This is a genomic window from Sphingobacterium sp. 1.A.5, assembly GCF_002734235.1.
Lineage (GTDB): Bacteria > Bacteroidota > Bacteroidia > Sphingobacteriales > Sphingobacteriaceae > Sphingobacterium > Sphingobacterium daejeonense.
In genome coordinates, this window is record NZ_PEBA01000063.1 from 173,014 (window position 1) to 230,684 (window position 57,671).

General features: G+C 37.7%; 57 protein-coding genes (2 of these 57 only partly in view). 32 read left to right on the forward strand and 25 right to left on the reverse strand.

Annotated features, from left to right (window positions below; all coding sequences use genetic code 11):
* Positions 1–1,526: the 5' portion of a DNA gyrase/topoisomerase IV subunit A gene (locus CRT24_RS17615; protein ID WP_099372482.1), read on the reverse strand. Its footprint begins 1,279 nt before the window's first position; only the first 1,526 of its 2,805 coding nucleotides appear in the window; it begins with the start codon at positions 1,524–1,526; its stop codon lies beyond the left edge, outside the window.
* A gap of 123 nt (positions 1,527–1,649) precedes the next feature.
* Here CRT24_RS17615 and CRT24_RS17620 point away from each other — a divergent pair, with 123 nt between their 5' ends.
* Both CRT24_RS17620 and dinB read left to right on the forward strand, forming a co-directional pair.
* Positions 1,650–2,453 (forward strand): alpha/beta hydrolase, encoded by an 804-nt coding sequence (locus tag CRT24_RS17620; RefSeq protein WP_099372416.1) that lies wholly within the window; start codon positions 1,650–1,652, stop codon positions 2,451–2,453.
* Positions 2,454–2,514: 61 nt separating this feature from the next.
* Positions 2,515–3,705 (forward strand): DNA polymerase IV, encoded by a 1,191-nt coding sequence (gene dinB / locus CRT24_RS17625; protein WP_099372417.1) that lies wholly within the window; start codon positions 2,515–2,517, stop codon positions 3,703–3,705.
* On the opposite strand, the gene CRT24_RS17630 is transcribed toward dinB, so the two are convergent.
* From CRT24_RS17630 to CRT24_RS17640, 3 genes are read right to left on the reverse strand one after another with little or no spacing between them, the layout of a single operon-like run.
* Positions 3,702–4,904 (reverse strand): glycosyltransferase family 4 protein, encoded by a 1,203-nt coding sequence (locus tag CRT24_RS17630; RefSeq protein ID WP_099372418.1) that lies wholly within the window; start codon positions 4,902–4,904, stop codon positions 3,702–3,704. The genes dinB and CRT24_RS17630 overlap by 4 nt on opposite strands.
* The gene (locus CRT24_RS17635; RefSeq protein WP_099372419.1) at positions 4,885–5,919 is read right to left on the reverse strand and encodes a lysylphosphatidylglycerol synthase transmembrane domain-containing protein; all 1,035 of its coding nucleotides are present in this window, start codon (positions 5,917–5,919) and stop codon (positions 4,885–4,887) included. Before CRT24_RS17635 ends, CRT24_RS17630 begins: the two co-directional genes overlap by 20 nt.
* Positions 5,904–7,079 carry a glycosyltransferase family 1 protein gene (locus CRT24_RS17640; RefSeq protein ID WP_099372420.1) on the reverse strand — a complete coding sequence of 392 codons (1,176 nt, stop codon included), beginning with the start codon at positions 7,077–7,079 and terminating at the stop codon, positions 5,904–5,906. Before CRT24_RS17640 ends, CRT24_RS17635 begins: the two co-directional genes overlap by 16 nt.
* Positions 7,080–7,286: 207 nt before the next feature.
* On the opposite strand from CRT24_RS17640, the gene CRT24_RS17645 reads away from it, so the two are divergent.
* The 3 genes from CRT24_RS17645 (at position 7,287) to CRT24_RS17655 (ending at position 12,379) form a co-directional block, all read left to right on the forward strand.
* Positions 7,287–8,303 (forward strand): endonuclease/exonuclease/phosphatase family protein, encoded by a 1,017-nt coding sequence (locus tag CRT24_RS17645; RefSeq protein ID WP_099372421.1) that lies wholly within the window; start codon positions 7,287–7,289, stop codon positions 8,301–8,303.
* A gap of 90 nt (positions 8,304–8,393) precedes the next feature.
* The gene (locus tag CRT24_RS17650; protein WP_099372422.1) at positions 8,394–9,323 is read left to right on the forward strand and encodes an endonuclease/exonuclease/phosphatase family protein; all 930 of its coding nucleotides are present in this window, start codon (positions 8,394–8,396) and stop codon (positions 9,321–9,323) included.
* A 131-nt stretch (positions 9,324–9,454) separates the two neighbouring features.
* Positions 9,455–12,379 (forward strand): DNA polymerase III subunit alpha, encoded by a 2,925-nt coding sequence (locus CRT24_RS17655; RefSeq protein WP_099372423.1) that lies wholly within the window; start codon positions 9,455–9,457, stop codon positions 12,377–12,379.
* A gap of 27 nt (positions 12,380–12,406) precedes the next feature.
* Here the strand turns inward: CRT24_RS17655 and CRT24_RS17660 are convergent, their stop codons facing one another.
* From CRT24_RS17660 to CRT24_RS17670, 3 genes are read right to left on the reverse strand one after another with little or no spacing between them, the layout of a single operon-like run.
* On the reverse strand, positions 12,407–13,690 hold the full coding sequence (locus tag CRT24_RS17660) for an AI-2E family transporter (protein WP_099372424.1): 1,284 nt from the start codon (positions 13,688–13,690) through the stop codon (positions 12,407–12,409).
* 7 nt (positions 13,691–13,697) lie between these two features.
* The gene (locus CRT24_RS17665) at positions 13,698–14,891 is read right to left on the reverse strand and encodes an MFS transporter (protein WP_099372425.1); all 1,194 of its coding nucleotides are present in this window, start codon (positions 14,889–14,891) and stop codon (positions 13,698–13,700) included.
* Positions 14,884–15,645 carry an RNA methyltransferase gene (locus tag CRT24_RS17670; RefSeq protein WP_099372426.1) on the reverse strand — a complete coding sequence of 254 codons (762 nt, stop codon included), beginning with the start codon at positions 15,643–15,645 and terminating at the stop codon, positions 14,884–14,886. The genes CRT24_RS17665 and CRT24_RS17670 overlap by 8 nt, the downstream gene beginning before the upstream one ends.
* A gap of 7 nt (positions 15,646–15,652) precedes the next feature.
* Here CRT24_RS17670 and CRT24_RS17675 point away from each other — a divergent pair, with 7 nt between their 5' ends.
* Entirely contained in the window at positions 15,653–18,004 is a 2,352-nt protein-coding gene (locus CRT24_RS17675) for a BamA/TamA family outer membrane protein (RefSeq protein WP_099372483.1), read from the forward strand.
* Here CRT24_RS17675 and CRT24_RS17680 read toward each other — a convergent pair.
* Positions 18,001–18,543 carry a hypothetical protein gene (locus tag CRT24_RS17680; RefSeq protein ID WP_099372427.1) on the reverse strand — a complete coding sequence of 181 codons (543 nt, stop codon included), beginning with the start codon at positions 18,541–18,543 and terminating at the stop codon, positions 18,001–18,003. The genes CRT24_RS17675 and CRT24_RS17680 overlap by 4 nt on opposite strands.
* A 115-nt stretch (positions 18,544–18,658) precedes the next feature.
* On the opposite strand from CRT24_RS17680, the gene serS reads away from it, so the two are divergent.
* Positions 18,659–19,930, forward strand: coding sequence for a serine--tRNA ligase (gene serS, locus CRT24_RS17685; protein ID WP_099372428.1), 1,272 nt, complete (start codon positions 18,659–18,661; stop codon positions 19,928–19,930).
* A 112-nt stretch (positions 19,931–20,042) separates the two neighbouring features.
* Here the strand turns inward: serS and CRT24_RS17690 are convergent, their stop codons facing one another.
* The 3 genes from CRT24_RS17690 to CRT24_RS17700 form a co-directional block, all read right to left on the reverse strand.
* Positions 20,043–20,747, reverse strand: coding sequence for a bifunctional 2-polyprenyl-6-hydroxyphenol methylase/3-demethylubiquinol 3-O-methyltransferase UbiG (locus CRT24_RS17690; protein WP_099372429.1), 705 nt, complete (start codon positions 20,745–20,747; stop codon positions 20,043–20,045).
* On the reverse strand, positions 20,740–21,918 hold the full coding sequence (gene pncB, locus CRT24_RS17695; RefSeq protein WP_099372430.1) for a nicotinate phosphoribosyltransferase: 1,179 nt from the start codon (positions 21,916–21,918) through the stop codon (positions 20,740–20,742). Before pncB ends, CRT24_RS17690 begins: the two co-directional genes overlap by 8 nt.
* A gap of 138 nt (positions 21,919–22,056) precedes the next feature.
* Positions 22,057–23,541 (reverse strand): DUF6600 domain-containing protein, encoded by a 1,485-nt coding sequence (locus tag CRT24_RS17700; RefSeq protein ID WP_099372431.1) that lies wholly within the window; start codon positions 23,539–23,541, stop codon positions 22,057–22,059.
* Between the two features lie 220 nt (positions 23,542–23,761).
* Between CRT24_RS17700 and CRT24_RS17705 the strand changes: the two genes are divergently transcribed.
* From CRT24_RS17705 to CRT24_RS17730, 6 genes are all read left to right on the forward strand, one after another.
* Positions 23,762–24,520 (forward strand): ABC transporter permease, encoded by a 759-nt coding sequence (locus CRT24_RS17705; protein WP_099372432.1) that lies wholly within the window; start codon positions 23,762–23,764, stop codon positions 24,518–24,520.
* Between the two features lie 6 nt (positions 24,521–24,526).
* Positions 24,527–25,303, forward strand: a complete 777-nt coding sequence (locus tag CRT24_RS17710) for an ABC transporter ATP-binding protein (RefSeq protein WP_099372433.1) — start codon at positions 24,527–24,529, stop codon at positions 25,301–25,303.
* A gap of 8 nt (positions 25,304–25,311) precedes the next feature.
* Positions 25,312–26,304 carry an MlaD family protein gene (locus CRT24_RS17715; RefSeq protein WP_099372434.1) on the forward strand — a complete coding sequence of 331 codons (993 nt, stop codon included), beginning with the start codon at positions 25,312–25,314 and terminating at the stop codon, positions 26,302–26,304.
* A gap of 64 nt (positions 26,305–26,368) precedes the next feature.
* The gene (locus tag CRT24_RS17720) at positions 26,369–27,070 is read left to right on the forward strand and encodes an RluA family pseudouridine synthase (RefSeq protein ID WP_099372435.1); all 702 of its coding nucleotides are present in this window, start codon (positions 26,369–26,371) and stop codon (positions 27,068–27,070) included.
* Between the two features lie 31 nt (positions 27,071–27,101).
* Entirely contained in the window at positions 27,102–27,389 is a 288-nt protein-coding gene (locus tag CRT24_RS17725; protein WP_257214083.1) for a hypothetical protein, read from the forward strand.
* Positions 27,390–27,391: 2 nt separating this feature from the next.
* Positions 27,392–27,799: a DUF983 domain-containing protein gene (locus CRT24_RS17730; protein WP_099372436.1), complete on the forward strand. Its 408-nt coding sequence runs from the start codon at positions 27,392–27,394 to the stop codon at positions 27,797–27,799.
* Here CRT24_RS17730 and CRT24_RS17735 read toward each other — a convergent pair.
* Complete coding sequence (locus CRT24_RS17735; RefSeq protein WP_099372437.1) at positions 27,796–28,089, reverse strand: DUF4286 family protein; 294 nt, start codon at positions 28,087–28,089, stop codon at positions 27,796–27,798. The two genes, CRT24_RS17730 and CRT24_RS17735, sit on opposite strands and share 4 nt — an antisense overlap.
* A 96-nt stretch (positions 28,090–28,185) precedes the next feature.
* On the opposite strand from CRT24_RS17735, the gene CRT24_RS17740 reads away from it, so the two are divergent.
* The 12 genes from CRT24_RS17740 to CRT24_RS17795 all read left to right on the forward strand — a co-directional run bounded on the left by CRT24_RS17740 (position 28,186) and on the right by CRT24_RS17795 (position 38,664).
* Positions 28,186–30,072 (forward strand): S9 family peptidase, encoded by a 1,887-nt coding sequence (locus CRT24_RS17740; protein ID WP_099372438.1) that lies wholly within the window; start codon positions 28,186–28,188, stop codon positions 30,070–30,072.
* A gap of 4 nt (positions 30,073–30,076) precedes the next feature.
* Entirely contained in the window at positions 30,077–31,741 is a 1,665-nt protein-coding gene (locus CRT24_RS17745) for a sensor histidine kinase KdpD (protein WP_099372439.1), read from the forward strand.
* A gap of 13 nt (positions 31,742–31,754) precedes the next feature.
* Positions 31,755–32,462 carry a response regulator transcription factor gene (locus tag CRT24_RS17750; RefSeq protein ID WP_099372440.1) on the forward strand — a complete coding sequence of 236 codons (708 nt, stop codon included), beginning with the start codon at positions 31,755–31,757 and terminating at the stop codon, positions 32,460–32,462.
* Between the two features lie 144 nt (positions 32,463–32,606).
* Positions 32,607–33,080, forward strand: coding sequence for a transcription elongation factor GreA (gene greA / locus CRT24_RS17755; RefSeq protein WP_099372441.1), 474 nt, complete (start codon positions 32,607–32,609; stop codon positions 33,078–33,080).
* Positions 33,081–33,465: 385 nt separating this feature from the next.
* Positions 33,466–33,654 carry a hypothetical protein gene (locus tag CRT24_RS17760; protein WP_099372442.1) on the forward strand — a complete coding sequence of 63 codons (189 nt, stop codon included), beginning with the start codon at positions 33,466–33,468 and terminating at the stop codon, positions 33,652–33,654.
* Positions 33,655–33,677: 23 nt separating this feature from the next.
* A complete protein-coding gene (locus tag CRT24_RS17765; RefSeq protein ID WP_099372443.1) occupies positions 33,678–33,989 on the forward strand; it encodes a hypothetical protein in 312 nt (103 codons plus the stop codon).
* A 366-nt stretch (positions 33,990–34,355) separates the two neighbouring features.
* The gene (locus CRT24_RS17770; RefSeq protein WP_099372444.1) at positions 34,356–34,769 is read left to right on the forward strand and encodes an HIT family protein; all 414 of its coding nucleotides are present in this window, start codon (positions 34,356–34,358) and stop codon (positions 34,767–34,769) included.
* A gap of 28 nt (positions 34,770–34,797) precedes the next feature.
* Positions 34,798–35,454, forward strand: a complete 657-nt coding sequence (locus tag CRT24_RS17775; RefSeq protein WP_099372445.1) for a DedA family protein — start codon at positions 34,798–34,800, stop codon at positions 35,452–35,454.
* A 7-nt stretch (positions 35,455–35,461) separates the two neighbouring features.
* Entirely contained in the window at positions 35,462–36,004 is a 543-nt protein-coding gene (locus CRT24_RS17780; protein ID WP_099372446.1) for an inorganic diphosphatase, read from the forward strand.
* Positions 36,005–36,012: 8 nt separating this feature from the next.
* Positions 36,013–36,630 (forward strand): inorganic diphosphatase, encoded by a 618-nt coding sequence (locus CRT24_RS17785; protein ID WP_099372447.1) that lies wholly within the window; start codon positions 36,013–36,015, stop codon positions 36,628–36,630.
* Positions 36,620–37,933 carry a hemolysin family protein gene (locus CRT24_RS17790; RefSeq protein ID WP_099372448.1) on the forward strand — a complete coding sequence of 438 codons (1,314 nt, stop codon included), beginning with the start codon at positions 36,620–36,622 and terminating at the stop codon, positions 37,931–37,933. Before CRT24_RS17785 ends, CRT24_RS17790 begins: the two co-directional genes overlap by 11 nt.
* An 11-nt stretch (positions 37,934–37,944) precedes the next feature.
* Entirely contained in the window at positions 37,945–38,664 is a 720-nt protein-coding gene (locus tag CRT24_RS17795) for a 16S rRNA (uracil(1498)-N(3))-methyltransferase (protein ID WP_099372449.1), read from the forward strand.
* On the opposite strand, the gene CRT24_RS17800 is transcribed toward CRT24_RS17795, so the two are convergent.
* From CRT24_RS17800 to CRT24_RS17810, 3 genes are read right to left on the reverse strand one after another with little or no spacing between them, the layout of a single operon-like run.
* Positions 38,661–39,143 carry a hypothetical protein gene (locus CRT24_RS17800; protein ID WP_099372450.1) on the reverse strand — a complete coding sequence of 161 codons (483 nt, stop codon included), beginning with the start codon at positions 39,141–39,143 and terminating at the stop codon, positions 38,661–38,663. The two genes, CRT24_RS17795 and CRT24_RS17800, sit on opposite strands and share 4 nt — an antisense overlap.
* Positions 39,144–39,145: 2 nt before the next feature.
* Complete coding sequence (locus CRT24_RS17805) at positions 39,146–40,576, reverse strand: FtsX-like permease family protein (RefSeq protein WP_099372451.1); 1,431 nt, start codon at positions 40,574–40,576, stop codon at positions 39,146–39,148.
* A 1-nt stretch (position 40,577) separates the two neighbouring features.
* On the reverse strand, positions 40,578–41,225 hold the full coding sequence (locus CRT24_RS17810) for an ABC transporter ATP-binding protein (protein ID WP_099372452.1): 648 nt from the start codon (positions 41,223–41,225) through the stop codon (positions 40,578–40,580).
* A gap of 240 nt (positions 41,226–41,465) precedes the next feature.
* On the opposite strand from CRT24_RS17810, the gene CRT24_RS17815 reads away from it, so the two are divergent.
* Entirely contained in the window at positions 41,466–42,689 is a 1,224-nt protein-coding gene (locus CRT24_RS17815; protein WP_099372453.1) for a hypothetical protein, read from the forward strand.
* Between the two features lie 79 nt (positions 42,690–42,768).
* Positions 42,769–45,597 (forward strand): TonB-dependent receptor, encoded by a 2,829-nt coding sequence (locus CRT24_RS17820; protein WP_099372454.1) that lies wholly within the window; start codon positions 42,769–42,771, stop codon positions 45,595–45,597.
* A 443-nt stretch (positions 45,598–46,040) separates the two neighbouring features.
* Here the strand turns inward: CRT24_RS17820 and CRT24_RS17825 are convergent, their stop codons facing one another.
* The 5 genes from CRT24_RS17825 to CRT24_RS21310 form a co-directional block, all read right to left on the reverse strand.
* Complete coding sequence (locus CRT24_RS17825) at positions 46,041–47,396, reverse strand: nucleoside permease (RefSeq protein WP_099372455.1); 1,356 nt, start codon at positions 47,394–47,396, stop codon at positions 46,041–46,043.
* 34 nt (positions 47,397–47,430) lie between these two features.
* Positions 47,431–48,078, reverse strand: a complete 648-nt coding sequence (locus CRT24_RS17830; RefSeq protein ID WP_099372456.1) for a bifunctional nuclease family protein — start codon at positions 48,076–48,078, stop codon at positions 47,431–47,433.
* 104 nt (positions 48,079–48,182) lie between these two features.
* Positions 48,183–49,157 (reverse strand): electron transfer flavoprotein subunit alpha/FixB family protein, encoded by a 975-nt coding sequence (locus tag CRT24_RS17835; RefSeq protein ID WP_099372457.1) that lies wholly within the window; start codon positions 49,155–49,157, stop codon positions 48,183–48,185.
* A 24-nt stretch (positions 49,158–49,181) separates the two neighbouring features.
* The gene (locus tag CRT24_RS17840) at positions 49,182–49,913 is read right to left on the reverse strand and encodes an electron transfer flavoprotein subunit beta/FixA family protein (protein ID WP_099372458.1); all 732 of its coding nucleotides are present in this window, start codon (positions 49,911–49,913) and stop codon (positions 49,182–49,184) included.
* A 166-nt stretch (positions 49,914–50,079) separates the two neighbouring features.
* Positions 50,080–50,205 (reverse strand): hypothetical protein, encoded by a 126-nt coding sequence (locus tag CRT24_RS21310; RefSeq protein WP_257214084.1) that lies wholly within the window; start codon positions 50,203–50,205, stop codon positions 50,080–50,082.
* Here CRT24_RS21310 and CRT24_RS17845 point away from each other — a divergent pair.
* The 5 genes from CRT24_RS17845 (at position 50,204) to CRT24_RS17865 (ending at position 53,250) form a co-directional block, all read left to right on the forward strand.
* The gene (locus tag CRT24_RS17845; protein WP_099372459.1) at positions 50,204–50,536 is read left to right on the forward strand and encodes a tetratricopeptide repeat protein; all 333 of its coding nucleotides are present in this window, start codon (positions 50,204–50,206) and stop codon (positions 50,534–50,536) included. The two genes, CRT24_RS21310 and CRT24_RS17845, sit on opposite strands and share 2 nt — an antisense overlap.
* A gap of 67 nt (positions 50,537–50,603) precedes the next feature.
* Positions 50,604–51,020 carry a copper resistance protein NlpE gene (locus CRT24_RS17850; RefSeq protein WP_099372460.1) on the forward strand — a complete coding sequence of 139 codons (417 nt, stop codon included), beginning with the start codon at positions 50,604–50,606 and terminating at the stop codon, positions 51,018–51,020.
* Between the two features lie 147 nt (positions 51,021–51,167).
* Positions 51,168–51,746 carry a hypothetical protein gene (locus CRT24_RS17855; RefSeq protein WP_099372461.1) on the forward strand — a complete coding sequence of 193 codons (579 nt, stop codon included), beginning with the start codon at positions 51,168–51,170 and terminating at the stop codon, positions 51,744–51,746.
* A 113-nt stretch (positions 51,747–51,859) separates the two neighbouring features.
* A complete protein-coding gene (locus CRT24_RS17860) occupies positions 51,860–52,438 on the forward strand; it encodes a hypothetical protein (protein WP_099372462.1) in 579 nt (192 codons plus the stop codon).
* 224 nt (positions 52,439–52,662) lie between these two features.
* Positions 52,663–53,250, forward strand: a complete 588-nt coding sequence (locus CRT24_RS17865) for a hypothetical protein (protein ID WP_099372463.1) — start codon at positions 52,663–52,665, stop codon at positions 53,248–53,250.
* Positions 53,251–53,303: 53 nt separating this feature from the next.
* Here the strand turns inward: CRT24_RS17865 and CRT24_RS17870 are convergent, their stop codons facing one another.
* The 5 genes in view from CRT24_RS17870 to CRT24_RS17890 are tightly spaced (at most 41 nt apart) and all read right to left on the reverse strand, a layout consistent with a single transcriptional unit that may run on beyond the window.
* Complete coding sequence (locus CRT24_RS17870; RefSeq protein WP_099372464.1) at positions 53,304–54,437, reverse strand: cysteine desulfurase family protein; 1,134 nt, start codon at positions 54,435–54,437, stop codon at positions 53,304–53,306.
* Positions 54,438–54,478: 41 nt separating this feature from the next.
* Positions 54,479–56,083 (reverse strand): apolipoprotein N-acyltransferase, encoded by a 1,605-nt coding sequence (lnt, locus tag CRT24_RS17875; protein WP_099372465.1) that lies wholly within the window; start codon positions 56,081–56,083, stop codon positions 54,479–54,481.
* Between the two features lie 3 nt (positions 56,084–56,086).
* Positions 56,087–56,905 carry a PH domain-containing protein gene (locus tag CRT24_RS17880; protein ID WP_099372466.1) on the reverse strand — a complete coding sequence of 273 codons (819 nt, stop codon included), beginning with the start codon at positions 56,903–56,905 and terminating at the stop codon, positions 56,087–56,089.
* 34 nt (positions 56,906–56,939) lie between these two features.
* On the reverse strand, positions 56,940–57,605 hold the full coding sequence (gene rsmI, locus CRT24_RS17885) for a 16S rRNA (cytidine(1402)-2'-O)-methyltransferase (RefSeq protein ID WP_099372467.1): 666 nt from the start codon (positions 57,603–57,605) through the stop codon (positions 56,940–56,942).
* Positions 57,606–57,625: 20 nt separating this feature from the next.
* Positions 57,626–57,671 carry the 3' end of a thioesterase family protein gene (locus tag CRT24_RS17890; RefSeq protein ID WP_099372468.1) on the reverse strand. Its footprint extends 398 nt past the window's final position, so the window shows 46 of its 444 coding nt (coding positions 399–444); its start codon lies beyond the right edge, outside the window — the gene reads right to left on this strand; the stop codon is at positions 57,626–57,628.

A 57,671-nucleotide genomic window follows, 5' to 3' on the forward strand; every position in this document is an offset into this window, starting at 1 on the left:
ATGAATCCTTCTTCACGGTTTACATATAATTTGGCATTTGCCAAGGCTACTTGAGTTGCTTCAACCTTATCAAATACGCGAAGTTCGGTTTTGCGTTCTCTGCCCTTGCTGTATTTGCCACGGATATATTCAAACCATTTGATGGTATATTCAGTCAGGTTCCTTAAGTTCTTTTTAACCTCCTTGATTTCATCCTCTAGGGCCTTCATCTGTTCGTCAGCCTTTTTCACGTCAAAACGAGTGATGCTACTCATTGGCTTGTCGATCAATCTCTTGTAATCTTCAGGAGTGATCGGACGATAGAATTGGTCAAAGAATGGAGAGAACAACTGATTCAATACTTCAACTACGGTCTCAAAGTCGCCTGCGTTTTCATAATCAGGATGTTTATACATCCCCTCTTGAATAAATATTTTCAGTAAGGAACTGAAGAATATCTTTTCAAGAAGTTCGTGCAACCTGATTTCGAGTTCTTGCTTTAGTAAGCTTTTTGTTTGTTTTGTGTTTTCGATCAAGATGTCATTCACGCTCATAAAATGAGGCTTGTTGTTCTTGATGACACATGTATTTGGCGAAATGGAAGTTTCACAGCCTGTAAATGCATAGAGTGCATCGATGGTTACGTCCGGGGAGATTCCTGGAGCAAGGTGTACCATGATTTCTACAAATTCAGCTGTGTTGTCTTCGATTTTCTTGATTTTGATTTTTCCTTTTTCATTGGCGGAGACAATACTGTCGATCAAGGATCCTGTGGTGGTTCCGAAAGGAATTTCAGTGATAGCCAATGTTTTTTTGTCGCGTTCTTCGATTTTTGCGCGGACACGGATTTTACCACCACGCTGGCCTTCATTGTATGCAGTCACATCGGCCATACCTCCTGTAGGGAAGTCCGGATAGATTGCCGGTCTTTCGCCTTTCAGTACTTGGATGGACCCATCGATCAATTCAATGAAATTGTGGGGCATAATTTTGGTAGCCAAACCTACAGCGATACCTTCCGCACCTTGAGCTAATAGCAATGGGAATTTTACCGGCAGGGTGATAGGCTCCTTATTACGGCCATCATAACTCAGCTGCCAATCCGTAGTGTCAGGATTGAAGACCACTTCATTGGCAAACTTGGACAATCGTCCTTCGATATAACGAGGAGCAGCCGCAGAGTCTCCAGTAATAGGATCACCCCAGTTACCCTGACAGTCAATCAATAAGTCTTTTTGACCAATCTGAACCATGGCATCGCCAATCGAAGCATCCCCGTGTGGGTGATACTTCATGGTATTTCCAATCACATTCGCAGCCTTGTTAAAGCGGCCATCATCCATCTCCTTTAAAGAGTGGAGGATGCGTCGCTGCACCGGCTTGAAACCATCATTGATATGTGGTACAGCACGGTCCAAGATAACATAGGAAGCATAATCTAAAAACCAATTCTCATATAGCCCCGATAAGGGGATGGTATTGCTTTGTTGGTCTTGATTTGGATTTGAGTCGTTATTTTCTTCTATATCGTTGATTTCGTCACTCATGTACTTTTCCGTAAGTTTTTGATGGGTTTGCAGACTTGATTTCTGCAAACCTCGTAAAAATACGAAATTCATTTTATTTGTCTTATTTTTAGGATTATTCTACTTTTAACAAATTCCTATATCATGAAGAGATTACTTTTCTTATTTGTTCTCAGCTTTTCCGTAAGCCTATTGTTCGCGCAAAATGGCAATTATTTGCTGAAAGAAAATATTTCCTACGCAGCTTCGAATTCCGATGCCTATAGCAAGGAGCGCTGTCAAATTGATGTGTATTATCCAAAGGATAAAAAGGATTTTGTAACTGTGGTTTGGTTTCATGGCGGCGGATTGACGGGGGGTGAAAAAGAGATTCCGGCTTATTTAAAAGACAAGGGTATTGCTGTGGTTGGAGTAGGGTACCGTTTGTCTCCGAAAGCCAAGGTCGAGGACATTATCAAAGATGCTGCAAAGGCAGTCAGCTGGACTTTCAATCATATCGGAGAATTTGGTGGCAGCAACCAAAAAATCGTTCTTTCGGGCCATTCTGCAGGAGGGTATTTAAACCTAATGTTAGCTCTCAACCCGAGATACCTCAAGGAGGAGGGAATTGATGCTGATAAACTGTTTGGAATTGTACCTTTCAGCGCACAATGCATCAGCCATTTTACTGCTCGTGCTGAAAAAGGAATTGATATCAATCAGCCTGTCGTGGACGAGTTTGCACCTTTATATTGGGTGCGCAAGAATCAAGTTCCCATTACCTTGATTACAGGCGATCGTGAGTTGGAAATGGTGGGACGATATGAAGAAAATGCATACTTGGCTAGGATGTTGAAAATTGTGGGACACTCCCAGACAAAATTGCTCGAATTGGATGGATATGATCATGGAATGACCTATCCTGCATTCCCTATCCTGATCAGGGAAATCGAACAGTGGAATAAATAAAATAAAACTTGTTTTACTAAAAATTTTAGTAATTTTGAATAATTGCATATTCGGAATTACTATGGATTTGTTTGATAATAAGCGGTTTGTTGCTCATTTGGACTTGGATACGTTTTTTGTAAGCGTAGAACGTCTCAAGAACAGTAAGTTCATTGGCAAGCCTTTGATTGTCGGGGGGATGAGCGATCGGGCAGTGGTTTCGGCATGCAGCTATGAGACTCGGAAGTTTGGCGTGCACAGTGCGATGCCCATGAAATTGGCGATGAGGCTTTGTCCGCATGCCATTGTCGTCCGTGGAGACATGGATAGCTACAGTTATTATTCAAGAGTGGTAACGGATGTAGTACGAGAGACCGTCCCGGTAATGGAAAAGGCCAGTGTAGATGAGTTTTATGTAGACCTCACCGGGGTCGATCGTTTCTTTGGCTGTAGCCAGTTTATGATCGAGCTGAAGAATAGGATCAAAAAAGAAAGCGGGCTGCCCATCAGCTATGCGTTGGCATCTAATAAATTGATTAGCAAAGTAGCCACAGATGATGCCAAGCCCGATGGACGCAAGGAAATCTTGCATGGACTGGAGAAGGATTATCTAGCCCCATTAAAGATACAAAGGATGCCCGGAATAGGGGAAAAGACAAGTGTGCTCTTGCTGCAGATGGGTGTAAGTACAATCAAGATATTAAGTGAGATTCCGGTGCCTATGATGCATAATCTCCTCGGGAAAAATGGAATTGACCTTTCCCGGAAAGCCAATGGAATCGATCCTTCACCCATTATCCCATATTCAGAGCAAAAGAGCATAGGGACCGAAGAAACCTTTATGCAAGACACGATCGACATGCAGTTCTTGAACAGCGAACTGATCCGCATGACCGAGCGCTTGACCTTTCAATTGCGAAAGCAAGAGCGATTGACCGGCTGTGTGACCGTGAAACTCAGGTATGCCAATTTCGATACGGTGAGTAAGCAGATGGTTATTTCGTATACCGCATCTGATACCGTTCTGTTAAAGAAAGTAAAGGAGCTTTTCGCCAAATTATATGATAAACGGATGCTGGTACGCCTGATTGGGGTGCGATTCAGTCATCTGGTTCAAGGTTCCCAACAGATCAACCTCTTTGAAGATACGGAGGAAGCAGTAAGGTTGTATCAAGCTATGGATGCCATGCGAGCTCGTTATGGTGATGAAGCAATCAAAAGAGCTATATCTGTCAAGGAAAGAGAAAAAAGAGAGCGAAGCCCTCATTTTTAAATCTCTTTGCTGTGCACCAATTTTAAAGATGACTTGGGGTAAGCCAATCTCTTGAAAGTTTTGAAATATTCTTGACCCATGATTTCCCAACCGTAGTTTTCTCTACTGAATATTTGATATAATTTTGCGTCTTTCTGATACTCAGCCGAAAAATCCATGATCTCTTCCAACCGATTGATCCAAGTCTCGCGGTCGCCAGATTGAAGCAGAATGCCATTCTTCTTGTCCTGAACAGCATCTGTAATGCCTTCAATGGCAGCCGCAACAACCAACGTTCCTGAAATAGAGGCCTCCAGGCAAACCAGACCAAAACCCTCCATATCTCCGCTTACTCGAATATTGGGCATCAAAAATGCCAAAGAATGAGCCAGTAAAGACTGTAGATGAGAAAACGGAATTTTCCCTAAATGCTGTACTTTTTTACGGATATGACTCTCTTTCAAAAGATGCCTGATCTCTCTTTCATCAGAGGGATAACCCAAAAATAAAGTAATTAGATGATAAATTTTAGGAGGAAAAACGCGAAGGAGTTTCTCTGTGAAACCAGCTTTTTTGTTGAATGGACCAATCATCAGCAATTGAAAATCATCAGGCATATGAGGAACTACTTCCTTCAGCAACCAGGAAAATCCCTTTCTTTTTACAGGTCGGCCCAAAGTCACGAAATACTTCTTCTTGACGTTCAATTGAGGATAGTAAGCCAACAATTGTTCTATTGGTATGATTTCGGAACTAGCGAGATGGCGATCCACGCCATTTTTAATGACTGTCACTTTTTCTTTAGCAATACCACGTTCTATTGCAGCGGCAGCGGTTGCTCGGCTAACGGCAATGATATGATCGTATTTGTTGAATCGAGGAAGGATTTGTTTCTGGAAATAAACCAAAGGAAAGACCACGTCCAAACCATGGATGGTTACTACGCGTTTTATATGCTCATAACCCGAATGAAATAAGGCTAATGATGCGATCAGACCATCATTGAAATGTATCAATTGAATACCGGGATGTAACTCCAGCATATTTTTGATATTGGAATTGAGGTTCCAAAAGAATTTCAAGAGACTTCCCTCATCCTTTTGGTAAACCAATTTATGTACAATTGCATGCCTTGAAATAGCATGAATGAGTTCATAGCTCTGTTTTTCCATCCCTCCGGTCGAAGGTGGATATTTATGGCTAACAAATAATATTTCCATTCTGTAAAGTAGATGCTTGTTTGCTGTCTTTTTTTAAAAAGGGATAAAGGATAAAACCTATGGCGATCCAAAATAATTGCCTGGCTCTGCGAAGAATAGATGCTGAAACCCAAACACTCCCAGCAGAAATTCCAACTATACTCAACATCATCTTGTTCCCAAGCTCCTCAATCCCCAATTGACCCGGAACAAATGCACCAGCACTCTTGATAACAATAACTCCCATGTCCAACAGTAAGCCATGCATAGGAACCACAGAATAACCTAAGAAAAGAAGAATAAAGTAAAACTCTAAACTGCCAATAATCCAATGGACTGTAGCTAATAGATAGGAATACCAAAAGAATCGGGGATTATACCGGTAAGATTTTCGAATATTGAAAACTAACTCTCTGATCTTATAAGCCAATTCCCTAAGCAAACCATTGGAATTTTCCTTCAAAACTGGCTTGGACATAGATTTACTGAAGATCAACCAATAAAAGAAAACAAGATTGAGAAGAATCAATAAAGCAATGAAAATATAGAATGCGATTCCAATGCTCTTTAATGCTGTCTGACCAATCTCCATTTTGCTCAACCATAAACAAGCGATCAAAAACAATAAGATTTGTGACAGGACAACTGTAATCCTAGAAGTAGCAACCGAGCTCAATGCATCTTCGCTGCTAATACCATAAGGCTTCAGCATTTCAGCCTTTAATAGATCACCACCAACAATACTGGTCGGGTTGAATTGACCAACGGTTTCACCAACTTGCCTTACAGTAAAGAGTTTTAGAATACTGATTTTTTTGCGATTCTCTCCCAAGCAAATATGCCATGACCAAGTCCCAAAAAAATAGGCGATGAATGTTATGCCAAGTAAATAAATAAACCTAAACCCAATGGCTCGCAATTGCTCTTTGATAGCTAAGAAATCTGAATTTAAAATAAATATGTTTATGAAGACAAGGATCCCAACTAACAACACCAACTTAATGGCCTTTTTGTTGAACTTTAGTTGCTGGCCCATGCCAATGAATTTATGGGTGATGCCGCCAATTCTTCGATATCATCAAAATAAGTTTCAGCCAACTTTGCCCAGTCTAATTTCCTGACATATGCCAAACCAGCTTCTCTAAAATCTTCTCTAATGTTGGCGTCACTGAGAATTTTATGGATGAAATAAACATATTCCAACGCATTATTGGGCACACATTTATAGCCTGTTCGACCATGGTCTACTAAACTGGCACTACCACCGCCATTTGCAATAACACATGGAAGTCCCGACGCCATGGCCTCAATGACAACATTGCCATAGGTTTCAGAAGTAGAAGTGAAAACGAACACATCTGATGATGCATACAGCTTGGATAATTCCTCATGATCCAATTTTCCCAGAAAAAATGCAGTCGGCATAAGTTCTTGTGCCTCTTGTTTGGCAGAACCATCACCAGCGATTATCAAATTGTATTCTATTTTTGATTTTTTGAGCTGATTATAGATATCAATCAATGTCTGTACATTCTTTTCCCAGACCAAACGACTCGCAAATAAAATATTGGGTTTGTCGTTCTTGGTGATTTCACGGATATAATTGGAATCTGCTTTCTCAGGATTGAAAAGACTTAAATCGATACCTCGTTGCCATAATGTCAATCGTTCGGAGTCAATCCCTATTTCTTTGAGCTCATCCATGATGTTATGCGCAGGTACATAAACCTTTTGACAGCTGTTGTAAAAGCGGACCATCGCTTTACGCATCCAATATTCTGCAGGTTTGATAAGAGAGGATAAATTCCTAAGATAATAAGCGATATAAGAGATAAAGTGGGTATGGTAAATACTGATGATCGGTATGTTTTTTCTGCGGGCATATTTTAAGGCAAAGAAGCCCAACAATGAAGGTGTTGCGATATGGATCACGTCTGGTTCAAAATTATCAAGGGCTTCCTCGAGCTTCCATCTCGACAACTGCGGAACAGCAAATGAATAATCATCATTGATCGGAATCCTAAATGTAGGAACTTGGTAAGATTGGTGAAGATGAAAATTGTCTGGCCCTTTACCATATATAAATAGGTAAGAGAAAGCTGTGTGATCGATACGGTTTATTATTTGGAACATGGTCCGGGAGGCTCCATCGAAATCTTCAATAAGGATCTCCGAAAAAAATGCAACTTTCTTCATGTAGAATGCAAATTGTCTATCCGATAAAAATAATGCACCAATGTTTCCTTAGTGATAAGCTCATGTTAAGGTATTATGAATGAACTGTTTAGAATGAGTAAAGTGTTAATAATAAGGAAATAACAAATCAACAAACCTTTAATATTGAATTAAGGTTGTGTTTAACCCTTTCCGATACTTTTGTTATAGGATCAATGATTGATATCTATGCTAATCAACCTTCCTTATCCTCAGAAAAGTAAAGCTTGGCATTTCAGGTTTTTAATGTTGTTGTCAGTTTTTTTCTCCCTAATATTTCTTTTCAGTTACAAAAAAAGCAACGGGTCAAAAGCAAACTTATTTGTTGAACACCCATCTTTGGAAGACCGTTCTTCTGGCGAACTCTCTTTACTGACCTATAATATTGCAGGCCTTCCAGCCATTATTTCTTCCGCAGAAACTCCACGAGCATCTAGCATTCGTGAAATAGGTGAAAGAATCAATAGATTTGATATCGTCAATGTCCAAGAAGACTTCAATTACAACACAGAACTCTACTCGTTCAATCTTCATCCATACAGGACTCAGACAATGGGTACAGTCCCATTTGGCGATGGACTGAGTACCCTTTCTAAATTTCCGATCATGGAATCTCAACGGGTTGCTTGGTCAGATTGCAGTGGTAGCGATTGTTTTACTCCCAAAGGATTCAGTTATACAAGAATCCAAATCGCTAAAGATGTATTCCTTGATGTTTATAATATCCATGCTACAGCCCAAGACAATAAAAACGCGGTGGCAGCAAGAAAGAAAAATTTAAAACAGTTAGCTGCTTTTATACATGAAAACTCAGAATGTCAACCCTTATTGATTATGGGCGACTTCAATGCCCATTATGCTTTTGTAGAAGATAATGTCCGCGATTTTCAAAAAGAAATCCATGTGTTAGATAGCTGGACATTATTGCGAAACAAAGGATTAGTGCCCGAACATCAAGAAGATTTTGTAGCAAGTCATGCACTAAATGTGACCGATGACTGTGAAAGTATCGACAAAATATACTTTAGAAATAGTGACCAAATCATATTCACTCCAAAAAATTATCAAGTGCAACATGACCTGTTTTCAACAGATTCTGGAAAGCCATTATCGGACCATTGTGCCATATCGTTAAATTTGGAATGGGAATTGACCAATTCATCCCAAGATACAAGTGTAGTAAACGATGAATTATTGCTGAAATGAACATAATCGCAATAGATTAATGAAAAATTAACGTAGAGTTCCAAATTAGATAATTTGAAGACTATACTTTTATTTCATATAAGTTAATAGATGACCATACTTTTTATACTAGCGGGAGTAATCATAGTTTTACTGTTCTTGTTCAAGAATCTAAAAGGAAAACTTATTTCAGTAGCCATCCCGCAAGAAGACAGCTCCTCAGAGCATTTTCTCCAAGGCAAGATATCCTTGCTTACCTACAACATCGCTGGTTTACCGCAAGGAATATCAGCAGCAAAACTACCCCGAAAACTCAGTATTGCCGAAATAGGTGAAAAAATCGAGCCCTTTGATATTGTCAATGTTCAGGAAGATTTCAATTACAATACCGCATTTTATTCTAAAAACCTGCATCCCTATCGTACCGATACAAAAGGCAAGATCCCGGTAGGTGATGGCTTGAACACTTTATCTAAATATCCTATTATTGAATATAGAAGAATCCCTTGGAGACATTGCAGTGGACCAGATTGCTGGACGGTGAAAGGATTTACGTTCGCCCAAATTCAACTGGCACATCAGGTAACCATAGATGTCTATAATATCCATGCTAATTCCAGCGATGTAGCACGTGCAGCAAGAGCGAGAAGGGAAAATTTCCGACAACTCGCAAATTATATCAATGAACATTCTGTAGACAGACCTATTATCGTAATGGGAGATTTCAATGCCCATTATGCCTATAAAAGAGATAATCTCCATGAATTCTTGTTGACTACTGGCCTGTCGGACGGCTGGGTGCAATACCTTCGAAAAGGAGTTTTCCCCGAAGTTATACCAAAATTTATAGCACAACATATGTTGAGCTTAAATAATGAAACCGAAAGTCTCGACAAGATATTCTTCCGAAGCAGTAAAAACCTCAAATTCCAACCAGTAGATTATCAGGTGGAAATACAGCATTTCACCAACGATGAAGACCAGGCATTGTCAGACCACCTCGCTGTATCAATGAAGCTTGACTGGACTTGGGAAGACTGAAATCAATTCCTCGATTAACCACAACATGTATATAATAGTAATAAGCTGAGAATTAAACACTCAGCTTTTTTTATCGGAAATTTTACTAAAAATTTTAGTAAAATATTCTAAAAATTCCTAATCTTGCAAATATGTTTTTGAATTGCAAGACCTGGTTCAGTTTCCATTATGGAACATTTCCTACTAAGGAATTGGTGGAACGTGCTCAATTATTAGGACTGAAATCCATGGCTTTGACCAATATCAACAGCACAGCTGATTGCTGGGATTTTGTGCTGAAGTGCCAAGAAGCAAACATAAAACCCATTTTAGGCGTCGAAATACGCAATGAAAATGAACTTTGCTATATCCTTCTCGCAAAAAACAACGCCGGTCTATTGGCAATACAAAGCTTCCTGTCTTTTTATAAACAGCGAAAATTAAACTTCCCCAAAAAACCGCCATTTGAATCAGAGGATATATGGGTGATCTATACCTATGAAAATCATCCCGAAATTCAGCAGTTGGGAAATCAAGAACTCATTGGATTGAGAAGGGAAGACCTCACCAAACTCAGTTGGCAAGAACATATCCATGCAGACTGTTGGGTAATATTGCACCCTGTCACTTATCAGGATAAAACAGCTTACGACCTACACAGGATTTTGCGCGCAATTGCAAAAAATACCCTCTTGTCAAAACTGACCAAGCAAGATTTTGCAAAACCGAATGAAACATTGGTAGATGAAGAAACATTAGTATCTGCATTTGCCAGATTTCCAGGAGTCATCAGTAAAACTATGCAGGTCGTGAAAAGTTGTTCCATTGAAATGGAATTCCACGTCGATAAGAATAAGAAATATTTCACTGCTTCCATGGAAGGAGACCATGAGCTCCTGCGGAAACTTGCAATAGAAGGCTGTAAAATCCGGTACGGAGCCAAAAATAAAAAAGCCATGGAACGCGTGGAGAAAGAACTGACAATTATCAAGCAGTCCGAATTCAATTCTTATTTCTTGATCGTCTGGGATATGCTTCGATATGCCAATGAACAGGGCTTTTATCATGTGGGGCGAGGGAGTGGAGCAAACTCCGTAGTGGCTTATTGCCTCCGGATCACCGATGTGGACCCCATGAAACTCGACCTTTATTTTGAAAGGTTTCTAAACCCTAATCGAACATCTCCACCCGATTTTGATATCGACTTCAGTTGGAAAGACCGTGATTCTATTTTTGAATATCTATTCATGAGGTATGGTCGACAGAATGTCTCGCTGTTAGGGATGTATACCACCTTTCAGCGCCGGGCGATCGTGAGGGAATTGGGAAAGGTATTTGGTCTACCAAAAGAGGAAATTGACGAGCTTGTGCACAAAAGAGAATGGTCCGCAGAAGATAAAATCCAACGCTGGATTCAAAAATACGGAGCGATGCTGGTTGATTTCCCCAGCAATGTCAGTGTTCATGCCGCAGGGGTGCTCATCAGTGAAAAACCATTGAATCAATACGGTGTGCTGGAACTGCCACCAAAAGGATTCTTGACACTGCACATGGATATGTTTGAAGCCGATCGAATCGGGCTCTTCAAATTCGATATCCTCAGCCAACGGGGTCTGGGACATATCAAAGATGCCCTAGAGCTAGTTCTCAAGAATAAAGGCAAGCATATCGATATCCATCAAGTCGATCGTTTCCTGGAAGATCCAAAATTGGCTCAAATGATCCAAAAAGCTGATACTATCGGTTGTTTTTATATTGAGAGTCCCGCAATGCGACAGCTTTTGGGAAAACTAAAATGTTCCGATTATATCACTTTGGTAGCTGCAAGTTCAATTATTAGACCTGGCGTAGCTCAATCAGGAATGATGAAACAATATATCGAACGATACCATGACCGCGACAAGATCGAATATCTCCACCCGAAGATGAAAGAACTCTTGGAAGAAACATTCGGAGTAATGGTCTATCAGGAAGATGTAATCAAAGTAGCACACCATTTTGGCGGTATTTCTCTAGAGGAAGCAGATATCCTGAGAAGAGCAATGAGTGGTAAATACCGATCAGAGAATAAATTTGAACTGATGCGGGAAAAATTCTTTGCAAACTGTAAGTTAAAAGGATATGAAGATTCTGTAACAGCAGAGGTCTGGAGACAAATGGAAAGCTTTGGAGGGTATTCGTTTGCAAAAGGTCACTCCGCTTCATTTGCCGTAGAAAGTTATCAAAGTCTCTATCTAAAAACGTATTTCCCCTGTGAATTCTACGTCGCAGTAATCAATAATTTTGGAGGCTTCTATCGGACCGAGTTTTATTTTCATGAACTAAGAAGAAATGGAGGTATAATTGAGCTACCCTGCATGAACAACAGTGATTATTTAACCAATATAAATGGTTTACAAGTTTATGTCGGCTTGATTCACCTGCAAGGATTGGAACAGGAATTTGCCCATCAAATCGTGGAGGAAAGACAAAAAAATGGACCCTATAAAAATCTGAACGATATCTTGCAACGCCTCCATCCAGCTCCTGAACAATTGAATATTCTCATCCGTATCGGTGCATTGAGGTTTACAGGGCTCGACAAAAAGACACTGCTCTGGGAAGCAAACTTCAGAAACAAACGAACAGAAAAAGATGATCCTATAACACTCTTTGAAACCGAAGAAGTGAAGTTCTCATTACCAGAATTCGAGAAGAATAGGATGGAAGACCTAAGGGATGAACTTGATCTCCTAGGGTTTGTGGTCGGTGACTTCTATGAACTCCTCAACAAAGAACATCTCAACGGAAGTATCTTGGTGAAACAGTTGCCCAATCTTTTAGGCCAACAGATTAAGGTAATCGGCAGAATGGTAACCCTCAAAGAAACCCGAACCATAAAAAATGAACGCATGTGCTTCGGAACATTTCTGGATGTCGAAGGGGAATGGCTCGATACCGTGCATTTCCCGCCAGTACTCAGACAGTACCCTTTCCAAGGAAGTGGATTCTATGAACTCCACGGAAGGGTAATGGAAGAATTCGGAGTGTACAGCGTCGAAGTAACGGCAATGAGAAAATTGGGATATAATTTATAAAAGGTTGCCCTTGGACAACCTTATCAATTACTTTTTATCTTCATCTTTCTTCTTGAATTCATCCTGTGGTAAATCCTCATAAGGCAACTCTTCAGACTCATTGATTTCCTTATAAGTCACATCTGTTTTAGGCTCTTCACCAGGATTATCAACATGAACGTTCCCATCAACCTCAACTTTTTTCTTGTTCTTAGGAGTCCTTACAATACCCCATTTCATCAATAGTTCCTGTGTGGAATTCCGTTTGAGGTGAAGCTTCTCAGGTTCGCCAATCAGAAACCCGAAGGCTTCCATATTTGGATTTGAATCAAAAATAACTTTTAAGGTAGCGATAAATGGAAGTGCAATAATCAAACCGGCAAGACCAAACAACATACCGCCCAATAAGATGCCGATAATAGCCATCAAGGGGTTGATGCTGACTTTCGAACCAACAATATTTGGCGTAATAATATTTCCTTCCAAAAATTGAACCACCTGAAACCAAGCCACAACTCCCAAAGCATATAGCGCGCTGTCTTTTGTAGCAAGTGCAAATAAAGCTGGCAAAATAGAACCAATCGCAATACCGATATAAGGCAACAACATTAATAATGAAGCCAGCGATCCAAAGAACCAGGCGTAGTCAATTCCCATCGCCATCAGACCTACAGTATTTAATACGGCCACGATACCCATAACGGTAATCAAACCAACCAAATAACTCTGTACAACATCGTATATCTTGTTCAATACCTCATTAACTTTGCTCTGTGGTGAGGATTTAAACGCTTTAAAGAAAAATTCACGGAAAAAATCACGGTAATACAGTAAAAAGAAACTTAGCAAAGGAACTAAAATGGCACTCGCCAAAATATTTCCGATAGAGCCAAATGTTGAAGAAAGCATTCCGCCGGCATTGCCCATTGCTTTTTCTCCTTGCTCCCGCAATTTCTCCATAACCTCGGTCCGCTCAATACCAAACTGGGTTTCCAACCATTTCTGTCCACCCTCAAAAACCGATAATACCTTATCCGTAATGGCTGAAGCATCTTTCCCGATCAAGATACTTTCATAAACTATAAACCACGACAAACCTGCAATGACAGCAATAGCAACGATTACCGCTAGAATCGCCGAAAATGCCTTCCCCAAACGTAACCGTTCAAATAATCTAGCTAATGGATATAACGAAATCGAAATTAATATCGAGAAAATTAAAGGCAACAATACACCTTGAGTGACATACATAAGTCCAAGGATTAGGACCGTAGCCAATAGTGTAGAGGCTAACTCAAAGGAGTAGGGTCTTTTGGTCTGATTTTTTTCCATATGATTGCTATAACAGGTTTTTATTTTTTTTGTTTTTAGAATTCCAATATATCACATAAATAAATGCCAAAAATATCACTAAGGCATTTCCATAAAAGATATAAGGAATTCTCAATATTTCGTCGTGATAAATATACCCCGCAAATAATGCGCCACCACCGATACCGGCTTCAAGAGCAATATACATCGTAGCCATCGCTTTGCCTCGATATTGTGGCAAAGAAAGATCAATGGTCCATGCGTTCACAGCAGGAGAAAAGATACCTGTACCTATCCCGTACAAACAGGCTCCAATAACTAACTGAGCGATATTGTCCCCAAATCCAAGGTACATAATAGAGATCGCAATAACGACCAAGCCAACTTTCATCACCGAAATTCGACCATAACGATCCGCAACTTTCCCTGAAACAAACCGAATTCCTATCGAAGCAAGGGTATATGCCGTGAAAAATAAACCCTTATTGGCAATTCCCAAATGCTCACTCCAATCCGGAATCAACGTAAGAATAACACCATAAGCCGTATATGACAATAAAGTCACAATAGCCGCTGGAATAACTCTGACCTCAATTATATCACAACGTGAAATCTTCAACATTTTTGGAGAAAAACGAGTCTTGTCTTTCAACGTTTCTTTCATGTTCATAACGATGATGATGGAAAGAAAAGCAAATGCTGATGAACTATAGAACATAGTGTTCAAATCATAAGCTTGCGCTATGTAGCTGCCAATCGCAGGACCAACAGCACCTCCAATGCTAAAACATAAGCCGTGCATACCCAATGCTTCACCCCAACGATTTGAAGGAATAATGTCTGCAATATAGGCCGAGGTGGCAGTAGGTTTAAATCCAGTCGAAAATCCATGTATCAACCTCAAAAGAAAGAATCCGGAAACACTGCTTAGTATAGGATAAAGAAACCCACATAATACACAGACTGTGGAACCAATCGCCATAACTGGAACACGACCCCACTTATCTGTCAATCGACCGCTAAATGGGCGTGAAATACCGGCAGTCAGAGTAAACAATGCAATGATCAATCCTTTATGGGCTGCTCCGCCCAAGGAAGAAAGGTAATTCGGCAATTCTGGAATTATCATATTGAAACTCGCAGAAAACAAAAGTGAGCTCAGACAGAGCAATCCAAACTGAAGGGTATATAATGGTTGTTCTTCGTTCTCTAGGTTATCCATTTTTCTTCTCCATATTTTGTCTAGTTAATTCTGAACAAAATATTGTTGTTGCAACGGCAACGTTCAGTGACTCGGCTTGACCAACCCTAGGTATAGTAACAGCCTTGTCAACTTGGGATATTAAACTCTTACGAATCCCATTCCCTTCATTGCCCATCATTATAAAACCTTCCTTGCCAAAATCAGTTTCATAAATCGAGGAACCATCTAATAAAGCACCAAAAACAGGGAGCTGTTTCTTCTCGATAAATTCTTCTAGTTCGACATAATGTAACTTAATTCTCGATAACGAACCCATAGTCGCTTGTACAACTTTGGGATTGTAAGCATCAACAGTACCTATCGAACAAATAATATTTTCTATCCCAAACCATTCTGCTGTTCTAATAATCGTACCCAAATTACCTGGGTCCTGAATATCATCCAAAATCAAACTATGCTTACCCTGTAAATCGTCAAAGTTAAGCTGCAGGTCTTGGGGAATTTCAACTAATGCCAACGCTCCCTGTGGAGTCTTTAAGCTACTAATTTTACTAAACTCATGCTCTGATACCTCCTCAAGTTTTATTATTTGAGGTATTTTGCCCAATTTTGCAATGCCTTCTACCGTCGCAAATATTTTATTTATCTTGTAGGCCGAATTGACAAATTCAAGGACTGATTTTATGCCCTCAACTACAAATAAACAGTGCTGCGTGCGATATTTTTTATGCTGCAATGACGTAATTAAACTGATTTGAGCTTTTGACAACATGGTATTAATGACTATAAAAAGAAGTTTTTTATTTTTTGCAAGTATAACGTTTTTGTTGCTAATTGTTGCGTCTTGCCGTTCAGCGAAATATCTAGACGATCACCAATATCTAGTAACCGATGTAGATGTAAATGGTGTCGATCCTGAACTAAAAGAAGCAGCAGGATTATATATTGCCAATGAAATCCGCCCTAATTCACCATTATATCTAACTATTTACAACATCTTCAATACCAGAGACGGTAGATATAAAACCGAAAAAATTAAAAATGTTGGCGAAGCCCCTAGAATACTCGACTCAGCAGTTGTAGAACTATCTGCAAACCAAATAGAAAGATTTCTGCAAACTAAAGGATTCTTCAATGCAAAAGTCCAACCACAGATAGAGTTCAATAAGAAAAAAGCAAAAATCGACTTCAACGCCAATATGGGAAATCCATATATGGTGAGAAATATTGACAGAAGGGTAGAAGATCCTCAGGTAGATTCCATTTATCACGAAAAAGTAGTGCCAATCAGTGCTTTAAAATCCGGAAAAAGATACGATGCAGCTGATCTTTATTTAGAACGTGAAAGGCTATACACACAAATGCGAGAATCAGGTTATTATGATTATCTGAGACAGTATATGAGGACTGGAGTGGACACTATAGGATTGCAAAATCAAGCCGATTTACTTGTTCAGGTGTCAAATAGAGAGGATTCTACTAAACATAAGATTTATTATATTGACAGTGTGTACTTTACGGTAGAAGCCGCAGAACCAGAACTCAAAAAGAATTCACAAGGCCGTTATGATACCTTGACAAAAATCCATTACACCGATCAAACCGATAAATTTAAGTTGAGACCTTTGGCAAGGTATGCATTTCTAAGGCCTGGACATAAATTTAACAGTAGAAACGAAGAACTAGCTTATGACCGGCTTTATGAAATGAACGGCTTTCGTTCAGTTAAAATAAATTACCAGACTAAGGATTCGAACAAATTAGATGTATTTTATAATCTTGTCCCACGTTCGGCAATGAGCAACCAGATCGAAGGTGAATTTACTTTTAGTTCGGGAATGAGCGGTTTCAATGTCGGTAATACATTCTCTCATCGAAACGTATTTGGTGGGTCGGAGACTATTGAGGTAAAAATGAGGTATGGAGTGTTGTTTGACTCTAGGCTCCCAGGAAATTTAACTGATAAAATATTCAACAACGACTTTCAAGTCGGAGTAAATCTGTCATTCCCCCGATTGTTAACCCCATTTCGTGTGCGCAGTGTCGGGATATATGGACTCCCAAGGACAACATTCTCATCCAGCCTACAACTCTTTTTCCAAGATCAAACATACGCCAATAGATATTGGATAAATAGCTTAAATTATACCTGGTACGAAGCGGTTAATAAAATACATAGCTTAACTCCCGTTGTGATCGAATATAGACATGGACAGTTGAATGAACAATTCAAGCAGAGCCTGATAGACCAAGGATATGGTCTATACGTTCGAAGTAATGACAGAAAATATTTTGGACTTGGTGCCCAATATGCATATACGTATAATTCAACAAAGCTGACTAGCAAAGAGAATTTCAGTTATTTCAGAGGTGCGGTGGATGTCAGTGGGAATTTGTTGGGATTGTTGGGGAATGTGATGAAGTTCAAACAAAATGCAGATGGAGAAAAGCTGATTTTTGGAGTACCGTACCTTCAATATGTCAAAGGTGAAATAGATTATAGATGGTATAGGCACTTAGGTGGAAATAAGCAATTTGTATTCCGTATCAATTCTGGTGTTGCGGTCCCTTATGGAAACAATTCATCCCTGAATATGATCTTTGAAAAAAGTTTCTTTGCCGGAGGTATGAATGGTATCCGAGCATGGCAAGCACGCACACTCGGACCAGGAGGGTACAACAGGTCATCAATGAACCCTGACTTCCGTGTTAACCTCAGAAATTTAGATCAATTGGGTGAGATTAAACTTGAATCAAATGCTGAATTCAGGTTTAGAATGTTGAATAATTTCTTCGGAGCAAAACTGAACGGTGCAACTTTCTTGGATGCAGGAAACATCTGGAGAATCAGACAGGATATTATAAATCCAGACGGGGAATTCAAAGGAGATAAGTTCCTCTCGCAAATCGCATTGGGAACAGGCTTCGGACTTAGAGTAGATTTAGATTACTTTATTATACGCCTGGATGCAGGATTAAAACTAAAAGACCCTCAATTCAGCGGTTCGAAACAATGGGTAATCAAAGAGTTCTTCAATTCTAAACAGTTCAAACAAGAATATTCCGAAACCAATTGGCCAGACAGATATAGTTTTATTCAATATAATTTTGGAGTAGGGATGCCTTTCTAGAAGAGATCTTTTAAGCTCATAATCGAACTCTCAATCAATTGACGGACATCCAACCCTTTACTGTGATTTAAATAGAAATAAACTGCTGCAAGGACTAATAACGTAATTAAGAAACGCTTGAATTTATAGGCAATATAAAGAATCAAGAGCGGGATTATGATCAACAGAAAACCGCTGATCTTATAAGGAGTAATTCCTTTGTCCGTAACTCTCAAAAAAAAGAGCTTCCCAATATCTGAACCTGCAAACTTATGTTTGAAGAATACAAATGTTGATGACTCGATGGGGTTGCTTGTAACAGCCACACCATCACTGAATCTTAGATCTTGCTGAAAACCATTTATGGTAAAACTATAATTCCCGTTCACGGTATTGTCCGTTTTTTCAGCAGTGTCAATCGCAATTATTGCTAATTTTCCGTTCTGAGAAAGATTTTCTTTGACCGTAAAGTCCTTGATCGTTGCACTTTGTGCTACCGATAAACTCGGCATAAAGTACATGATACTAAGGAATAAGAAAAGAATCCAGCTGTTTTTCATGATGCAATGATACAAAATTGCAAGGATTCTAAAAATGCTTCTCCTTAAATTCGAGTTTATTAATTGCAGAGGTCTTCTTATCTTTGCTCACATTACAAATAAAAAGCATAATTATATGTTGCAATTAAATTACATCCGTGAAAATCGGGACCATGTAGTTGAAAGACTTGGAATCAAGAACTTCAACGAAGTAGAATTGGTCGATCAGATCATTGCTTTAGACGAACAACGTCGCAAAACACAAAATCAATCTGACTCTATTGCAGCTGAGGCTAATTCGTCCGCTAAGCAAATTGGAGAATTGATGCGTCAAGGAAAAAAAGAGGAAGCTGAAGCAATCAAATCGCGATCCGCATCATATAAAGAGCAAATCAAAGAACTTACTGATGCATTGGATAAAATTGAAAAAGAATTGCATGACAAATTAATTCAATTACCCAATCTTCCAAATAAATTGGTACCAAGAGGTATTGCTGCTGAAGACAATGAGGTAGTGCTAGAAAATGGTACTGTACCACAATTGCCAGCTGGCGCATTGCCCCACTGGGAATTAGCAGCAAAATATGACATTATTGATTTTGAATTAGGAACAAAGATCACTGGTGCAGGATTCCCTGTGTACAAAGGAAAAGGTGCCAGACTTCAACGTGGACTAATCAATTTCTTCTTGGACGAAGCCGCTAAGATGGGATACAAAGAAGTTCAGGTCCCAATCGTAGTAAATGAGGATTCTGCATATGCAACTGGTCAATTGCCCGACAAAGAAGGGCAGATGTACCATGTAGTCAATGATGATTTCTACTTGATCCCTACAGCTGAGGTGCCAATCACGAATATTTATCGAGACACAATCGTCAAAAGTGAAGATTTCCCAATCAAACACTGCGGATATACTCCATGTTTCCGAAGAGAAGCTGGATCTTATGGCGCACATGTCCGTGGATTAAATAGATTGCATCAGTTTGATAAAGTAGAGCTGGTACAGATCGTAAATCCTGAAAAATCATATGAAACTCTGGAAGAAATGAGCTCCTATGTGCAATCACTATTGCAAAAACTGGGACTGCCTTATCGTGTTCTTAGATTATGCGGTGGAGACATGAGCTTTACTTCAGCAATGACCTATGATATGGAAACTTATTCCGCAGCTCAGGAAAGATGGCTAGAAGTATCTTCAGTATCTAACTTCGAAACTTACCAAGCAAATAGACTAAAAGTTCGTTTCAAAGGTGAAGATGGAAAAACACAATTGGCTCATACCTTAAATGGTTCGGCACTAGCATTACCAAGGATAGTAGCTACATTATTAGAAAATAATCAAACTGAAAACGGAATCAAGATCCCTGAAGTCCTTGTTCCATATGTAGGATTTGAATATATCGACTAATAATCGAAAACCCCATAAAACAAAATCCCCGGAAGTTTTGGCTTCCGGGGATTTTTATATCATAAATTCTAATACACCCACATCTCACATCTCATATCTCAAAACCCACATCTCACATCTCCCTCGGCTCCATCCGCACCAAATATTGGTCATTATCATCTTCAAAAAGCACCTGTACCACCCAATTCTCTTCGTGAGCTATTTTGATTAAGGTTTGTTGATCGATATATAGCCATTGGAAGGGCTGACCCATATTGCCTTTATATTCATATTGAAAATTGATCTCTCCAAAATAATGGTCTGGCCTTTGGATGCGATATTCATCATATAAATAAGAAATATTTGAACTGTCGAATAAAAGCTGTCCTCTTTCCGTAAGTAATTCTTTGGAATGAATTAGGAGTTCTCGGAATCCTTCAATTGTGCCAGAGATCCCAATCCCATTCATCAGAAATAGGAGCGTATCATATTTCTTTTCTTTGAATTTAAAGAAATCAGCATGGATAACATTTTTGACACCTCTTTTTTCCATGATTTTACAGGCTGTCTCGGAGATTTCCATGGCATCTACGTCAAATCCTTTCGATTGTAAATATAATGCGTGCACACCAGCACCTGCGCCAACATCTAATACTTTGCCATCACAGAGGGACAAAGCAATGTATTCCAATTCTGGAATATCATCTTCTTCCCTAAAAAAAACCTCAACAGGCATTTCCTCTATGTCACCATAGCTGCTATGAAGTAGGAGAGGTTCTTTTAGCTCTCCTAATTCTTGGAAATCATAGAGTGCTTCCCCGTAAACATCTCTATTCATGCTCAGGAATATTTAAGAATCGTTTTGCCATTTTTATTTCTTCAGGATCTCCTGTATGTTTTTTAGGTTCATCCGACAATTTAATAACGGGAGTCCATTCCCCTTCATCAGGATAGGCTTCTGTCATCTTGATAACGATATTCATACGGTCTAGTCCAACATCATTCGTGAAATCGGTGCCGATACCGAAAGAATGGCCGATCTTGTCTTGGCTGAAGTTGACAATCTTCACAACCTTATCATAATCCAATCCATCTGAAAAAATAATCGTTTTGTTCATCGGATTGATACCTTTACTCTTATAGTGGTCAATGGTCATTTGAGCGAATTCAATAGGATCACCACTATCATGTCGTACACCGTCAAATAATTTGCTCAATTTTTTGTCAAACTGCTTAAAGAATACCTTGGTGGTATAGGTGTCGGATAGGGCAATTCCTAAATCACCACGATATACGTCAGACCAATTTTCCAAACCAAGTAAATTCGCCATTTTGTAACCATATTTTGCAGCATGGAACATGAACCATTCATGCGCATGTGTGCCAATAGGTTTAGTATGATATTTCATCGCAAAATGAACATTGCTGGTACCAATGAATGTCTTTGATGGATGTTCTTTCAAGGCTTTGATAACCAAATCATGAACCGCATACGAATGTCTACGCCTAGTGCCAAAATCAGCAATGGTGATATTAAGCTTGTCATATTTGTCCATTTTGTCATTGACAATCTTCATGACCTCAACATCGTCTACACGCTTTTGTCCAGTCATTTCATAATAGGTCTCGCAGATTAAAGCCATCAATGGAACTTCCCACAAAATAGTCCTGTACCAATAGCCTTCAACTTTTACTGTAAGGTCCGAACCATTTTGAGTAATCTTTACCTCTTCTGGATCATAGTGGTAGCCTTGAAGAAAATCAAAATAAGTAGGATCGATATATGGGCAGGTTTTTGCAAAGAATGTTTTTTCAGCGGACGTCAGCTTGAGGTTAGCCATTTGGTTGACGGCCTCTTTCAGCTGTGCTGCAAATCCTTCTGGAAATTGATGTTGCCCTCGGTTAATAAATTGATACCGTGCTTTAGCCTTTGGAAAAAGTTTTACAACAGCATACTGCATTGTAAACTTATAAAAATCATTATCTAAAATGGAGGTAAGTTTTGCCATTCTTTATTATTTATGCTAGTGCTTTCATTGAAGTTAACAAAAAGCAAACACAAAAATGCCTTTTATACACAACAAAACAAAAGCGGGATGAATAAAATTCACCCCGCTTTATCGATTTGTTTCAACTAAATAAAAAATCTATCCTCTATTTCCTCTGCCGTTACCACGCTCAGCGCGTTGACTTGATTGTGGGCGAGCTGATGACCTAGACTCATTTCTTGAACTGCGCTGTACAGATGAACGGTTGTTTTGCGGACGTTCTGTACTGCGAGCTTGGAATACTCTATTTTGCGACCTAGATTGTTGCTCCATCCTAGGTTGACGTTGTTGTCTTTGTGGTGCCGATTGTCTTTGTTGACCACGATTCATTGACTCGTTTCTAGAAGGTCTAGAGCTACGGTTCATCGACTCATTTCTAGTCGGTCTAGAACTACGGTTCATCGATTCGTTTCTAGTCGGCCTAGAGCTGCGGTTCATCGACTCATTCCTAGTCGGTCTAGAACTGCGGTTCATCGATTCGTTTCTGGATGAGCGATCCATAGAAACACGGCCTCTTGACTCTGGTTGGCGACCAACATTTGATCTATTATTAGGAGTAGAAGTTCTGTTCGAGTTACCACGATCTACACGGGTGTTGCCTCTGTTGGCTTCTCCACGGTTGGATTCTCTATTACTTCTATTAGAGTTTCCATTGCCAATGTGCATTTCGCGTTGTCCCTTAGAATTTCTGGTAATTGTATAATCACCATTGCTTCTGCTGCTACGACCGGAGTTTCTACCATTTTCAACTCGGTTAGCAGGTTGTCTGCTGCTGTTGCGTGAGTTTCCTCTGTTTTCCAGACGATCGTTTCCTCTGCCACTGTTGCTTCTGTTAGAAATAGCACGACTATTATTTCTGCTGTTTCTGTCAGGACGGTACATAGAAACCGTACTTCTGCTAACACGTGATGCACCGCGTCTATTGTCAAAATTCACATTCCTTACATCTACACGGCGACCTATTGATCTTTCGATGTCTCGACGGCTAGGACCTCCGTAATAACGATTGTTGTTTACAATGTAAGTGTTGTTGATAATCGTAGTTCTGTTGTAGATGTTACGATGACCATATGAATAATGCCTGTGCATATAACGGTCATAGATATGGCCGGTAGGAATAAATACCCAAAAATCTAATGGTAATCCAATGTTAACATTGATGCTTACACCTGGCCTCATAGGAGCCCAACCGTAATAACCACCACCTGATCTCCAATCAACCCAAGCTGGTCCCCACTCATAACCCGGTACCCAAGCCCATCCTCTATGTGAACGGTGTACCCAACGTCCATAGTGGAATGGCGCCCAACCCCAGTCGTAATTAGAAACCCATGTGTTGCCATATTCTGTCATAGTCCAGTATCCATTCGTACTATAAGGCCTAAAATCACGACCCTCGTTTGGATACCAAACATTGCCATATTCATCATCATAATCCCAATCACCATAAGAATCAAGTTCTTCATGGAAAACATCGTAATCAACATCCTCATACCCTTGGGCTGATGCTGAAGTTACGCTGAACAATCCTACGAACATTAAAACTAATGCCGTGAATATTGTGGATGTTTTCAAGTTTTTCATATGTTAATTCTCTTAATGTTTACACCATAATTTGTACGTATGACCATGACTATTAAGGAAAGGTTTAATTGTATAATTATTTTGTCAAACTTTTTTGTGTTAATAAATGTTTCTGCTAATATTGGGTGCTGATTCGGATTGGATATTAAGAAATTTTGTACATTTGCCTCGAAATATTCCGGATTTAATACTTGGAAAAATACGTTAATACACACAGTTAATGGCTAAGAAAATTGAGTCTTTATTACTAGAATTTGCGAAGATACACCGCTTTCTAATGCGTTTCTTTCGCGAAGTGGTAAGCCCCCCATATGAGTTTAAAGAGATCATTAGACAGTGTTATGAAATCGGTTGGAAATCATTTCCACTGATCAGTTTAACCGGATTTATTGTAGGATTTGTTTTTACAAAACAATCTAGACCATCCTTAGAAGAGTTTGGTGCAGCATCTTGGTTACCAGCATTGATTTCAATAGCAATTGTACGTGCATTAGCGCCATTGGTAACAGCCTTAATTGCTTCAGGAAAGGTAGGGTCACAAATTGGAGCAGAGCTCAGCTCAATGAATGTAACCGAGCAGATCGATGCCATGGAAGTCTCAGGTACAAATCCATTCAAATTCTTAATCGTGAGTAGAATTCTTGCTACAACTTTTATGATTCCTGTACTATGTTTTTATGTCGCAGGAATAGGTTTGGCAGGTGGGTATTTAAGTATTATTTCCAAAGACCAGTTGAGTATACTTAGCTTTATAACTCAAGTATTTGAGGCAATAGCTCCAAAAGATATTTTTGCAATGGTATTCCGGGCCATTGTATTTGGATTTACAATTGGATTTGTCAGTACATATGTAGGGTATTATTCAACGAAAGGTACGGAAGGAGTCGGAAAAGCAGCAAACAGTGCGGTAGTAGCTTCAATGTTTATTGTATTCATTGAGGAGCTTTTAATTGTTCAGGTTTTAGCATTAATGGGATAATCGATTATGGAACAGAAAAAGCCAGTTAATATAAATTACGACGATATTGTCATCGATGTTGAAGGTGTAAGTAAGTCCTTTGGGGATTTACATGTACTCCGAAATGTTGATCTTGACCTCTATAACGGAGAAAACTTGGTCGTATTAGGAAGGTCAGGTACTGGAAAATCCGTATTGATCAAACTTATATCAGGACTCCTAAAGCCAGATTCTGGAAATATAACAGTTCTTGGAGAAGTGGTAAATCAACTTAATGAAAAAGAATTGCGCGCTCTGAGATTGAAAATTGGGTTCTCTTTCCAAAATAGTGCACTATATGATAGTATGACCGTTCGAGAAAACCTCGAGTTCCCACTAGTCAGAAATAAAAGAAACTTAACAAGAGCAGAGATTGATCATGAAGTAGAAGATGTGCTGGACGGAGTAGGACTGTTGAGAACAATCAATCAGATGCCATCTGAATTGTCAGGTGGACAAAGAAAAAGAATAGGTATTGCTAGAACATTAATCTTGAGACCCGATATCATGATGTATGATGAGCCAACGGCAGGTTTGGATCCCATAACTTGTCTCGATATAAACTCTTTGATCAATGAAGTACAAGAAAGATATAAAACATCATCTATTATTATTACCCATGACTTGGCGTGCGCTAAAATGGTGGGGGATAGGGTAGCAATGCTATTGGATGGTAAATTTGAACGTGTAGGTAAATTCTCGGAAATTTTCGATACGGAAGATACGAGAGTGAAACCTTTTTATGATTATAATTTTATAGTATAGCAAAATATATGGCAGCATCAGAAAGAAAACGATCAATCATAGTGGGATTGTTTACCTTCATTGGGTTAATCATTTTGGTTGCAGGGATTTTGGTAATTGGTACTCAGCAAAACAAATTCTCTAAAAACCTTACGGTAACCACGTATTTCAAAGACGTTAAAGGATTGAAGGTAGGCAACAACGTTTGGTTTTCAGGAGTAAAAGTCGGTATTATTAAAGAAATTGGCTTTGAAAGCGTAGAAAATGTACGTGTAGTTATGAATGTCGAAGAAAAATCGAGCAAATTCATACGAAAAGACGTTATCGCAACATTAAGTTCTGATGGATTGATTGGAAATGCAATTATCAGCTTAGTAGGTGGAACGGAAACATTTCCACAAATTCAGGACGGCGATGAAATTAAGTCAGGTGTTTCTGGCGGTATGGATGCCATGTTAGCAACGTTGCAAGTCAATAACGAGAACCTAGTCGAAATAACAAAGAATTTTGCAGCACTTTCTAAGAGTATGTTGGAAGGTAAGGGTGCGGTAGGTGCATTAATGACGGATGAAACAATTGCAAATAATTTGAAGCAATCCGTGAATACATTGAATGGAACTATGTCCCAAGCTAACCAAGCTGTAAATAACCTCGTTACTTTGACCAATAAATTAAATAGCAATCAAGGGTTGATTCATGAATTGTCAACAGACACAGCCGTGTTTGCAAGTCTAAGAGAGTCAGCAGCGCAGTTACAAGGAGTAACTCAAACAGCGTCTGCTTTGATGTCTAATTTAAACCAAACTACAGCTAGGTTGAATGATAAGGACAATGCAATTGGTGTATTGACTAATGATCCTGCAGCAGCAGATGAAATCAGACAAATACTTAAAAACCTTAATCTAAGCACTGAAAAATTAGATCAAAATATGGAAGCACTACAAAGTAACTTCCTCTTGAGAGGTTTTTTCAAGAAAAAAGCAAAAGAAGAAGCAGAAGCAACTCAAGATTCAATTAAGTAATTTTGAACTTCTAAAAAATTAATATTAGAAAGCGTCTGCAAAGGACGCTTTTTTTATAAGCATTATGAATATTACAGACAAGGATGTTCTTTACGAGGACAATCATTTTATAGCAATCAACAAACGTGGTGGAGATATCGTACAAGTGGATGTATCTGGCGATACTTCTATGGAGGATATGGTTAAAGACTACGTTGCCAAAAAATACAACAAGCCAAATGCTGCATTTATTGGTGTTATACATAGATTGGATAGACCTGTTAGCGGTATGATATTGTTTGCGAAAACTAGCAAAGGATTAGATCGCATGAATAGGTTGTTTCACGATAGAAAAGTGCAAAAAACATATTTGGCACTCGTACGTGAAAAACCACCACAAATGAAAGGAACCCTTAAAAATTGGTTGTTGAGGGATCGAAAAAAAATGATCACTAAAGCCTATGACCGTGAAGTCAAGAATGGAAGCTTCGCCGAATTATCCTATGAAGTAGTAGGACAATTAGAAGGTTACTACTTGTTAAAAGTAAACCCTGTGACTGGACGTACACATCAAATCAGAAGTCAATTGGCATTTATGGGGTGCCCAATCGTCGGTGATAATAAATATGGCTATCAACGAGGTAGTCACAGAAGAACAATATGCCTGCATTCTAGATCCCTGAGCTTTGTCCATCCCATCAAGGATGAACCAATGAACATCAAAGCCCCACTCCCTCAAGATGGATTCTGGGAAAAATTTAACGTATTGCTCAAAGGAGATATTTAGAAATTAAGTTTAATTACTTTAACTTTGTGCTATGAGTTTCATTCAAAAATTGAAATTAAGTCTGGTGGCTACTGTGTTGAGTATAACATTGTTGTCAGTGCCCAGTGCTACTGTAGCACAATGTGCTATGTGTACATTGAATGCTGAAAACAGTACTCAGGAAGGCAACACACAAGGTAAAGGCTTAAACGATGGTATTCTTTTTCTATTGGCAATGCCATTTATGATAGCTGCTGGTGTAGGATTTCTGTGGTACAAAAAATTCAGAAACACAGAAAATACCAATTCACTCAAAATTGCAAAACAGACTGAAGAATAATTATGATATCAAAATTACAGGCTGTATTTCAAAGTAAATGTCCAAAATGCAGAACTGGAAACATGTATTCAGGGTCAGCATATGGCCTTTCAAGACAAAAAATGCATGAATTCTGTCCCCACTGCAATTTTAAGTTCGAAATTGAACCTGGATATTTTTATGCTGCAATGTATGTCAGTTACGCCTTTTCAGTGGCTGAAGTCCTAACATTGGCCCTAGCAACAGCATTTATTACCCACAGCGAATCCCCTTGGTTGTATATAGCGGTATTATTTATCGCAATTGTCATCTTTGCGCCTTTCAACTACAGGTATTCAAGACTCGTATTATTACATTACCTTTCGCCTAAAGTGTCGTTTGACCCTAGATTATATGGTGAAAGAAAAAATAGTGCTGACCTAAAAGGCTAATTATGGGGGATGTATTGCATAATGCTATCAAAAAGAAAAGCCTTCTCTACATGATGCAATGTGATATATTCCTGAAGTTTTTGAATAATGCCATCCTTAACCCTCTCAATTTCTTCCTCGCTATTAACAACAGTCTGAAGACAGTATGTCTGTCCTTCATGTGGAGAATGCATCATTTTTAATAGTTTTATGGAATAATCTGGGTTGTCGTTCAGCAAGTCTTTCGTCCATTGAACAATTTCTTGATGAACCGAATCCTCGATAATGATTGAAACATTGTATAGATACATATTTATTGATGCTTGGATTAAGCTGTAAAATTAAGGTTGCAAAAGGAACTTTACAGTATTTTTTTTTAATATTTGATAAGTGACTAAAAAAATAGAATGAATTTAAAAAACTTGTTCTCGGTTCTGTTAGTGTTGTTGGTAATTCTTTCGTGTAAGCAAGAACAGAATAGTCAAAAGACTATACCTATTGAGGATTTCTTTGTTAAACCTGAACGGACTTCTTTTCGGTTGTCTCCTGATGGAAGCAAAGTAGCCTATTTAGGAATTCATGATCACTGCAAAAACATCTTTATTTTAGATCTCAAACAACCCGATTCATCAAAACAACTTACCTATCAAGTGAATTTGAATGTGCAAAGTTTCTTCTGGTTGAATGACAAAAAAATCATCTTCTCAAATACCCAATCTTCATCCGATAGCTTAAGGATGTTTCAGATTGATGTTGAAACCGAAAATAGAAAAGCATTGTTCGCCCCAGAAAAATCAAGGCTGAGATGGGTGTATCCTATCGTAGAAAAGAATGGAAGCCTATTGGTGGGAATGAACAAAAGAGATTCATCCTTGTTTGATTTATACCGGGTGTTCTTGGATGGAAGAAAACCTGAAATGATACACCAAAATCCAGGAAATGTAATGAATTGGGTAGGGGCACCAGATGGAGTAGTCAGAATTGCACTCACAAGTGACAGTGTCCAAGAATCACTTCTTTACAGGAAAAATGATGGACTCCCTTTTAAAGAAGTTATGAAAAATGATTTTGAAACCATCTTCGTGCCATTAGGATTTGTCAAAAATTCAGACAAAAATGTATATGCTTTGTCAAATCAAAACAGAGATAAAATGGCGCTCGTCGAATTTGACGCTGAAAATGGAAAAGAAATCAGAAGCATCTATGAAAATAAAATGGGGGATTTAGGTGCTGAAGGATATTCGGCTGATCTGCAAGAAATGCTGTACACCACCTCTTTTATCGATAAATACCAAAAGAAAATTTTCAATGCCTCATATGAGCAGGTTTATCAAAAACTCAAAAAGAAATTTGCTGATTCAGAAATAGGATTCTTAGATAGCGATACCAGTTTAAACGGCTTTGTCGTTAGGATTTACAGCGATATACATCCGGGTGAAACATATTATTACAATAAATCCCAAGACAAATTAGAATTGCTGAATGAGGAAAATCCGAAACTGAAAAATTTGGAATTTAACCAAATGGAGGAGGTGAGTTTCCTTTCTAGAGATAATAAAGACATTCACGCTTACATCACATATCCTAAAGGAAAGCGAAAAAATAGTCCTGTTGTAGTTTTGGTTCATGATGGTCCTAATAGACGTGCAGAATGGGGCTTTGATCCTGAAGTACAATTCTTGGCAAACAGAGGATATACTGTCTTTCAAGTTAATTATAGAGGGTCAATTGGGTATGGTAAAGAATTTTGGACAGCGGGGTTCAAGGAATGGGGTGGAAAGATACAATCTGATATCACGGATGGTGTTGCTTGGTTGATCCATCAAGGAATCGCCGACAAAGATAAAATCGCTATTATGGGAACTGGCTTTGGAGGTTATTCCGCTTTATATGCCGCAGCTTTCGATCCATCATTGTACAAATGTGCTATCTCATCATCAGGATATAGCAACCTGTTTACCTATTTCAGAGAAATTCCGCCACACCTCAAACATTATGTGCAACTTTTCTATAGAATAATTGGTAATCCAGAAAAAGAACCCGAGCTTTTTCAAGCAATTTCTCCTATATTCCATGCTGATAAAGTTCGAATCCCTGTTTTATTCTTCCAAGGGGGCAAGGATAAATACAGCTCTGTAACTGATGCAAACCAGTTTGTAGGAAAACTGAAAAGCAACGAGATTCCAGTGCGGTATATTTTCAAGAAAGAGGAAGGAAAGAGATTCAGAAATGAAGAAAATGTAGTCGAATATTATCAGGAAATCGATAAGTTCTTGGCGCAATACCTGAAATAATAGAATGGTTAAAAAAGCAAGCAAATACAGGAAAAACATAGGCCTATTGGTGGCCTTTTTGGCTTTTTTGACAGTTTTATACATCATCTCTGTCTTCCTGGCAAGGACCATGATGTCAAACTTCGTGGAGTCTGAATTCTATAATAGAAAAGTTGACGTCTTTGACGCAACATTAAAACCTTTCAATAGTTTTTTCAATAATGATATCGCCGAAGTTTCCAATTATCAAGGATATTTAGATTCTGTACATGCAGTAAGCTATTCGGAAAAAATCCTCCGAAAAAACCCTTTTGTGGATGAGGTGGTGTTTTATGACGTCTTGTTTACCAATCAAAATCCAGCCGTTCGTGGGGTAAGGTTTCAAAATTTGCTGATCTATCCTCGATCTATTTTCTCTTTTAAGCTAAATGAAGAAAATAAGTTGGTGCGCGAAAGCGTGTCTGCCATTGACAACAGGCCAACCTCGGATGATTTCAATAATATGGCCATTAAAATGGTGAACTTCCTTGATGTATTGGACGATTCAACATCATTGAGCGAAAATGATATTTATAGAATTTTCTATAATACGGTCCCTGGAAAGATTACGTACCTGAATATCCCGAGAGTAAATACCCTAAGGGCATATAAATCCCTGATGGATGATACCGCTTCTATGGCTGCCCCTGTAGCGTTTGACCAGGATTTGTTCGTATATAAAGTGAACCCGCAGAAAATAAAAATCGTTAACAATCAGCAAAGACTCTATGAAAACATAAGAATTAAAGCGATAGCGGATCCTAATGTAATGGAAGAAAAAGCATTTTTATCAACTGATATGCCCCTGCCAGGTGCATTGTCTGAATATAAATTGCAGTTTGATTCCTCCGAACAATTCCTTAGAGGTGAAATTAATAGAAGATTTTTTCCAGTTGTGTTGGGAGTATCATTATTATATTTAATTTTATTATTGATAATTTATTTGATTTATAGGAATATTTCAATCAATAGTAGGCTGTTTCAATTGCAATATGATTTTATCAATAACCTTACTCATGAGTTCAAAACTCCGGTCAGTGTGATAAAAATCGCAGGGAATAATATCAGAAGTGCAGAAAATCTGAGCGATCAAGAAAGAACAATGTATGGTAAGATACTAGATCAAGAAGCAGACAAGTTAAATAATTTAATGAATAAGTTGCTGTCTTTCACGCAAATAGAAAATAAATCATTAAAATTTAAAGGAGAATACATTGATTTGAACAGTTTTTGCGAGGAGATATTCGAAGGTACACGAATTAAGTATCCGGATTTAGTGCTGACGTATGACATCGATGTCAATAGCAAAATGCATACAGATCCAGTTTTATTGAATTCCGTGTTTCAGAATTTAATCGATAATGCTTATAAATATTCAGAAGTTTCGAGAAAATTTATTGATATTAGTGTACAACAATCGAAAAAACACTTCATCATGAAGTTTAGTGATAAAGGGATTGGAATTAACAAAAACGAACTTAAAAATATTTTTAAGAAGTTTTACAGAGTAAAGAATCAATTTAATCAAGGCGGAAGCGTAGGGCTTGGATTAGCGTTTTGTAAAGAGATTACTGAATTTATGGGGGGAGAAATTAAAGTAAACAGTGTCGAAGGCGAAGGCACCACTTTTACGTTAGTTTTTCCTAAATAATGTATAGAATACTATGAACAAAGATATAACTATTGCCGTTGTAGAAGATGATGACAACCTAAGGTTTTTGGTCAGCCATCGTCTCCAAACTGAAAATTTTCAAGTAATTCAATGCAGTGATGGTTTAGAAGCCGAAAAAATCATTCTGGACCAAAAACCAGATATTGTACTTCTTGATTGGATGTTGCCAGGAAAAGAAGGAATAGATGTATGTGAGTCAGTGAGAAAAGCAGGATTTGAAAATATCATCATTATGATGACTGCAAAATCCCAAGATATCGATAAAATTGACGCATATAGCTATGGAGTAACAGATTATATCACTAAACCTTTCAATATGGATGTTTTAGTCGCTATGATCGAAAATAAAGTAAGGTTTTTCGTGCCTAAAACACAAAATGAAGTCTATCATTTTGGCGATACTGAACACCATCCCAATGTACATTCCTTGGTAAGGGACGGTAAAAAAATCGAACTTACTATACTCGAAAACAGGATACTCCTACATTTCTTGCAAAATAAAGGTAGAGATATCACCCGTGAAGAATTGATGGAAGTAGTATGGGGATACAGCTCCAATGTAAATACCAGAACATTGGACATGCACGTCGTGCGTTTAAGAAAGAAAATTGAAACAAATCCAGACAAACCACATTACCTTCAAACGGTCCGTGGACTGGGATACAGATTCATAAATGAAGAAAATGAGGATGTAAGTTAGAAATTTGGTTTATTGAATTAAATTATATAACTTCGTCAGAAGAGCAAGACCATGTTGTCCTATTAGTGGATAGTGTGGTCTTGTCTTTTTTTTTGTTAATTAATTAAATTAGAAAACTATAAAAGAGGGTAAAAGGTTAAGATTATGGCAGAAGTAACTTATTACACAGAAGAAGGTTTAACAAAGCTAAAAGAAGAGCTACAATACCTAAAAACAGAAGGACGTGCGAACATTGCTAAAGCAATTGCAGAGGCAAGAGATAAAGGTGATCTTTCTGAAAATGCTGAATATGATGCAGCAAAAGAAGCCCAAGGTCTTCATGAAGCTAAAATCGCAAAATTAGAAGAGGTTTTGGCAACAGCTAGAATAATCGATGAGTCAAACTTGGATACATCTAAAGTGTTGGCATTGTCGTATGTGAAAATCAAGAACAAAAAGAATGGCGCAGTAATGTCTTATCAGTTGGTATCGGAAACGGAAGCTGATTTGAAGGCAGGAAAGATATCCGTAAAATCACCGATTGCCCAGGGTCTTCTGGGATTGCAGGTAGGAGATGTCGCGACCGTAGAAGTGCCTGCAGGACAATTAGAGCTAGAAGTTTTAGAAATCTCAAGATAACAATATAAAGGTTATGTGCGGTATGCCATAACCGCCATGACATTATCAAGAAATTCAAACCCCGTTTAAAGTTATTTAAACGGGGTTATTTATTTTGCAGAATTTTTGAAGGAAAATTGATTTTTAAAATCAATTTTAGAATAAAATTAGAACTTAGGATTATTTGGAATTCTTGGAAAACGATGTAGAAAAAACAATTGATGATAATGTTTCCCCTTCACCCCTTCAGTGATGAATTTGGTGATAGTTGTAGTAGAGAAACATTCACTATTTCATTCTACATCCAAAAGTAACTGTGATGATAAATTACCAATCAAACAAATGTTGAAAACTCGAAACTTTATTTACTAAAAAATTTAGTAATTTAGTTAATAAAATTTGTGAAATGAAGAATTTAACTGATGAAGAAGTTGCTAGATTAGCAGTACCAACTTTAAATAGATTAACGGATAATATTAATGTAAATAGATTTTCATTTTTATTTAATTATCAAAAGTATAATTGGAAGATAACAGCTTTATTAATTGAAAGTGAATGGGAGATTATAAAAGTTGAAAGAAGAATGAATTCATAGATTCATAAAAGTTGAATAAATTTATGGGGTCATATTATAGAGAGAAAATTGTAAAATTACATGACGTTCTTTTTTTGAACGTTAATGATGTAAAAGAATCATTTATTCAAAATGAAGAACATTGGGAATGTGCTTACTTGGCATCTAAAACATTGAGTGATGCTAAAATCCATAGTCAATGGGAAAAAATTTGGCATGAGCTTAACTCAAAAGTTAATCCTTATAAAGGATTTGAAACAAATTTCAGCTTTACCATTTCTCGGAAACATAAAAAGACCTTGGGCAAATATTTACTTTTTGTCTTAGAACAGTATTCTTATGTAAGAAATAAATAAAGTTTGTTAATAATTATTAAAAGCAAATTTTGAAAAGCATAAGGATTATTTTAAAACCCTTTTTATGTTTTTTTATTTGCATGAACTAATTATGATCTTTTGCTACCTAGTTCTACTAGGTTTTTTATCCAATTTGTTATACTAAGCATTCTTGATAAAATAACAATCAGTTGCTGATGGCGAACAAAGCTTAGAACTAACAGAGGGGCTTTTTTGTTAAATAATAATTAACTTTCGTTGGCTTAATGTAATAAAAGTCGTTGTAAACCGCTTTTTTGAGTCAGCCAACCCGAATGCTATCCATTTTCCTGTTCATATCTGCGCAAATTTATTATCTTTGTTACTCACGAAATTGAACTATAGTTTATGTCAACCATATTCTCTAAAATTGTCGCGGGAGAGATACCTGCTTATAAAGTTGCCGAAAGCAATGATTATTTAGCTTTTTTAGATGTAAATCCACTAACTGAAGGTCACGTCCTGGTAATTCCAAAGAAAGAAACCGACTATATATTTGATATCAATGATGATGAATATATGGGAATGTGGGTGTTCGCTAAAATAGTAGCACAAGGTATCAAACAAGCATTTCCATGTAAGAAAGTAGGGGTTGCTGTGGTAGGACTAGAAGTGGCCCACGCACATATTCATTTGATTCCTCTCAACCATGTCAATGACATGAACTTTGAGAAACCAAAACTGACACTTTCTGAGGAAACAATGACAACAATCGCGGATACAATCCGTGATGCTATTTCAACAATAACAAACCCAGCTTAACTCGAATAAGCGGGAAATATAAATTACTATGCAAGAATACTTGTTGTCTTTTCAACAATTGCTAGATGCTGAATATCTCTTAAGTCACGGTGGATTTTACATCGTATGTCTTATTGTTTTTGCCGAAACCGGCCTCTTCTTCGGATTTTTCCTCCCGGGTGATTACTTATTATTTTTAGCAGGACTCTTCTGTGCCCTTAACAAAATCGATGTGGACATTGTTACATTGTATTTCGGAATTCTTGGCGCAGGAATAGCAGGCAATTTTGCAGGATACTGGTTCGGGAATCGAACCGGCCCAATGCTGTTTAAACGGAAGGATTCCATACTTTTCAAAAGAAAATATGTAATCATGGCCGAAGAGTTTTTCCAGAAATATGGAGGAACAGCATTAATAATTGGACGATTTGTACCCATAATTCGTACATTTGCACCCATATTCGCAGGTGTAGTACAGCTGAATTTCAAGAAGTTCGTCATGTATAACATCCTAGGTGCATTATTGTGGGTGTCTTTATTGACACTGACTGGGTATTATTTAGGAGTCAAATTCCCATGGATAATCGATTATGTAGAATATATAATCGTGGGATTGATAGTCATTGCATTCCTACCGATAGCAATTGCACTGCTTAAAAAGTGGTTGAAAAATAGAAAAACGAAAAACGAAATAAACAAACAGTAATTATTTAATGAGTACACAACATCCTTGGCATCAAGTGTCTCCTGGTGAGGACTTGCCTAACTCCGTAAATGCCATTATCGAAATTCCTAAGGGTTCTAAAGCAAAATACGAAATCGACAAAGACAGTGGACTAATCAAATTAGACCGTGTATTGTTCTCATCTGTAATGTATCCAGCTAACTATGGATTCATTCCTCAAACTTATTGCGACGATAAAGATCCTTTGGATATCTTAGTTTTATGCTCAGTTGATGTTTACCCAATGTGTATGATCGAAGCCAAAGTGGTAGGTGTAATGCATATGATCGATAATGGGGAACAAGACGACAAAATTATTGCAGTGGCGAAGAATGATATGTCTGTGAATTATATCAACGACTTATCAGAACTTCCTCCTCACACTATGAAAGAAATTGTTCGTTTCTTCCAAGATTATAAAGCTCTTGAAGGTAAGAATGTGACTATCGAAAACCTTTATGGTCGCGCTTATGCTCAGAACATCATCATGGAAAGTATCGAACTTTACGATAAAGAAATAAGGAACAAATAAACCTTATCATGAACCGCTCATTTTTTCTTTCTCTAGCCTTGCTGTTTTCTAGCCTTATTGGACTAGCTCAAGATAAACACCCTTGGCATCAAGTGTCACCAGGTAAGGATACGCCGGAAACTGTGACAGCAGTGATAGAGATCCCAAAAGGAACTAGAGGAAAATATGAGGTAGATAAGACAACGGGATTGATCAAATTAGATCGGGTGATCCAAACATCAATGGTTTATCCAGCTAATTATGGATTTATTCCTCAAAGTTATTGTGGCGATAAAGATCCATTGGATATTCTTGTGATATGTTCAGTGGATCTTGAGCCTTTATCCCTCGTGGATGCTAAAGTAATAGGAGTGATGAGCATGACCGATTCTGGTGATCAAGATGACAAGATAATTGCTGTGGCTAAGAATGATATGGAGTATAACCATATCAACGATATCTCCGAATTACCACCTCAAACCATGAAGGAAATCGTGCATTTTTTTCAAGAATATAAAGGTCTTGAAGAAAAAAAAGTTATTATTAACAAAATTAGTGGAAGAGCTATCGCTCAAAATGTTATATTAGAGAGTTTAGAATTATACAAGAAAGAATTCGCTAATAAAAACCTAAATCATGGCAATTGATATTTTTTGGACTATCTTTTTAGTGCTGGCAAATGGTTTTTTCGTTGCAGCTGAATTTGCTATTGTAAAAGTCCGTGCTTCTCAAATCGAACTACAAGCCAAATCGGGAAGCAAAGTAGCCAAAATCGCAAAAAGTATTACAGACCATCTCGATGGCTATCTCGCTGCAACACAGTTGGGAATTACATTGGCATCCCTAGCCCTGGGTTGGGTAGGTGAGGCCGTAATGACGCAAATTGTACATCAAATCTTCGGATTATTCAACGTCGAACTTACCGGGAAATTAGCTACAAACCTAGGACATGTCCTAGCATTCAGTATCATTACCTTCTTACATATCGTATTTGGTGAATTGGCACCAAAGTCCATCGCTATCCAAAAACCGGTAGCTACAACAATGAAAATAGCACTGCCACTGCAGTTTTTCTATTATATATTCAGACCGATTATTTGGTTGCTAAATGGTTTCGCAAACTTCCTATTGAGATTGATAGGAATACAAGTAAGTGCGCATGAAGCAAGCCACTCATCCGAAGAACTCCAGTACTTATTGGAAAAAGGAAAAGAAAGTGGTGCATTGAACAATGCTGAACACGAACTCATAAAAAATGTGTTCGATTTTAATGAAAGGATCGTAAAGAACATTATGGTCCCGCGGACCAAAATTGTTGCAGTAGATAAAGATGATACTGCAGAAGAATTTATTAATACCGTTACGGAAGAAGGGTACTCCCGTATTCCAATCTACGATGACAATATCGATCAGATTATTGGTGTAGTGCATACGAAAGATATCCTACCTCTTATCGTCAAAGGTAAACCTGTGATATTGAAAAATATCATGCGTAAACCATATTTTATCCCTGAAACCAAGAAAATCAATGATTTGATGACTGAGTTTCAGCAAAAGAGAATACAGATTGCATTCGTACTCGACGAATTTGGTGGAACCGCAGGGATGGTTACTCTGGAGGATATTGTAGAAGAATTGGTGGGAGAGATCCAAGATGAATACGATGAAGAAACTCCAGTGGTAGAGCAAATCTCTGAATCAGAGTTTATGGTCGATGCAGGTGCTTCGGTACATGATGCAAATGGATACCTTCCGTTAGAATTGCCTGAGAGTTCCGATTATGATACCGTAGCCGGTTTGGTGTCTCATCTATTTGAGAAAATTCCAGATGTCGGCGATAGTACTGAAGAGTTGGGATATAGATTTACCATTATCAAGAAAACTCAACAGAATATTGAATTTGTAAAATTAGACCTCATCGAAACACCAAACGATGATGATGATGAATAAACTTTGATAAAGTGCATTTATTTTACACAGCTGATTTAAATCCCGGACAATCTTCCTTTCAGCTTTCTGAAGAAGAAAGTAAACATGCAGTGCGTGTTCTGAGATTGAACGTCGGTGACAAGGTCCATTTGATTGATGGAATTGGCGGTTTCTACCAAGCTGAAATCGCTGATGCTCATCCTAAAAGAACTCAGCTGAAAATCATTTCACATGTTCCAGAATACCAAAAATCAAGATCTTACTTGCATATTGCTGTTGCACCAACAAAAAATATCGACCGTATAGAATGGTTTCTTGAAAAAGCCACAGAAATTGGAATCCAAGAAATCACCCCAATTATCAGCGAACATTCAGAGCGTAAGGAGGTCAAAACCGAACGATTGAACAAAGTCATCATCTCAGCAATGAAACAGTCTCTAAAAGCTTATTTGCCGGTGTTGAATGAAGCTGTGTCGTTGGATGCCTTCTTGAAAAAAATAGAAGCAGAGACTGATCTCAATAAAGCAATAGCTCACTGTGAAGAAGATCAAGACAAGAAATATCTCAATCAAATATTTGAACCCAATAAAAGATACTTGATTTTAATAGGACCGGAAGGGGATTTCTCACCTTCGGAAATAGAAAAAGCCATTTCTGCAGGATTTATACCAGTTTCCTTGGGGGAAGCTAGACTGCGTACAGAAACGGCTGCTCTTTATGCGTGTACCGAAATTGCGCTCTTGAACCGTTAATTGATCAACTCAGCATCTACAATCTGAATCTCAGCATTTCCTTTCAATGGTTCAGGATTGAATTTCATCTTCCCTTTAATCTTGATAGGTTCGTCCGTGAATTTCACCGTCCCTTTTTTCATGAAAATCTCAACCATTGGCGGAATGCCATTCGTACCACAAAACTGACATTGTGTGATCGGCAAAACCGATAACATATAAGTGCTGTGGTTTCTGCCACTGACCAAAGGAACCATATAGCCCGGAAGCTCAACAACTGTGTTCTCTAATTTCTTTAATGGAGCAGGATAGGATGGAGTATAAACTTTTTTGTTGCCTACCGTGGAAACCTTATACATCATCTTGTCAATGGCTTCCCAGGTGCTGTTCATCATAGGCGTATGATCAGGAACCTGAGCCTCATTATAATTACCAATCTGAGCCTTTGAAAAGCTCACTGTCATCATTAAAATAAATACCGTAAATAATATCTTCTTCATCGTTACTTGTTACCTAAAATGGTAGAAATTGTTGTATTATATGCTTTAACTGCCGGAATTAATGATGCAATCACACCAATTAAACAAGCAGTCAACAAAATTAACCATTCTTTACTATATATATGGAATGCTTGAATAAAGTCAGCACTCTCACTGGTCTGTGTACTGATCAAATACAATCCTATATGACCGATAATTAAACCTAATATCCCGCCAATGAATGTTATCACCAATCCTTCGACAATTAACATCGTGAATAGTTTAATCTTGCTTGCTCCTAGTGTCCTCATGATGGCAAGGTCATATTTTCTGTCCTTTAGGGCATTGTAAAGACTGATGAACACACTTAAACCAGCAATGATCATAATGATATATGCCAAAATTTCAAGAGAATCAATACCTACACCCATTAAGGAAAATAAACGTGCAGTTTCTAATGCAGGCGATGCAGCTTGCATACTTGTAGACTGGTTAACCAGTTTGGGAACAACACCAATCGCTGCAGGACTGCTGAATTTAACTAATAACGCTGTAATCTCTAGGCCCTTGTCCTGAACAATATCATCAGCAATACTCTTTACAAAGACATCGCCTCTTGGTCGTTCCGTAACCAATGAATCTTCAGTAGTCTTTTGTGGGACAGCTGATTGATTTTCATGTGCATGATCGTGGTCATGGTCGTGATCGTGGTCGTGGTCGTGATCGTCATGATTGTGTGCGGCAGACGCTGCTGCTTCATGGTCATGGTCATGTCCATCGTGATTGTGCTCTGCGTGGTCATGATCACTTTCATGTTCATGATCATGATCCTCATGACCGATTCCATGAATATCCCAAACGCTCTCCAAATTCGATAACAATAAGTTATCTACAATAGAACCAGAAGGTTTTAAAATTCCTACAATGGTAAATGGATGATCTTCATGAACATGAGCATTCTCTGCCAAACCATGTGCGCCATGAACTTGATCACCAATTTTTAGTTTATTCTTCCTGGCGGTTTCACTCCCTATTACAACTTCATAGCTCTTGTCCCATAAACGGCCGTCTGCCAATTGCAAATCATACAAACTCATAAAACTCGTGTCTGTACCTACGATCCGATGACCCTTGAAATTATCCCCCAAAGAAATTGGAACCGCTTTTTCAATAAATGGGTTATCCATCAATTTCTCTGCTTCAGCCAATTTTATATTTCCTGTAGGATTGTCAACATGATAAAGTGAACTCAAAATCAATTGTAACGGACTACCTTTTGCGCCTACAACCAAATCAACCTGTTTACTGTTGCTGTCCAATTGTTTTTCAAAAGTATCGCTCGTAATGTAGATACTCACTAAAATAGCAACACCAAATGCCGTCAGGATAATACTTAATAAGGTAGATCCCCACTGTTGCGAAATGTTTTTCCAAACTAACTGTAGTGTATTCATCTTATTGAGCAGCTAAAATATAATTGTTTGTGAATTCGTCCTTTAACCTTTTGTCATGAGTAGATATCAATAAGGTACTGCCTTGATCTTTCGCCAGCTCTTTTAATAATTCCACTACCAGAAAGGTGTTCTTGTCATCCAGTGCTGCCGTAGGTTCATCGGCAACCAATAAGGAAGGCTTATTAATTAATGCTCTTGCAATCGCGACCCTTTGAACTTGGCCTCGGCTTAATTCATTTGGTTTCCGGTTTTCAAAACCACCCAACTGCAATTTTTCCAATAATGTTTTGACAGCATCAGCATCAACAGAGAGACCTGCAAGGCTTTGCGCAAGTTTTATATTCTCCGAAACCGTGAGATTCCTCAATAAATGCGCCTCTTGAAATATAAAACCCAAATGCTGAGCCCTGAATTTATCAAGCTCACTCCCTGAAAGTGAATACAAGTTTTGACCATTGATAATAACTTCGCCACTCGTAGGAGAAGAAAAACCAGCTATTAAATTTAAAAGTGTGGATTTCCCAGAACCTGAATCACCTAAGACTAAAGTGTGCTGCTGATCGGAAAGTAATAAATCCTGAAAAGATAATCTCGATCCCTTCGGATATTGATATGATAAATTGGAGGTCTTTAGTACAAAATCGCTCATAACATTTCTTTGCCGCAAATTAACACTATTAGTTGGCTAATTCGAATTTAACTTAAGGTTTGACTGTTACATTGCAATTTTAACATTAATTCAATTAAGATAATTTTAACAATTTTTTAGTTTTTAAGACATTATTAACGCTACCATAAGTAGTGTTCACAATAAGATAACATATCCTTAACCCGATAGTAATAATATGTCTCAATATTTGCCTCAACAAAAAACATAAATTTGAGATAAATGAAAAAGAAATTATTTTTTGCATTGGCAATTGCTTCATTGGGAATTACTTTCAGCTGTTCATCTGACGATGATACAGTAACTCCTACACCTGAACCAGGTAAAGATATTGAAAAAACTGGTTTGCTTAATGCAAATGAGACTTGGACGGCAGGTAATATTTATATCTTGAAAGGAAAAGTAGTAGTTGCTGAAGGAACTACATTAACAATTGAACCAGGTACAATTATTAAAGGGGCACAAGGAACAGAAGCAAATGCATCAGCATTAGTTGTTGACCAAGGTGCGAAATTAATTGCAAATGGTACAGCAGATAAGCCTATTATCTTTACATCTGTTGATGATAATATTAAAGCTGGTGAGAAAGCGGGTACGAACTTAACAGAAGCAAACGTTGGTTTATGGGGTGGAGTTATCGTTTTAGGTAAAGCTCCAATTTCAGTGGCTGGTGATGTTAAGACAGCGCAAATTGAAGGTATTCCGGCAAATGAATCTTATGGACAATACGGTGGTGATGACGCTGCAGATAATTCTGGATCATTGAAATATATCTCTATTCGTCACGGTGGTATAACAATTGGACAAGATAATGAAATCAATGGTTTAACTCTTGGTGGAGTGGGATCAGGCACTGTAATTGACAATATCGAAATCGTTGGTAATCAAGATGATGGTATTGAATGGTTTGGTGGATCAGTAAATGCTACGAATTTACTTACTTGGGCATCTGGTGATGATGGTTTAGATGTTGACCAAGCTTATTCAGGAACTATTAAAAATGCATTAGTTATTAAAGGTAAAGATTCTGGTTCAGCATTAGAATTAGATGGTCCTGAAGGTTCTAAAGCAACTGAAAAAAGCTTTACAATGGAAGATATTACTATAAATAACAACAACAACACTAGTCTTATCGCCGATTTAAGAGATGGCGTAATTGTAAACCTTAAAAATATCCTTGCTTATAATTTAGGTGCTGGATCTTCATTGAAAATCAATGGTGCTGATTCTCAAGCTGAATTAAAAAATGGAAGAATCACTTTCTCTAACTGGGAAGTATTATTACCTCAAGGATTAACTCTTGATAAATTTATAACAGATGCTAAAGGTGAAGAAGCAAAATTTGTTTCTAACGCTAAAGCATTAAATGCAATCGCAGATGCTAAAGTTGGAGCCAATGTTTCAGTATTTGACTGGACTTTTGCGAAATCTAAAAAAGCATTCTAAGAATCACAATATCAAATTACCATCCGCTTTCTTCTCTGAAAGCGGATGTTTTTAAACAATCCCTTTTTTCAACAAACAAATGCTTAAAGTTTTTAAACTTACTTTATTATTATCGTTTATTATTCTAGGATCTTTTGCAGCGAATGCCCAATCCGGAAAAGTAAGCGGAACAATTCGTGATGATGCAGGTAACACACCTTTAGCTAATGCTACAGTGTCAGTAACAAATTTATCATCAACTAACTCAGATTTCGAAGGAGATTATTCATTAGATCTACCAGAAGGAAATCACACTTTATCTGTAAAATATCTAGGTTATACTCCAAAAGAAATTAAAGATATTGTCGTGAAACAAGGTCAAACTGTTCAAGTAGATGTGACTTTGTCAAGTGAATCAAATACAATCAGTGAAGTTGTTGTAACCGTTTCGGCAAGAAAAAATACTGAAACTTCCATTTTGAATATGCAAAAGAATGCCGGTGTATTAATGGATGGATTGTCATCACAATCCATAAAGCGATCGGGATCTTCCGATATCGCTGCAGCGGTGAAGGCTGTTCCTGGGGTCTCAGTTCAGGACGGAAAATATGTATATGTAAGGGGATTAGGGGATAGGTACTCTAAATCTATTTTAAATGGTGTGGATATTCCAGGATTAGATCCAGATAAGAACACAGTTCAAATGGATATTTTTCCTACTAATATATTAGAAAATGTAATCATTATTAAATCAGGATCCGCTGAATTACCAGCTGATTTTACCGGTGGTGTGGTTGACATTGTTACAAAAGATTTTCCTGCTCAAAAACAAATGGGAGTAAGTTTCTCATTAGGAGCTAATCCAGATATGACCTTTAATGATAAATATTTGAACTATAAAGGTGGTAAAACCGATTTCTTGGGCTTTGATGATGGAAATAGAAAATTGAATGTGGACCCAAGTAATGATTTGCCGAGACCAACTTCTGCCGATAACAGTGGAATCGAAAGTATCACTAAATCATTTAATCCACTGATGGCACCTAAAATGAGTACAAGTTTACCGAACTTCTCTCTAGGATTCAACTATGGAAATCAATTTCAAGTCGGTGAAAATAAATTGGGAGTAATTGCCTCAATAGATTATAGAAATTCTACCGAATTCTATCAAAACTTTAGAAACGGGGTATATCAAAAACCTCAAGAAAGAAATGAATTTGAAATATTACCCGATAGAACACAATTTGGTAACTTAGGATCTAATAATGTTTTATTGTCCGGTTTATTGGGTATGACTTATAAAACTGAAAGATCTAAATATTCATTAAATCTTTTGAGTATTACAAACGGACAATCAAGTGCTGCGGTATTTGATCAAGAAACTAGAATTTCAAACGTAATAAATACGCAAAAGAATAATCTTGAATATACTCAAAGAAATGTTACTAATTTGTTGCTAAGTGGTAAACATAGTAATGAGGATGCCAGTTTTATTACTGAATGGAAAGTATCCCCTACAATTTCTCGAGTAAATGATAAGGACATCAGATCAACAACGTTTGTAAAGAATTCCGATGGTTCTCTATCAATAAATACGGATGCAGGTCTACCAAACAGAATCTGGAGAAACTTAAAAGAAATTAACCTTGTTAATAAAATTGATTTCACTAAAAAGCATCAATTGTTTGATAATGCAGCTCAATTAAAATTTGGTGGATTGTATAGTTTTAAGAAAAGAGATTACAGCATCCCCACCTACCAAATCATGAACCTAAATGTTGATACTAGGGATTTAAATGGTGATCCAAATTTAATTTTAACTCCTGATAACATTTGGACTGTAGAAAAAAATGCAGGCTATTATTTTAGTGGAAGATCGCAGCCTCAAAATCAATTTGATGCATCTCAACACACAATTGCCGCATATGTTTCTTCAGAATTCAGACCAATGGAAAAATTGAGAGCTATCATAGGATTAAGAGGTGAAAAGTATATGACTTTCTTTAATGGTACGAATAGCATGGCGAGTGAAGTATACAACAATAAAAAAACTATTGATAAGCTAGATTTGTTCCCTTCCGTAAACTTAATCTATGGTGTGAAAGATAATCAAAACGTAAGATTCTCTTATTCCAGAACAACAGCTCGACCTTCATTTAAAGAACTTTCTGTAGTGCAAATCCCAGATCTTTTAACAGGTGTCATGTTTTTAGGTAATATAAACTTAGTGCCGACCTATATCAATAACCTTGATTTAAGATATGAATTGTTTGGAAATGCCGCTCAGATGTTTGCTGTAAGTGCTTTTTACAAGAAATTTAAAGACCCAATTGAACTGGTTGCATACTCATTCGAATCACCAGAAAATTTTACCCCTAGAAACGCTCCTAGCGCAGAGGTATATGGACTAGAATTTGAAGCTAGAAAGAATTTTGGATTTATTTCAGAAGATTTGCAAGGATTAAGCTTAAATGTAAATGTTTCGGTAATAAAATCTAAAATTGAAATGAGTAAAATAGATGGTGGCGAATATCAATCAAGGCAGCAATTTGCTAGAGAAGGGGAAACCATAAAAGATACTAGAGTATTACAAGGGCAATCTCCTTATTTAGTGAATGCGGGATTTAGTTACAATAGTGCAAAATTGGGATTAGAAACAGGACTATTCTATAATGTTCAAGGCAAAACACTAGAAGTAGTTGGTTTTGGAAAGAACTCTGATGTGTATGTCCAACCTTTTAATAGTTTGAATTTTAATTTTACAAAGAAATTAGGTCAAGCTCAAAAAAGTAGTATTCGTGTAAGCGCAGAAAATATCTTAGGTGCTGAAAAGAAAAGTTATTATGAATCTTATGGTTCTGAAAACAAAGAGTTCTTATTTAGAGCTCCAGGAAGAACATTTACCTTAGGTTATTCATACAACTTCTAAGAATAATATTTAAATAGTTTATCAGATAAGAAGACCGCCAACTGGCGGTCTTTTTATTTATCCCTGAATTTCAAAACTAATCAGAATAAAGCAGGATTAACAGGATTGAACAGGATTGAACAGGATTAACAGGATTAACAGGATTAACAGGATCAGCAGGATTTGCAGAATAGACAGAATGAAGCATGACTAATCAGAATTTACAAAATGTAAAGAATTAATCCCAGTGTAATAAAAAGACCTCCATGAATCCTGTTTCATGGAGGTCTTACTATATATTATTCCTGAATAAAAAATTGCACCTGCAATTAATTTCTCTTATCCTGCTTAATCTTCCTGAATTCTGCTAATCCTGTTAATTTTGTTCAATCCTGTTCAATCCTGTTCAATCCTACTGAATCCTGCTAATTCTGTTCAATCCTGGTCAATCCTGGTCAATCCTGTTAATTCTGTTCATGCTTATGTCTAAACAACACTGCAAACAATATCGCGATTATCAATGTATAAACTGCAAATGCGATCCAGATATGGTGCCAATCTTTGAGGTGGATGACTTGGTCAAATACCCCTTCACTGCTTGTCACGCCTCGTGAGGCTATAAACGACTGCAGGCTACCATTGTCAGGGGTTGTGTTCAGAAATTGCGCTAGAGAGCTGCTGTCATTGAATGAGAGCGTATAGAACTTGTCAATAACCCAGCCAGACACCCAAGAACCCAATACTGCCCCAAAACCATTTGTCATCATCATAAACAAGCCCTGTGCTGAGGAACGGATTTTATTGTTGGTATTGGTCTCTACGAATAGAGAACCTGAGATATTGAAAAAGTCAAAGGCCATTCCATAAACGATACAGGAAAGGATAATCATCCAGAGACCTGAAGAGGGGTTGCCATAGGCAAATAGACCAAATCGCAGAACCCATGCGACCATGGCAATCAACATAACCTGCTTTATCCCGAATCTTTTCAAAAAGAATGGAATAGCAAGGATAAATAATGTCTCTGATATCTGCGAAATAGACATAATAATGGTTGAATATTTCACGACAAAGGAGTCTACATATTGAGGGTAGAACTTAAATTCATCCAAAAACACATCACCATAAGCATTTGTAAGTTGCAGTGCTGCTCCCAAGAACATGGAGAATATAAAGAACATCGCCATTTTAAAGTTCCCAAAAAGCTTGAACGCCTCTAGTCCAAGCATCTGCCCAAAACTTGCCTTTTCGTTGATATGTCTTTGTGGAGGACACTTTGGTAGGAAAACAATAGAATATAAGCCCAATAGGATTGATCCTCCTGCGGCAATATAAAACTGTCCTTCTGTGGCTTTGCTTCCGCTCAGGTTTGTAATCCACATAGCAGCGATAAAACCAACAGTTCCCCAAACTCGAATAGGAGGGAAGCTCTTGATCAGATCGTAGTTGCCTTGGTTAAGAGCCGTGTAGGCAATAGAATTGGACAAGGCCAAGGTCGGCATATAACAGCACATGCTCAATAGCATAACTGTAAAGAATGATCCTGGATCTTGAACCTGTGCTAGGTAAATTAAGCAGCCCGCATATAAAAGATGAAGACCGGCGTATAGTTTTTCTGCATTGACCCAGCGGTCTGCAATAATACCCATCAGGGTGGGCATAAATAATGATGCAATACCCATGGTCGAGAAAATGGCGCCAAACTCGGTGCCACCCCAGTTCTTTGTCCCAAACCAATAGTTCGCAATTGTAATCAACCATGCTCCCCAAACGAAGAATTGTAGGAAGTTCATGATCGTTAACCTCAGTTTAATAGGCATGGTAATATTTGCTATTAGATGTAATAGGTAGAAATTAAGATTTTCGCTTTTCTATTTCATCCCTGATTTTGGCAGCTGTCTCGTACTGTTCGTTCTCAATAGCCTTTTCCAGGGTTTTTTCAAGTTGTTCAAGTGTTAACGAAGCATACGGAGATGGTTTGTTCTTTTCAGGCTCCTTTTCAACGGGTTCCTGTTCTTTCTCTTCAGGCGAAGACTCCGATTGCTTATAGCTGCCTACGTTTTCAATATTTTCAAGAAAGGCAAAATCATTGCCCTCAATCACGATACCTGCGGTATTCATGATGAAGTCATAGGTATAGATAGGACATTCAAATCTAACCGCCAATGCAACAGCATCAGATGTGCGCGCATCGATCTCGGAGGTTTGAGTGCCATCTGTACAGATCAATTTGGCAAAGAAAATACCGTCTACTAGATTATAGATCAGGACTTCCTCTAATTTTATCTTGAAGGTCTCAGCAAAAGATTTGAATAAATCATGCGTTAGGGGCCGGCTGGGAGTCATCTTCTCAATCTCAACTGCTATAGATTGAGCTTCAAATCCGCCAATGATTACTGGAAGTCTTCGGTTACCTCCTACCTCTCCGAGAACTAGTGCATATGCTCCAGACTGCGTCTGGCTATATGACAAGCCTACTATATCTAACTTGATTTTCTTCATTGATAACGCGTTAACGTGAATACAAAGATGGGAATATTAAAAGCAAAAAAAAAGTGACCCTGCGTTTTTTTAGGCAAGGCCACTCGTTCATTGTTTAGTTACTCCTAGTTATTTTTAATCTTTTTGATCGCTTCTGTCAACTTCGGAACGATATCAAAGGCATCTCCAACGATACCATAATCCGCAACCTTAAAGAATGGTGCTTCCGGATCCTTGTTGATTACAACGATGGTTTTTGAAGAACTTACTCCTGCTAAATGCTGGATTGCTCCCGAAATACCAATCGCGATATATAAATTCGGACTAACAACGATACCTGTCTGTCCCACGTGCTCAGAATGTGGACGCCAACCAGCGTCAGATACCGGTTTTGAACAAGCTGTAGCAGCTCCCAGAACATCCGCCAATTCCTCAACCATGCCCCAGTTCTCTGGCCCTTTTAATCCTCGGCCTGCTGAAACAACAATCTCCGCCTCTGGCAATGAAACCTTGTCAGTAGCTCGAACAATCTCTTTAACCATGACGTTGAAATCCTGATCCTGTAAATCTGGCGTGAAATCAACGACATCGGCCGATCCACCAACTTCTTTAACCTCAAACGCATTTGGGTTAACAGCAATAACCTTAACCGCTGAATTGATAACTTCGGTCGCAAATGCCTTGTTAGAGAAAGCCGTTTTCTTGATTTCCATACTGTCACCATTGAAAGTAGGAAGGTTGATGGCGCCATCAGCAAATCCCGCATCCAATTTTGCAGCTACTCGAGGGCCTAAACCTTTTCCACTGAAGGAATTCGAAAGAACGACAACTTTTGAACCTTCTTGTTTCGCTGCAGAAGCTATGATCGATGCATATGCCTTATTTACAAAACTTTTTAATTTGTCTTGATTTGCATCCAATACTTTGGAAACACCATATTTGCCCAACTTTTCTAATTCTGATTTATCCACATTTCCAATGGATAATGCAGTGACAGAATCACTTAATTGATCAGCGATAGCTTTTGCGTAAGATGCCGCTTCAAAGGCTGATTTCTTTAATGTTCCGTCTGTATTTTCTATATAAACTAAAATTGCCATGATAATTTCTTAACGTTAAATAAATTAAATAACTTTTGCTTCGCTGTGTAATAACTGAACCAGCTGATCTACATCATCCACCAATTTTACAGCACTGCGAGGTGCGGGAGATTCGTAACGTGAAATGCTGGATAATTCATTAACATCAATGGGTTCAACAACCTGTAATGGCTTCGTCCTTGCACCCATAATGCCGCGCATATTCGGAATCTTTGGTTCTGCAACGCCCTCAGCAGTACCTACAACAACGGGCAATGAAACTGTCAAAACCTCTTTACCTCCTTCAATCTCACGATCGATCGTAGCTTCAGTACCTTGGATATTCAATTTCTTAGCGATAGAAACAGACGGAAGGTTCAATAACTCGCCTAAAAGAGCTGCGACCTGAGCACCATTATAATCAATGGATTCACGACCCGTCAAAATCAAATCAAAATTCTGGTCCTTTGCATAGTGAGCAATTTGATTCGCTACAAACCAAGCGTCACGTGGTTGAGCATTGATGCGGACTGCATCATCAGCACCAATAGCTAAGGCTTTACGAATGGTTGGCTCTGTACTTGCCTCGCCAACATTGATAACCGTAACTGTGCCTTGACCGCCTTCTGATAACTCAACTGCTTTTGATAATGCAATCTCATCATAAGGATTAATGATATACTGGATGCCAGTACTGTTAAAAACTGTATTATCGTTGCTGAATGTTATTTTAGAAGTGGTGTCTGGGACATTACTTATACATACTAATATTCTCATAATTCTAGCGTTTTACACAAACCTACATTAATTAAGGAGCATTTCAAAGCCATAAAACAGCATTTTTATCCCTAACTCAAATAATTTATTAATATAAAAATTTTAATAAAATCATGGTTTTGTTATTGAAATTTAAATATAAACACGATTTAATTGTATATAATTTTTAATCGTTCAATAAAACCGCCAAAAAATCAATAGTCATGGATTTGTCATTTTCTATGCTAGCATAGTAATTTCTTTTCTGTATTGCATTCACATCCATTCCCAAATTATAATTATTTTTGGGCATGGAAAGTAGATTGGAACAATTACAAAACTTTTTAAAGGAAAGCCCACATGATCCTTTTTTAAAATATGCGCTCACCATGGAGCATGTCAAACTGGAGAATAAGGATGATGCTAGAAATGGATTCGAAGAATTGGTTGAAATTCATCCAGATTATATAGGTACATACTATCATTTTGGAAAATTCTTGGAGTCAGAAGGTGAGAAAGACCAAGCAATAGAAATCTATGAAAAAGGAATTTTAATTGCGCAACAAAAAAGAAATTTCCATGCATTGGGAGAACTCAAAAATGCATTAATGATGGCAAGTGGACTCTTCGATGAAGATGAATAATGTTAAATTTCATTAAAATTTAATTTGTGGTATTTTTTTTGTGTTTTGCTTAGTATAAAGAAATATTATGCGTGCCTTAACACTAATTTTAATTGGATTCATCATGTTGACTTTCGGGTTTAGTTGTATAAATAACAAATCCAATGTTAATCAACTTGTTGCGTCCGAAGATAATGCAGTGAAAGGTACAGCCATAGTAGGAACCTATGAAGGAAAACTTCCGTGTGCAGATTGTACAACAATAGCAACAGTACTAAGTTTAGACAACAATAAAAATTATTCCATGAGATACGAATATGTCGGTAAAAGTGCCGAAATATTTGAAAGTACTGGAAAATGGAAAGTAGATAAAGATATATTGAGTTTAGAAAACATTGATTACAGCTTTAAGATCTCCAAAAATCAGCTGAATCAACTCGATCTTTCAGGTAAGGAAATTAAAGGCGATCTCGCCGAAAAATATGTCCTCCTAAAAATAAAATAGAAACCTGCTATTCAGCAGGTTTTTTTATTCAATTTATTGAAGCATAATAAGTAAAAAGAAAAAAATACCTAGCATTAGGTATTGATTGCTTATTTCATGACCTTTAATTTTGGGTAGCACTAATTATTAACATACTAATTATTAACAATGAAGACCAGACTATCTTTTATGGTTCTTCCTATCTTGCTGTTGCTCGTAGGGAGTACTGGTGGACTATTCAAAATTTTGATCGAGAATAGTGTGGATGCGGTTGATTCAACAACCCTAATTGGCAAATGGACTGCTTATGAATATTATGACAACAATATCCATCCTAAAGGCTTAAATCAAAACCTAGATTTCAGTAAAGTAAACCAAATTTCCAATTTAATAGAATATGAATCGCAAGAAGATCCTTGTCCTTCTAAAATAAGTGAAGTAGAACAAAAAATGGAGTATTTCAAGATTAAGTTTATGGAGAATGGAAAAGCGGAGATATTGGAAAAATTGTACTATAAAATGAACTCCTATAACTCTAAATGTCAAAACGCCGTATATGATGAAAGTTATGACCAAGTGTTAACCGCGGATTGGGATCTTGACCTTAAAAATGCTACGCTAAACTTAAGAGACTCACTTTCTGATTCACAGAATAATTTCAAAATATATTATCTGGACAAAAGAGAAATGCACTTAGCATTGAAAAAAGACCAGGATTTTATTTTTGTAAAACTTCAAAAACAATAGTTTAATTAATGGTATTGTGTTTTATAGTTAAAATTTCTTTATAAATACCTAAACTTAGGTATTTAATTGAAAAGGTAAACAATTTATTTTTGTTTAACTTAAATAAAGAAATTATGAAAACTAAATTATTACTGATCTTCCCAATATTGATGATGATGTTGGTAGGATGCGAAGGATTGCTGGATGAAATCGATGACAGGGATGACGAAGACCCTATTGAAGATCCAGAATTATTTATTGGAAACTGGGTCGCTTATGAAATATATGCTAGCTCAATAGAACAAAACGGGGTCGCTAATCCAATTGATTTCTCAAATGTTAATTTGATCAAGCAATCAATAAAATTTGACTCATACGAAGCGCCTTGCACAACCAAAGCGTCAAAAGTAGAACTGAAATTTAACTCGCTATCTCTTGAATTGAAAGCTGATAAATCCGCAATCTTAAAACAAAATGTATTAACAAAAATCAATGGATATGATGAAAATTGCAATCCTAAAGTTTACGATAAAAGCGCAGAAACCGTAAGCAACCAAACTTGGAAAGAAAATGATGTAAAAAGAACATTAACATTGACGCACAAGGAATCAGGTGATACGGAATTTAAAGTATTGAACATTTCTAGCAATACCTTAGAACTTGAAGTCAATGACGGCGATGATGAAAAAATAAAAATAATTCTGAAAAAATAAAAAAGATAGGAACTAGTCACACAAATAGAACTAAGATTTCATTTTATTAATAATTATTCGGTTCAATTAATTCTAAAAAGTAAATCTGGAAGGAGGTCTCATACCTCCTTTTTTATTGTATAATTATTCGATAATTAAATTAACTAATAAATATACCTAAGATTCGGTATTTACCAATGTTTCTGAACTGTTTATCTTTGGTTAACCAAATTAATTTATTAACCATGAAGACTAAATTAACCTTATTAATTTTTCCAGTAATTATCATGATGATAATTAGCTGTAAAGGACTTTTAGATGATCTGCTCGATGAGGGCGATGATGACATGCCAGAAGAAATAGCTGATGAAGAATTGCTCTATGGAAAATGGCAAGCCTATGAATTTTATGACGACTCGTTTAAACCTTTGGGAGTCAATAATCCTAAATCTTATACGGATGTAAACCAATTGAAAGAATTGACGAAATACGAATCGTATGAAGGCCCTTGTACAACAAAGGTGAGTGTGTGGGAAAAGAAATTGGAGATGTTTGAAATTGAAATCTTGAACAACTTTACCTATTCTTTTAAATATAAGGATATCAACAAAGTAAATAGTTTTGATGATAAATGTAATCCTAAACTATATGACTTTAGCACAAATTCAAACGGAAATCTTCCTTGGAGCTATGATAGAGATTATAGAGTATTAATGCTTGATTTTGGCAAAAACGGAGAGATGCATTTTCAAATTTTAGAATTGAATGAAAAAGAAATGGCTTTGAACTATAGTGATGGTTATATGGTGATCAAGTTCAAGAAAGTTAAATAATGAAAAAGGGGTACTTTATGAATACCCCTTTTATTTAAATTGTTAATAAAATTCTATTTATGATTGCAGATTTCTTTTAATGTCTCTACAACAAAATCAATCTCTTCTTTGGTGTTGTATTTACAGAAAGAAAATCTTACCGAAGGTCTAGTGGCATCTGCACAGATACCTTTTAAAACATGAGAGCCAATGTCTGAACCAGAACTACAAGCGCTACCTCCAGATGCAGAAACACCTTTGATATCAAGATTGAACAATAACATATCGCCCATATTAGTGCATGGCAATGAAACGTTCAACACGGTGTACAATGATTTATCGGCATCAATTTCCCCATTGAATCTAACATCAGGAATTGCTTCAACTAATTTTTCCCTCATGTAATCCTTAAGTGATTGAATGTGCTCTTGATGTTCTTTCATCTCGGCGTAAGCAATTTCAAGGGCTTTGGCCAAACCAACGATCCCGTAAACATTTTCTGTACCTCCGCGCATGTTGCGCTCTTGAGCACCACCGTAAATCAAAGGCTTGATCTTGTTGCGTCCATTGATGTAAAGAAAACCAACTCCTTTAGGACCATGGAATTTATGAGCTGCACCAGTGATAAAGTCAATCTTAAGATCACCTAAATCATGTGCATAATGGCCCATCGTCTGAACAGTGTCAGAATGGAATATGGCATTATATTGCTCACACAATTCACTCACTCTTTTCAAATCCGTCAGATTTCCGATCTCATTGTTGGCATGCATCAAAGAAACGAATGTTTTTGGATTGATGGATAGCAATTCTTCCAAATGGGTTAAATCAACATTACCCTTTGAGTCAACTCGTAGTAAATCAAGATGGATCTTGCCAGCTTTCTCCAACTCCTCCAAGGTGTGAAGTACAGCATGGTGCTCCAATGGTGAGCTGATCGCATGGGTAATATTATAAGCCTCAATGGCACGTACGATAGCCATATTGTCCGCCTCTGTACCTCCTGAAGTAAAGAAAATCTCCGATGGTGAAGCGTTCAATAATTTGGCAACGGATCTTCGGGCCTTCTCTACGATGGTCTTCATCTCACGTCCATGGGCATGAATTGACGAGGGATTTCCAAAATTCTCGTTCAACATTTGTACCATAACCTCGATAACTTCTTTATCTAAGGCTGTGGTAGCGGCATTATCAAAATAAACTTGCATGGCGGCAAATATAAAGATTCACAAGGAAAAATTGGAACAAATTATTTTTTTCTGACAATCATTAAGCCTATTGATAGTAAGCTCGTTACGAACGATAAATAGACTATTAAATCACTATATTTTGTATAGAAAGTCAAGTCCTCATTCAGGTTGATTTCCTGTGACAAAGCTGTAGGAACCCACCATGAACTCTTCTGCACAATGTCACCACGTTGGTTTATAAAGCCAGAAATGCCTGTATTCGCTGATCTGACCACCCAACGACGGTTCTCAATAGCACGTAATTTTGCATATTGAAGATGCTGGTCCTTTCCTGAAGTGTCTCCCCACCAGCCATCATTCGTGATAACGGCAATAAATTGAGCGCCTTTTTTTATGTATTGTGCCACGTAATTCCCCCAAATCGATTCATAACAAATAACAGGTGCAGCACCAATCCCACTGGCCGAGTAAAATACGGAAGGTTCTGCCTGACTGCCATAACCGCCCGTAGTACCTCCGAAGTGTTTGAATAAAGGAGTCAATACCGACAGAGCCTTCCCAAATGGCATCTTCTCAGCTCCCGGAACCAACTTCGATTTATGGTAAAATTGTAGTTTACTGCTTCCGTCGATCAGAACACCTGCATTAAAACTGTCATAAAATACATTGCCAATGGCCCGGGCAGTCAGAGTTTTTTGATCATCATAGATCACATAACTCTCAATGCCCGAAAGAACATTCCCATTGTGATAAGGCTCCAGAAAATTCAATACATCCTTGTATTGAGAATATTCCCTGAATTCATCCTCGTTGATGCCATTATCACCTGAAATTGCAGTCTCCGGCCAAATAAAAAATTCAGTGTTCAGTTTCGCGACCTTCTGTGATAAGTCAGTTAATATTTTAAGTTGTTCATCAGGTGTAATAGCTCCCCACTTCTGGAATGGATCAATATTGGGTTGGACTGTCACAATCTCCGATGGGTTGACATGTTCCTCATAAGTGCTATAGATTATCAAGGAGCTTATAGCAGGAATAATAAGCCAAGCAGAAAGTACACCTAAAATAATCTTTTGATTGTAAACCTCAACCTTTTCTTTTCTTTGCCAATACCATAAAAATATAAGAACATTGGATATCCAAATCCATAATGTACCACCATAAACTCCCGTGATGCTGTACCATTGAACCAATTGATGGAAATTGGCAAAGCCATTGCCTAATGTCATCCATGGAAAAGAAAGTTCCCAAGATTGATGCAAAAATTCATAAGCTATCCAAAATGAGATAAGACCCATAAAACTTAGCAGAATATTGTTTCTCTTCCTCATCTGATAGTAAAGTCGGAAAGCTAATGCCATCAACAGAGGGGCCAAAGTAAATGGAATCAACGCGATCATCAATGATGTGAAGGCATCTAAATAAGCATGCATGGCATTGTAGACCCAGTAAATCGATGCCGTATTCCAAACCACTCCAGTAAGGAATGCTAAACCAAAAATCTTTCTGCCTTTTTTCTTAAAATCTCCACGGATTACATTTTCTACTGCTATCAGCAAGGGCACAAAACCTACAAACAATAAAATGCTCGTATAAGGAATAGGAGGCCATGCCAACCACAATAAAAATGCACTCAGGAAAGCTAAAAAATAGTTGTTCTTCATGCTTTACAGTTGGCTTAAGATCTCAGCCTTTTTGGTTTCATACTCAGCTTGAGTGATCAGTTGTTTGTCGTATAAACCTTTTAACTTTTTAAGCTTCAACGTGATTTCATCTTCTTCCTCATCTTTCTTATCCGAAGGAGTGCTGACTGATGGTGATGGGCTAGGGACTGATGATTGAAAACCCTGTGGTTCCTGCCTTGTATTGTTTGATTGAAAATTCTGATTAGCAAAGGTTGAATTTAAACTCGGCCTTTCCTCAAACCTCGGCCTTTCCTCAACTTTTGGGAGTTCAGGTGTCTTCGCTATAGGATTCTCAGGCTCGATAGTTTTAATAGGCTCTGGTTTTTCAATAGCTGGACTAGGAGTATTGAAAGCAGGTTTGTTCTCAATCACTATTTTAGTGTCTTTAGCCTCTTTTTTCTGATTCTGAAGATTGGCCAAAGCATCTTTGATCAATTGATATAATTTCCTGGCTTGTGTCTTAGGAATATAATCAATCGTCAAATTCTCTCCTGTAAATGGAATAACCGTAACTTTAGAGCCAAATATTTCCTCCTTAAAGGCGATATCCTTAATGTCTTGCCAAGGAAAAATCTCAAAATTAGTAGCCAAGCCCAACTTGGTAAACTCACATAAGAAAATTCGTTTGTTGCTCACAGTAATACTGTCAGGCAACAAATTTACTGCAGGTTTTTTCTGCAATGCTATATAATTAATGGATTCACCCGGAGTCAACATATCTAAGATCTTGCCATGGATTTTCTCAACCACTTTGGCGTCTTGCCCGTCTTGAACGTATTTGTCAATTTGATAATTTTCCATCGATATGGTATTTACTTCTTAAATTCTTGTTTAATTATTCATGTCCCCCAACACAGAAAACAAATTCTCCCTTCACAGGATTCGTCTCAAAATGTGTCTTGATGTCTGTCAATGTCCCTCGAACCGTCTCCTCATACATCTTGCTGATTTCTCTTGAAATAGAAGCCGACCTGTCTGCCCCAAATATCTGAATAAACTCATCTATTGTTTTCAGGATTCTGTGTGGTGACTCATAAAATATCATTGTTCTCTTTTCATCTGCCAAAGATTTTAACCGCGTTTGACGGCCTTTTTTAACAGGAAGAAATCCTTCAAAACAAAATCTGTCATTCGGCAAGCCGGAATTCACCAAAGCAGGAACAAATGCTGTCGCACCCGGCAAACATTGGACATCCAATCCTTCTTTGATGGCTTCTCTGACCAATAAAAACCCCGGATCAGAGATCGCTGGTGTGCCTGCATCAGAGATAAGAGCAATCTGATTCCCTTCCTTCAACAATCGAATGATTTCTTGAACTGCCTTATGCTCGTTGTGCTGGTGATGGGCAAAGACTTTTTTGTCGATGCCAAAATGCTTCAATAATGGAGCACTGGTACGAGTGTCTTCAGCAAGAATGATATCAACAGACTTCAAGACAGTGATTGCCCTGAAGGTCATGTCCTCAAGATTGCCAATAGGAGTGGGAACAATATATAACATAGCCCAAAGATAACGATAAACTAAGAATCTATCTCAGTATAATCCTCAGACTTCGGAATTTTATAA

What these genes read in the sequence shown, in the direction of transcription:
- CRT24_RS17620 (WP_099372416.1), top strand. Translation starts at nt 1,650, where the DNA reads ATGAAGAGATTACTTTTCTTATTTGTTCTCAGCTTTTCCGTAAGCCTA.
- dinB (WP_099372417.1), top strand. Translation starts at nt 2,515, where the DNA reads ATGGATTTGTTTGATAATAAGCGGTTTGTTGCTCATTTGGACTTGGAT.
- CRT24_RS17630 (WP_099372418.1), bottom strand. Translation starts at nt 4,904, where the DNA reads ATGGAAATATTATTTGTTAGCCATAAATATCCACCTTCGACCGGAGGG.
- CRT24_RS17635 (WP_099372419.1), bottom strand. Translation starts at nt 5,919, where the DNA reads ATGGGCCAGCAACTAAAGTTCAACAAAAAGGCCATTAAGTTGGTGTTG.
- CRT24_RS17640 (WP_099372420.1), bottom strand. Translation starts at nt 7,079, where the DNA reads ATGAAGAAAGTTGCATTTTTTTCGGAGATCCTTATTGAAGATTTCGAT.
- CRT24_RS17645 (WP_099372421.1), top strand. Translation starts at nt 7,287, where the DNA reads ATGCTAATCAACCTTCCTTATCCTCAGAAAAGTAAAGCTTGGCATTTC.
- CRT24_RS17650 (WP_099372422.1), top strand. Translation starts at nt 8,394, where the DNA reads ATGACCATACTTTTTATACTAGCGGGAGTAATCATAGTTTTACTGTTC.
- CRT24_RS17655 (WP_099372423.1), top strand. Translation starts at nt 9,455, where the DNA reads ATGTTTTTGAATTGCAAGACCTGGTTCAGTTTCCATTATGGAACATTT.
- CRT24_RS17660 (WP_099372424.1), bottom strand. Translation starts at nt 13,690, where the DNA reads ATGGAAAAAAATCAGACCAAAAGACCCTACTCCTTTGAGTTAGCCTCT.
- CRT24_RS17665 (WP_099372425.1), bottom strand. Translation starts at nt 14,891, where the DNA reads ATGGATAACCTAGAGAACGAAGAACAACCATTATATACCCTTCAGTTT.
- CRT24_RS17670 (WP_099372426.1), bottom strand. Translation starts at nt 15,645, where the DNA reads ATGTTGTCAAAAGCTCAAATCAGTTTAATTACGTCATTGCAGCATAAA.
- CRT24_RS17675 (WP_099372483.1), top strand. Translation starts at nt 15,653, where the DNA reads ATGACTATAAAAAGAAGTTTTTTATTTTTTGCAAGTATAACGTTTTTG.
- CRT24_RS17680 (WP_099372427.1), bottom strand. Translation starts at nt 18,543, where the DNA reads ATGAAAAACAGCTGGATTCTTTTCTTATTCCTTAGTATCATGTACTTT.
- serS (WP_099372428.1), top strand. Translation starts at nt 18,659, where the DNA reads ATGTTGCAATTAAATTACATCCGTGAAAATCGGGACCATGTAGTTGAA.
- CRT24_RS17690 (WP_099372429.1), bottom strand. Translation starts at nt 20,747, where the DNA reads ATGAATAGAGATGTTTACGGGGAAGCACTCTATGATTTCCAAGAATTA.
- pncB (WP_099372430.1), bottom strand. Translation starts at nt 21,918, where the DNA reads ATGGCAAAACTTACCTCCATTTTAGATAATGATTTTTATAAGTTTACA.
- CRT24_RS17700 (WP_099372431.1), bottom strand. Translation starts at nt 23,541, where the DNA reads ATGAAAAACTTGAAAACATCCACAATATTCACGGCATTAGTTTTAATG.
- CRT24_RS17705 (WP_099372432.1), top strand. Translation starts at nt 23,762, where the DNA reads ATGGCTAAGAAAATTGAGTCTTTATTACTAGAATTTGCGAAGATACAC.
- CRT24_RS17710 (WP_099372433.1), top strand. Translation starts at nt 24,527, where the DNA reads ATGGAACAGAAAAAGCCAGTTAATATAAATTACGACGATATTGTCATC.
- CRT24_RS17715 (WP_099372434.1), top strand. Translation starts at nt 25,312, where the DNA reads ATGGCAGCATCAGAAAGAAAACGATCAATCATAGTGGGATTGTTTACC.
- CRT24_RS17720 (WP_099372435.1), top strand. Translation starts at nt 26,369, where the DNA reads ATGAATATTACAGACAAGGATGTTCTTTACGAGGACAATCATTTTATA.
- CRT24_RS17725 (WP_257214083.1), top strand. Translation starts at nt 27,102, where the DNA reads ATGAGTTTCATTCAAAAATTGAAATTAAGTCTGGTGGCTACTGTGTTG.
- CRT24_RS17730 (WP_099372436.1), top strand. Translation starts at nt 27,392, where the DNA reads ATGATATCAAAATTACAGGCTGTATTTCAAAGTAAATGTCCAAAATGC.
- CRT24_RS17735 (WP_099372437.1), bottom strand. Translation starts at nt 28,089, where the DNA reads ATGTATCTATACAATGTTTCAATCATTATCGAGGATTCGGTTCATCAA.
- CRT24_RS17740 (WP_099372438.1), top strand. Translation starts at nt 28,186, where the DNA reads ATGAATTTAAAAAACTTGTTCTCGGTTCTGTTAGTGTTGTTGGTAATT.
- CRT24_RS17745 (WP_099372439.1), top strand. Translation starts at nt 30,077, where the DNA reads ATGGTTAAAAAAGCAAGCAAATACAGGAAAAACATAGGCCTATTGGTG.
- CRT24_RS17750 (WP_099372440.1), top strand. Translation starts at nt 31,755, where the DNA reads ATGAACAAAGATATAACTATTGCCGTTGTAGAAGATGATGACAACCTA.
- greA (WP_099372441.1), top strand. Translation starts at nt 32,607, where the DNA reads ATGGCAGAAGTAACTTATTACACAGAAGAAGGTTTAACAAAGCTAAAA.
- CRT24_RS17760 (WP_099372442.1), top strand. Translation starts at nt 33,466, where the DNA reads ATGAAGAATTTAACTGATGAAGAAGTTGCTAGATTAGCAGTACCAACT.
- CRT24_RS17765 (WP_099372443.1), top strand. Translation starts at nt 33,678, where the DNA reads ATGGGGTCATATTATAGAGAGAAAATTGTAAAATTACATGACGTTCTT.
- CRT24_RS17770 (WP_099372444.1), top strand. Translation starts at nt 34,356, where the DNA reads ATGTCAACCATATTCTCTAAAATTGTCGCGGGAGAGATACCTGCTTAT.
- CRT24_RS17775 (WP_099372445.1), top strand. Translation starts at nt 34,798, where the DNA reads ATGCAAGAATACTTGTTGTCTTTTCAACAATTGCTAGATGCTGAATAT.
- CRT24_RS17780 (WP_099372446.1), top strand. Translation starts at nt 35,462, where the DNA reads ATGAGTACACAACATCCTTGGCATCAAGTGTCTCCTGGTGAGGACTTG.
- CRT24_RS17785 (WP_099372447.1), top strand. Translation starts at nt 36,013, where the DNA reads ATGAACCGCTCATTTTTTCTTTCTCTAGCCTTGCTGTTTTCTAGCCTT.
- CRT24_RS17790 (WP_099372448.1), top strand. Translation starts at nt 36,620, where the DNA reads ATGGCAATTGATATTTTTTGGACTATCTTTTTAGTGCTGGCAAATGGT.
- CRT24_RS17800 (WP_099372450.1), bottom strand. Translation starts at nt 39,143, where the DNA reads ATGAAGAAGATATTATTTACGGTATTTATTTTAATGATGACAGTGAGC.
- CRT24_RS17805 (WP_099372451.1), bottom strand. Translation starts at nt 40,576, where the DNA reads ATGAATACACTACAGTTAGTTTGGAAAAACATTTCGCAACAGTGGGGA.
- CRT24_RS17810 (WP_099372452.1), bottom strand. Translation starts at nt 41,225, where the DNA reads ATGAGCGATTTTGTACTAAAGACCTCCAATTTATCATATCAATATCCG.
- CRT24_RS17815 (WP_099372453.1), top strand. Translation starts at nt 41,466, where the DNA reads ATGAAAAAGAAATTATTTTTTGCATTGGCAATTGCTTCATTGGGAATT.
- CRT24_RS17820 (WP_099372454.1), top strand. Translation starts at nt 42,769, where the DNA reads ATGCTTAAAGTTTTTAAACTTACTTTATTATTATCGTTTATTATTCTA.
- CRT24_RS17825 (WP_099372455.1), bottom strand. Translation starts at nt 47,396, where the DNA reads ATGCCTATTAAACTGAGGTTAACGATCATGAACTTCCTACAATTCTTC.
- CRT24_RS17830 (WP_099372456.1), bottom strand. Translation starts at nt 48,078, where the DNA reads ATGAAGAAAATCAAGTTAGATATAGTAGGCTTGTCATATAGCCAGACG.
- CRT24_RS17835 (WP_099372457.1), bottom strand. Translation starts at nt 49,157, where the DNA reads ATGGCAATTTTAGTTTATATAGAAAATACAGACGGAACATTAAAGAAA.
- CRT24_RS17840 (WP_099372458.1), bottom strand. Translation starts at nt 49,913, where the DNA reads ATGAGAATATTAGTATGTATAAGTAATGTCCCAGACACCACTTCTAAA.
- CRT24_RS17845 (WP_099372459.1), top strand. Translation starts at nt 50,204, where the DNA reads ATGGAAAGTAGATTGGAACAATTACAAAACTTTTTAAAGGAAAGCCCA.
- CRT24_RS21310 (WP_257214084.1), bottom strand. Translation starts at nt 50,205, where the DNA reads ATGCCCAAAAATAATTATAATTTGGGAATGGATGTGAATGCAATACAG.
- CRT24_RS17850 (WP_099372460.1), top strand. Translation starts at nt 50,604, where the DNA reads ATGCGTGCCTTAACACTAATTTTAATTGGATTCATCATGTTGACTTTC.
- CRT24_RS17855 (WP_099372461.1), top strand. Translation starts at nt 51,168, where the DNA reads ATGAAGACCAGACTATCTTTTATGGTTCTTCCTATCTTGCTGTTGCTC.
- CRT24_RS17860 (WP_099372462.1), top strand. Translation starts at nt 51,860, where the DNA reads ATGAAAACTAAATTATTACTGATCTTCCCAATATTGATGATGATGTTG.
- CRT24_RS17865 (WP_099372463.1), top strand. Translation starts at nt 52,663, where the DNA reads ATGAAGACTAAATTAACCTTATTAATTTTTCCAGTAATTATCATGATG.
- CRT24_RS17870 (WP_099372464.1), bottom strand. Translation starts at nt 54,437, where the DNA reads ATGCAAGTTTATTTTGATAATGCCGCTACCACAGCCTTAGATAAAGAA.
- lnt (WP_099372465.1), bottom strand. Translation starts at nt 56,083, where the DNA reads ATGAAGAACAACTATTTTTTAGCTTTCCTGAGTGCATTTTTATTGTGG.
- CRT24_RS17880 (WP_099372466.1), bottom strand. Translation starts at nt 56,905, where the DNA reads ATGGAAAATTATCAAATTGACAAATACGTTCAAGACGGGCAAGACGCC.
- rsmI (WP_099372467.1), bottom strand. Translation starts at nt 57,605, where the DNA reads ATGTTATATATTGTTCCCACTCCTATTGGCAATCTTGAGGACATGACC.